Source organism: Streptomyces sp. AA4 (genome assembly GCF_000158875.1).
Taxonomy (GTDB): domain Bacteria; phylum Actinomycetota; class Actinomycetes; order Mycobacteriales; family Pseudonocardiaceae; genus Amycolatopsis.
This window is the reverse complement of sequence record NZ_GG657746.1, coordinates 1,662,194-1,717,174: the sequence shown is the minus strand read 5'-3', so window position 1 is coordinate 1,717,174 and position 54,981 is coordinate 1,662,194. Positions and strand designations below refer to the sequence as shown.

Genomic DNA, 54,981 nt, shown 5'->3' with positions numbered 1-54,981 from the left:
CAGGGCGGTGATCGGCGCGTCGATCGTCGGCGCGTCCACGCCGTTCGCGGTCAGGACGTCGAAGGCTTCCAGGCATTCCTCGTTGAACGGCAGGTTCGCGCGCACCGCCCGGTTCCAGGACCGGTGGGTGCAGTTCGCCGCGAAACGCGCGAGGAACTGCCACAGCCGCGGGTCCGGGGTGGCCGGGACGTGCAGCGGAGCCTGCCGGTCGAGCAGGGTGCGCAGGCCGTAGCGCAGGACGGCGGGTTCGTTGAGCGGGATCGACAGCCCGGGCGAGAGCCAGCCCGCGTTGCCCCAGGAGGAGCCCGCGGCAATGCCCTCGCGGTCGACGACGGTCACCCGCACGCCGCGTTCCTGCAGGAACCAGGCGGTCGACAGGCCGACGATGCCCGCGCCGACCACGATCGCCGAACGCGGCCCGCCGTCCTTCCGGTCGAGATCGCCCATGTGTTCCTCCGCCGTTGCCGTGCCGCTGGTTGTGCTGATGCGGCCAGGATGGCTCGGATCCGGCGGGCGGTCTTTGTCGAGTTCGGCCAATCGGCTCGGGCCGGTTTGTCCGGAACGGTCAATCGCGCGGATCGGCGACGGCGAGTTCGATGATCATCGCGAGCCGTTTCGCGGGCAGGTCGAGCCGCAGCGGCGTCACGTCGGCCATCTTGCGCAGCCGGTAGCGGATGGTGTTGGGGTGCACGCCGAGCCGTTCGGCGGCTTCGGTGAGGTCGCCTTGGGTTTCGAGCCACGCGCGCAGGGTCGCGACGTAGCTGGTCGAGTTGGCCGCGTCGTGCCGGGCCAGATCCGCGATCGGACCGCGTGCCGGGGCTCGTCCCGCGGCCGCGGCGGCGCGCAGGCGGAGGATCAGGATGTCGTCCCAGGATTCGTCGTACGCGACGGTCGCGCCGGGTTTCGGGCGGACGTCGTGCAGCGCCAGGCATTCGTCGGATTCCCGCCTGCTGGCGGGCAATTCCGCGGTGGACGCGGGTGCGCCGATCCCCGCCGCGACCGTGACCTGCGCGGGCAACGCGTCGCGGATCCCGTCGATCCACGCGCGTGCGGTTTCGACGTCCTCGCCGGGCAGAACGGTGTAGACGGTGTTGCTGAACAGCGTGCTCCGGCCCGGCCGCGACCAGCCGAAACCGGTGGTCGCGCGCTCGAACGCGAGCAGCAGCGCGGCGTGCCGCTCGTCGGCGATGTGCGCTTGAAGCGCGACCACGCGGAACCGGCCGGGCGGCAAACCGAGCCTGCTCAACACGGCCGCCGCGTCCGGGGTGCCTTCCAGCAGCCGGATCACCAGGTCCGACTCGACCTGCCGTTCTAGATCCGCGCTGGCCCGGGACCGCAGCAAATGGAGTCCGACCGTGCGGGAACTGTCGTGCAGGACCGCGCGCCGGACATCGGACAGCGGCTCCTCGCACTCGACCCAGATCGAGCCGAGCGTCTCGCGCCCGGCTCGGACCGCGACGACCATGCGTCCGGTGAACCCGTGCTCGGGATCGGCCTCGACGAACAACGGCTCGTCCGAAACGGCGAGATGCGCGAACACGCCGCGGCTCTCGAACAGCTCGCGCACGTGGTCCGGCACCCGCCGCCCGAGGATCGTCTCCAGCCGTACGCGGTCCGCGCCCTGCTGACGGCTGGAGTATGCGAGCACGCGCGACAGCTGGTCCTCGATGGTGACCGCGCTGCCGAGCGCGTCGGCGAGGCTGTCGGCCAGCGCGAACAAGTCGGTCGGCCCGCGACCGGATTCCGTCTCGCGGCCTTCGAGGACCAGGCCGTAGACCACGCCCGCGAGCTGTCCCCACGACACTTCCGGGTCCACGAGCAGCACCGCGACCCGGCCGTCCTCCGCCTTGGCCACCGCGTCCGGCCCCGGCGGCGTCGCCCCGCGCACCAACACGACCGACGCCCGCGCCGTGGCGGCGCGTTCGACGGCTTCGAGCACCGAATCGACGCCGACCGCGAGGTACACGTCGCCGCGCAACCCGCGCGGGTCGGCGGGGTCGTCCATCACCACGTCCCGAAGCGCCACCTCGCGCGCGACGGGACAGCAGCACAACCGCGCGCCGTACCCACCGAGGACGTTGACGAGCCGATCCAGCGTGACCATGCCCCTGTTCATACCTGACGCGGCGCGGCGGGAGCCGTATCGTGCAGGTTCATGCGGGCGCGGGTCGAGGACGTGCACGAGCTGGCGCTGGGGATGCCCCACGTCACGGTGGTGCGCGGCTCGCGGGAAAACCCGGTCTACCAGGTCGGCGGCAAATCGTTCGTGTTCTTCCGGACGCCGCGGCCGGACGCGTTCGACCCGGAGACCGGGCAGCGGTATCCGGACGTGATCGTGTTCTGGGTGCCGTCCGAATCGGACAAGCAGGCGCTGGTCCAGGACCCGGACAGCCCGTTTTTCACCACTCCGCACTTCGACGGCCACCTGTCGGTGCTGATCCGCGCCGCCCATCTCGGCTCCTTGACGCGGCAGGAGCTGAGCGAGGTGATCGAGGACGCCTGGCTGTCGCGAGCGTCGCCGCGCCGGCGCGAAGCGTGGCTGGCCGGTCGTCCGGCTCGGTAAGCGATCAGGAATCAAGAAGCGCCGGGGCGGGCGCCGGACTTAGCGTTTACGGCATGACTTCCTTCGACTTCGTCACCCTGGACGTTCCCGATGTCGCCGCCGCCGAGCGCTTCTACACCGCCGCGTTCGATCTGGGCGACCGCCTCCGCTTCCGGCAGGCCGCAGCGCCGAGCACCGGTTTCCGCGGATTTACCTTGTCGCTCACCGTTTCCCAACCCGCCAACGCCGTCGCCTACCTGGACGCGGCCCTCGCCGCGGGCGCCACTTCGCTGAAGCCGGCCGCCAAGTCGCTGTGGGGTTTCGGCGGGGTGGTGCAGGCTCCGGACGGGGCGATCTGGAAGGTCGCGACCTCCACGAAGAAGGACTCCGGCGCGGGGGTTCGGGAGTACGACCAGATGGTCTTGCTGCTGGGCGCGTCGGATGTGGCGGCGACCAAGCAGTTCTACGTCTCGCACGGGCTCGCGGTGGGCAAGAGCTACGGGCGCAAGTACGTGGAATTCGAGACGAGCCCCATCAAGCTGGCCCTCTACGGACGGAAGGCCCTGGCGAAGGACGCCGGGGCCCGGAGGAGGGGTCGGGTTCGCACCTGCTGACCATCGGCGGGAGTGCCGGGAAAATCACGGACCCGGACGGTTTCGCTTGGGAGACTTCGGTTCTCGCCGGCTGACGGGCCGGGTGGATCCGTCGAGGCCCGCTCGACGGATCCGGCCCGCTAGCCTGGCTGGTTGACGAAGTTTTCGAACTGCTTGAGGACCAGCTCGAAAGAGGACGGGTCGCAGGCTCCGCGGAATTTCGTGCCATCCGACCGGCATTGTGCCCAGCGGCCGGCGTCGCCCTCGAAGTCGTACAGCTCCATGAGCCGCCCGGCGAGATCGGTGTCCGCCAGATCGATTTCGAGGGACCAGCCCGGGTTGTCCAAGGTGGACAGCTCGACGCCGAACGCGTGCTCCCATTCCTCGTCGCACTGCTCGGCATACCAGTCCAGCAGGAACTGGAAACTCTCTCCCAAAGCCACCGGAAACCCCTCGGCTCAAGCACTTCTTCGCCGCCCTGGCGACAACGCCGAGTTTGCCGCACTCCCCGCCGGGAGACCACCGAGTTATCGCGCCCCGTCCTCCGGGCAATAACCGGAGCACAGCAACACCATCCGCGAAAACCGTCCCTCCGCGTCGTCGTCCACGTATGCCTGCTGTTCCACCGCGAACCATCCCTCGCCGAGCCGTTCCGCACGCACTCGTGCTCGCCAGCGCAGGTGCAGCCGCGGGCCGACCCGGTCCACCTCGCCCTCGGCGAGTTCGAAGTCGTCGACCTCGCCGAACCAGCGGGTGAACGCGGCGGTGATCTCGGCCGGTCCGTGGAACTCGCGCAATCCCGGCGGCAGCAAGGCGGTCAGCCGCACCGCACTGTCCATTGCGGACTCCATCCGCGCGAAGTCCTGTCTGCTCAATGCTTCGATGAAGGCACCCGCTTTGGAGATGCGGGAGGCCTGGAGTTGTGTGGTCATGCCTCAGGTTTACGACGCCGGACACGGCCAGGGATCGGGTAACTGCCCGATCTTTCACCCGGTCAGCCCGCGGCGCATCGCGACCAGCGCGGCCTGCGTCCGAGTGGTCACCCCGAGTTTCGCGTAGATGTGCTCCAGATGCGTCGAAACCGTCTTGCGCGAGACCGTCAGCGCAGCGGCGATTTCCGGGTTCGACAACCCTTGCGCCAGCTGCAGCAAAACCTCCACCTCCCGCCCGGTCAACCCGCCCGAGGTACGACGCACCCGCCGGCCCGCTGCTGCCAGAACCGCGTTCACCGCGTCGGGATCGAGACGCCCGGCGCGCGCTTCGGCGGTGAGTTGCCGGGCCGTCGCGTCGGGGGCGAGCGGGGCGCGGTGCGGACGCGGTTCGCCGAGCGCGTGGTAGACGTCGGCGGCGGCGAGGACCCGGGACGTCATCGGCAGGGCGTCGGCGGAAAGTCCGTGCGGGTAACCGGAACCGTCGAGGCGTTCGTGGTGCTGGGCCGCGCAGCGGGCGACCGCGGCGAGGCCGGGCATTCCGGCGAGCATCCGTTCGGTCAGGTACGGATGGGTGCGGGCGCGTTCGGCCTGCGCGAGCGACCACGGCCGGGTCGCGTTCCAGATCGCGCTCGGGACGCCGATCATCCCGATGTCGTGCACCCAGCCCGCGCGGCGGACCAGCCAGACGTCCGCTGCGGGGAGGCCGAGCCGGGTCGCGCCGTCCGCGGCCAGCGCGGCCACTCCGCGCGAATGCCCCAGCCGGGGCGGGGATTTGAGGTCGGCGAAATCGGCGAACGCCTGCAGGGCGCGGTCGAGTTCGTCCTCCGACAGCCGGGCGCCGAGCCCCGGGTCGAGCGCGATCACCTCGTCCCACGCCTGGATCCGGTCCAGCCCGGCCAGGATGTCGCCGCGGTGGTTCAGGAAGCAGTCGACCAAGGCCGGGTCGAACTGGGTGCCGCGGCGTTCCCGGGCGACGGTGACCGCGCCGTCGACGCCCGCGGTGTCGTGGAAGGCCTCGACGTTGTCGGCGAGCTGCACCAGCCGGATCGCCGGGTCGAGGTCCGCGCCGCCCGCGTCGCCGGGGACGCCGCGGCCGTCCCAGCGTTCGAAGGACTGCAGAAGCGGACGGCGCACGTCCTCGCCGAGGTCGAGCCGTCCGGCCAGTTCGCTCGCGCTCTGGCAATGCGCCTGCATGACCTGCTGCACCGACCGGCCCGCCGTCGCGAGGAATTGGCCGACGAGCGCGGCGCGGCGGAGTCGCGGACCGCCGCGGCCGAGGTGCCGCAAGACGAACATCGCCATAGCGACGCCGGCGAGGTCGCCGTCGTGGCTATCGGCGTACAGCTCGGTCTCGTCGCCGAACAACGCGGCCAGCTCGCTCGTGTCGGCGGCGCAGCCGACCCAGGTCAGCAACGACGTGTAGTAAGCCGCCGCGCGCACGTGGTCGTCCGCGCCTGCCGCGTCGGCCAGTCGCAGGGCGATCACGGTCTGGCGCAGCACGCGCTCCATCGGGCGGCCCATGCCGAGATCGGCCACCAGCGACAGGGTGGCGACCAATTCGGACAACCGCACGGGTGCGGCGTTGTTCACCTCGGGAAGGTCGCGGCGGAAAGACCCGGTGTTACGCCGGACGGCGCCGTCCCGACTTCCAGGCAGAGTCCGGAGGTGCGCGATGGCGACCGAAGTTCCGACGTTCTGCCCGCTGTGCGTGTCGAGGTGCGGGGCCACCGCGACGGTCGAGGACGGGCGGTTGCTCGCGCTCCGCCCGCTGCCCGGCCATCCGACCGGCGCCGCGATCTGTGTCAAGGGCAAGGCCGCGCCGGAGATCGTCGCGCATCCGGACCGGCTGCTGCATCCCCTGCGCCGCACCGCCCCGAAAGACGCGGCCGATCCGGGCTGGGAGCGCGTCAGCTGGGACGAGGCGCTGGCGACAATCGCGTCCCGGCTGACCGCGATCGCGGAGGAATCGGGTCCGGAAGCGGTGGTGTTCGGCAGTGCCTCGCCGTCGACGTCGGCGATGTCGGACACCATCGAATGGCTGACCCGGCTCCGGCGCGCCTTCGGCAGCCCCAACTTCGCCGTCTACATGGAACTCTGCGGCTGGGGTCGGCACCTCGGCACGCTCTACACCTGGGGCGAGCCCGTCCCCGGCGCTTACCTGCCCGATCTCGAGCACGCACAATGCATCCTCTACTGGGGCTACAACCCGTCGGTCTCGCGGCTCGCACACGCCACCGCGACCACCGCCGCACTGCGCCGCGGGGCCAAGCTCGTCGTGGTCGACCCCCGTCGCGCCGGATTGGCCAGCAAGGCCGACCAATGGCTGCGCGTCCGCCCGGGAACGGACGCGGCGCTGGCGTTGTCGCTCACCCACGTGATGATCGAGAACGGTTGGTACGACAAAGAATTCGTCGATCGGTGGACCAACGCGCCGAAACCGGTCGGCGACTCCCGGCGGGTCTGGGACTTGATCGTCGAGGAGTGCGCTCAGTACCCGCCCGAGGCCGCGCAAGAGATCACCGGCGTGCCCGCGGAGCAGATCGTCGCGACGGCCCGGCTGCTGTGGGAACAACGCCCGGTCGCGTTCTACACCTGGAGCGGATTGGAGCAGCACAGCAACGCGACGCAGACCGTGCGCGCCATCGGCCAGCTCTACGCGCTCACCGGATGCATCGACGCGCCCGGCGGAAATGTGCTGTTCACGCCCGTGCCGACCAATCCGGTCGACGGCCGGGAACTGCTGGCCCCCGAACAGCGCGCCAAGACGATCGGCGGGCAGGAGCGTCCGCTCGGCCCGGCCAGATTCGAGTTCGTCACCGGGGAGGACTTCTACCGCGCGGCGCTCGACGGCGTGCCCTACCGGGCTCGGGCGCTGGTCAACTTCGGCGGCAACTTGGTCATGGCCCACGGGGACAGCGCACGAGGCCGGGACGCGCTCCGTGCGCTGGATTTCTTTGTCCACACGGATTTGTTCCTCAACCCGACCGCGCAACAGGCGGACCTCGTGCTGCCCGCGGCGAGCGCCTGGGAAGCGGAAGCGCTGCGGGTCGGTTTCGAGACCAGCCAGGCCGCGCAGTCGACTGTCCAATTGCGACCGCAGCTCGTCGCGGCCCGCGGGGAATCCCGGTCGGATCTGCGGATCATCTTCGATCTCGCCCTCGCGCTCGGGCTGGAGCACCAGTTCTTCCACGGGGACATCGAGTCTGCCTGGAGGCACCAGCTCGCGCCCAGCGGCATCACGCTCGACCAGCTGCGGGCCGCACCGGAAGGCATCCGGCTGCCGCTGGAAACCGTGCACCGCAAGTACGAACAACGCGGCTTCCGAACACCGTCCGGACTTGTCGAGCTGTACTCGGAACCCTTGCTGGAACACGGATGTCCGCCGCTGCCGACCTTCACCGAACCGTCGATCAGCCCGCTGTCCCGGCCGGATCTGGCGACGCGCTACCCGTTGATCCTCACCTGCGCGAAATCGCTGTTCTTCTGCGAAACCCAGCACCGGGAGATCCCCAGCCTGCGCAAATCCGCGCCCGACCCCGCCGTCGAACTGCATCCCGAAACCGCCGCCGCCCGAGGCATCGCCGCCGGGGATTGGGTTCGGCTGGAGACGCCGCTGGGCAGCGTCCGCGCGAAGGCGAGGTTCAACGTCAACCTGCGCCCGGACGTCGTATGCGGACAGCACGGCTGGTGGCAGCCCGCCGACGCGCTCGGCCAGCCCGGCTACCCGCCGTTCGGCGACGGCAGCGCGAACCTCAATCTCGTGCTGAGCCAAGGGCCGAGCGACCCGATCAGCGGGAGTTCGCCGCTGCGCGCTTCCCTTTGCGAGATCTCGAAAGCGCGTCCAGACTGACGTCGACTATCGCGCGCAGCTGCTCCGGACTCGCCCCCGCCCGGCTCATCACGGCCAACGACTGGTTGACCGCCGCGAGGTGCACAGCGAAGTCATCGGCACCAGGCAGCTTCGCGGCACGCAAGGCGGTCCGCAGCCGCGCTTGCTGAAGGCCGAGCGCTTCCGTCGCGCGCGCGGCGATGTCCGCGCTCAGCACCGGTATCGCCATCGCGGTCTGCGCGACCAAGCATCCGTCCGGCACATCGGGGTCGGCGATGCGCTGCAGGGTGACTTCGAAGAACTCCCGCACCGCCCGCACCGGATCCTCGGCCGCGCTTGCCAGGGCCTGGTCGTACTTGTCGCCGTAACGCACGGCGTAGCGCTCCAGACAGCGCAGATACAGCGCGTCCTTGTCGCCGAGCGAGGCGTAGATGGAGCTGCGGTTCAGCCCGGTCGCCTTGGAGAGGTCGTCCAGCGAGGTGGCGGAGTACCCCGCTCGCCAGAACTGGACCATCGCCGCGTCGAGCACGACGTCCATCTCGAACTGCTTCTTCCCGGCCATGTGCCCAGGATAACTCATCTTGAACTGTTCGGTTCAAGATGAGTTAGGCTCGAGTCATGAACCCGTTCCCCGAACTGCCGCTGCCCGACCTCGCCGGATTCGCCCACCGCTGGGTCGACGGGATCCACGCCGTGGAAGGCGGGCGGCCGGACGGCCCCGCCGTCGTCCTGCTCGCCGGCTTCCCGCAGACCTGGTGGGCCTGGCGCAAAGCGATGCCCGCCCTGGCCGAACGATTCCGCGTGCTCGCGATCGATCTGCCCGGCCAAGGCCACTCCGTCCGTCCGCACGACAGCTATGACACCCACACCGTCGCCTCGCGCGTTCAGGCCACGGTCACTGCGCTCGGCGTGCCGAAGTACTGGCTCGTCGCCCACGACATCGGTGCCTGGGTCGCTTTCTCGCTGGCGCTTGCGCACGAAGACCGCTTGCACGGGGTCGCACTGCTCGACGCAGGCATCCCCGGAATCACCCTCCCCGACTCCATCCCCACCGACCCCGACCGAGCCTGGAAGACCTGGCACTTCGCGTTCCACCTGGTGCCCGAACTTCCCGAAACCCTGCTCACCGGCCGCGAACGCGAGTACGTCGACTGGTTCTTGAAGGCCAAAGCCCTATCCCCGTTCGACAGCGCGGAAACCGACCACTACGCCGCCGCACTCGCCGCCGAGGGCGGCCTGCGAGCGTCTCTCGCCTACTACCGAGATGCCGCGGAATCAGCGCGCAAGAACCGGAATGCTTTAGACCGGCAGCACTTGACCATCCCAGTACTGGGAATCTCCAGCTCCCACGGCTCGATCCCCGACATGGCCGCTTCCCTCCGCCCGTGGGCGGACAAGGTGACCGGCACCGTGATCCCCGACGCCGGACACTTCATCCCCGACGAACAACCCGCAGCGGTCGTCGAGGCAGTGACCGCATTCATCGACCACGCGGGATAACGCGACGTCGGATTTGCGCCAGCGACAGCGTCCTCGCGCCGAAAGACTGGCGGCCATGATTCTCGGCCGTTTTCTTGCCGCCAGCTCGGAATTCGACCGGCGGCTGTCGTCCGTCCGCCCCGAACAGTGGACCGCCCCGACGCCGTGCGCGGAATGGAACGTGCGGCAGCTCGTCAACCACATGGTCCGGGGAAATCTCAACTACGTCGACCTCCTGGCCGGAGGCACCCGGGAGCAGTTCCTGCACATGCGCGACGCAGACGCTCTGGGCGACGACCCGTTTGCCGCATACCCCGCATCGGTGCGACTGGTCGCCGACGCCTTCGGCCGCCCCGGCGCTCTGGAGCAGGTGCTCGACTACCCGTTGGGCAAGGTGACCGGCCATCAAGCGCTGGCCGTGCGAGCTACGGATTCCGCCGTCCACGCCTGGGACCTGGCGCAAGCGCTGGGTGTCGACGACCGCCTCGACCCGGCGCTGGTCGCGTGGATCAGCGAGAACCTGGAAATGATCTACGCCGGGTTGGCGGAATCTCCGGTGGCTGCCGATACGACGCATCGGTTCTTTGCCGAGCCGGGGGTGCTCAGCGAACCAGCTTCGCTACAGGAGCGGCTGCTGCACTTGATGGGCCGGAACCCCGGATGGCAGCGGGACTGACCTCCGCCCGCGCTCATCGCGACCTCCAGCGTTGCGCGCGGGTTCCTTGACACGTTTTAGGGAGTATCCTCTAATTGGTTTTAGAGAGTACTCGCTAACTGGAGGGTTCACGTCATGGTGCGCAACGTCCACAGCCGAGTGATCGCAGCCGACGTTCAGGCAGTGGGCAGCCTGCTCGACACCTTGGCGACCGACGACGACCGCCTGTGGCCGGTCGACCGATGGCCCGCGATGCGGTTCGACCGGCCGCTGGGCGTCGACGCCTCAGGCGGCCACGGACCGATCCGCTACACCTGCGTGAAGCACGTTCCCCAGCGTGAGGTGGTGTTCCGGTTCCGCCGCCCACACGGTTTCGACGGGACGCATGGTTTCGCGGTGGAAGAAATGGACGCCACGCATACCCGCTTGACGCATGAACTGGTCATGCGCGTGCGCGGCAAGGACAAGCTCGCCTGGTCACTCATGTGGCGGTGGCTGCATGATGCCCTGCTGGAGGACTCCCTCGATCTCGCGGAAACCGCCTTGGTTCCGGGCACGGCACCGCGAAGCCGCCACAGCGGATACGTTCGCTTTCTGCGTGGACTGGTGCACAGCGCCGAGGTTCGCCGGGCCAAGGCTCACTAGACCGGGCTCAACGGCTTGCAGTTCACGGTTCCGGTGACGCGGTAAGCGACGCTCGCGCTCTCCTGAGCGCTGGCCTGGACGGCCCGCCTCACTCGATGTGCGACGCGGCCTCCGCGAGCAGCCCGCGCAGCCACGTGTGGCCGGAGTCCGCGTCGTGCATCGGATGCCACCAGAACGCCTCGACGATCGGTATCGCATCGAAGGGCGGGTCGACGATCCGCACGCCGAGTGCCCCGGCGAGATCCCGGGCGAGTCTTTGCTGCATGAACGCGATTCCCCCGCCGCGGCGAACCAGATGCGGCATCGCCAGGAACGAATCGGCGATCGCGCAGACCCGCGGCACAACGCCCAGCAGTTCCATCTGCCGCCACGCGGGTGCTCGTCCGAGCGGGTCGCCGAACGTGGTGACCCATGGAAGCCGCGACAGGTCCGTCATCGTCAATTGCTCGCCGACGTCCGGGTTGTCGGCCGCGACCACGCAGACCCAGCGGTCTCGGAACAGGTCCAGCGAGCGCGGCAGGTCGAGGTAGCCGTGCGGCATGAGGATTCCGTCCACGGTGCGGGCGAACTCCCCGTCGCGACCGAGCACTTCGGCGGTGACCGGGCTGAAGCGGACGCTCACGTTCGGCGCGCGTTCTTCGAGCAACGCGACGAGCCGTGCTCCGGCGACGGTTATCCCGAAATCCGAGGACACGATGGTGAACACGCGGTCGGAGCCCGCCGGATCGAACTCCGACTGCGCCGAGAACACCCGCTCGACCGCCGCGACCGCGACGCTCACCAACGGCTGCAACTGTTCGGCGAACGGGGTGAGCCGATAGTGGTTGCCGACGCGGGTGAGCAACTCGTCGCCGAAGTGGCGGCGCAGCTTGGCCAGCGCGGCCGACAGCGTGGGCTGCGTGCGGGCGAGCCGAGCGGCGGCACCGGTGACGGTTCGCTCGGTCAGCAACCCGTGAAGCGCGTACAGGTGATTGTTGTCGAGGCCGTGTAGCCGCTTCTCAGGCCGCATAGATCAGGACGATACTGCTCATGGGGAGTATGCAGTTCCTTTAGGGTCCTTGTGCGCGCAGGCTGGCACCATGCCCGATGCCTGGATCGACGTACACGCCCACTACACCCCGCCGACCACCCCCGAACAGCGGCAGACGGCCTGGCGGGCCATGCGCGACGCCTGTTTCCTGGCCCCGGAGCCCTACCACTGGACCGTCGAGCGGACGCTTGAGCAGATGGACCGGACCGGCATCGGCATCGGCATGCAGATGCTGAGCAACCAGCCCGCCACGAGCGCGGCACTGCGCGTGTCCAATGACTACGGTGCCGACCTGGTGCGGCGGTATCCCGACCGCTTCGGCCTGCTCGCCGCCCTGCCCACCGACGACATAGCCGCGACGATGGCCGAACTCGACCGAGCGGCAGACCTGGGTGCCGACGGCTTCGCGGTGACGTGCCGACGCAACGGCGTGTACCTCAGCGACCCGAGCCTGGAGCCGATGTGGGCGGAGCTGGATCGCCGTCGTGCCGCGGTGTTCGCGCATCCCGATGCGTACGCCGACGGTGTGCAGGGCCGGCCGGCCCCGTTGCTGGAGGTGGGTTTCGAGACCACGCGGACGATTGTCGACCTGCTGTACGCGGGCGTGTTTCGCAAATACCCGAACGTAAAACTGATCGTCGCGCATTGCGGCGGCGGAGGCGCACTCCCCGCCATGTCGGGCCGGCTCGGCCTGCTTGGCGCCGAGGCCTGGGTCCCCAACCCGAACAGCCTGAGCACCGACGAAATCCGCGCCCAGCTGCGGCGGCTCTACCTCGACACCGCGGCGACCGGGTTCCCGTCCTGCCTGACGGCGGCTCTCACGATGACCACGCCGGACCACCTCGTCTACGGCTCGGATTCCGGCGTGCCTTGTAGCACCGAGGAAACGATCGACGCGAGCCGGAAATCCCTGCTCGAATTCGACGGCCTGACAATGCGGCAGCGTCAGGACATCGGCCGCAACGCCACCGCCCTGTTCCCCCGCGCCGCGGCCCGCCTCGACGGCAGCTGACCGAAGCGGTCAGCGGGCGAGCCACGGAGCGAGCAGCTTCTCCAGATCAGCATCCGAGAGCGCCCGCGGTCCGCCGTGGAACTCGTGCCACCGCGTGGCGTCGCGTGCGGAGGTGTACTCGACGTCGAAAGCGCGCATCAGGACGTACATGAAGCTTCCCGAATCAAACCGCTCGCCCAGCAGCGTACGAGCCGTCCGGGCCACGTCCACCGCGGTCTGGGGGCCGTTGACCTCAGCCAGTTTCAGTTCCTCAGCCGCCGGATCGAGCAGGCTCGGCGCACACAACAAGACAACTACTCCACTCTGAACTATTCGCTCAACCTTCGGCAGCCAACTGGCCACACGCCGCCGCGATGTCCTGACCGCGGGTATCCCGCACCGTGCACGCCACCCCGCCGGCATTCACCAGCCGCACGAACTCCCGCTCCACCGGCTTCGGCGACGCGTCCCACTTCGAACCCGGCGTCGGGTTCAACGGGATCACGTTCACATGCACCAACTGACCCAAGTGCTTCCGCAACCGCTTCGCCAGCAGCTCCGCCCGCCACGGCTGGTCGTTGATGTCGCGGATCAACGCGTACTCGATCGACACCCGCCGACCCGAGGTATCCGCGTAGTACCGGGCCGCCGAAAGCACCTCGTCCACCGACCACCGGTTGTTCACCGGCACCAGCGTGTCCCGCAGCTCGTCGTCCGGCGTGTGCAGCGACACCGCCAACCGGACCTGCATCTTCTCGTCCGCCAGCTTCCGGATCGCCGGAGCCAAACCCACCGTCGACACCGTCACCGAACGCTGACCAATCCCCAACCCCGCAGGCGACGGGTCAGTGATCCGCCGCACCGCCGCCACCACGCGCTTGTAATTCGCCAGCGGCTCGCCCATGCCCATGAAGACGATGTTCGACAGCCGACCTGGGCCGCCGGGCATGGAGCCATCGCGCATGACCGCGGCGGCGTCGCGGACCTGGTCCACGATTTCCGCGGTCGAGAGGTTGCGGTCGAGGCCGCCCTGGCCGGTCGCGCAGAACGGGCACGCCATGCCGCAGCCGGCCTGGCTCGAGATGCACAGCGTGGCGCGGTCCGGGTAGCGCATGAGGACGCTTTCCAGCAGCGTCCCGTCGTGCGCGCGCCACAGGGTCTTGCGGGTCGCGCCGCCGTCCGCGGCCAGTGCGCGCACCTCGGTGAGCAGCGGCGGCATCAGATCGGCGACCAGCTTCTCGCGCGAGGCGGCCGGGATGTCGGTCATCTCCGCCGGGTCGACGGTGAGCCGCGAAAAGTAGTGGTTCGACAGCTGCTTGGCGCGGAACGCCTTCTCCCCCAGCTCGACGACGGCCTCCGCTCGCTCGGCCACCGTGAGGTCGGCGAGATGGCGCGGCGGCAGGCCGCGCTTGGGCGCGTCGAAAACAAGAGGAAGGGCAGTCATGACCGATCAAGTGTCTCATACGCGCGAACCCGGCGCTCCTCCCCCTCGGACACCGGCGCGCGGACCGGGCCGGAGAAGGAGCGCGGGGTCGCCGGAACGGCGGGCGACGAACGACGGGCGCGGTTCAACGGAAAAACACCCTACGAAAGTCGGATTGCCGAATGCTTTCCGGAGTGAATTCCCATATAATCGACGCCGGACGCGCATATAATCGACCGGCGTAGAAATATCCGCCGCAGCGCTTCGGCCACGGAATACCGCCGTTAGTCGGTAGTCTCCGCAAACTTCGCGCGCGTACCGTCCGGGACGTCTCACCCCTTTCCCCACCGGTCCGGGAATTCCCCGGCCCGGCCGGGCTTCCCCGTTGGAGGATCCCGTGAAAGTGCGTTCTTCGATGCTGCGCGGAATAGCCGCGGTCGCCACCGCGGCGGCGGCCGCGCTCTCCGTTCCGGCCGCCGCGGTCGCGGGCGAAACGAACATCTCGATGCAGGCCCAGCAGAAAGACCAGTGGTGCTGGGACGCCAGCGGCAACACCATCGCCGCGTTCTGGGGCTATTCCCTGACCCAGACCCGGTTCTGCCAGATCGCGCACAACGAATCCGGCAGCGACTGCGCCAACAACCAGGGCTACCTGAGCGACCAGCAAAGAGTTTTCCGCTACCTCGGGTTCCGCAACATCGGCACCTACAATTCCAACGGCTACCGGCTCTCGTTCTCCGGCATCAGGAACCAGATCGACGCCGGACAGCCCATCGGCACCCGGATCGGCTGGACTTCCGGCGGCGGCCACATGCACGTCCTCTACGGCTACGACGACTCCGACGGGAACGTCGTCGAATACGGCGACCCGTGGCCGTCGAACAACCGCTACAACTCCATGGACTACAGCTACTACGTCTCGAACAACCAATTCTCCTGGACCCACACCGTCTACGGAATGGTGGGCTGACTCATGCTGCGAACCGTCCTCCGCGCCACCGTCGCGTCCGGAGCCATCGCGGCGGCCGTCCTCGCCGCGAACCCGGCGTCGGCCGCCGAATCGCCGGCCGGACCGTCCCCCTCGGACACCGCCGCGATCTCCGGCCTGCTCGCCAGCCCGGGCACCGCCGCCCGCCTCGCGCACACGAAGTTCCCCGGCGCGGCGCCGGCGGCCGCGCACGCCACCCGCGCCGCGGCCGAGGCCAACACCCAAATCCCGGTCTACGAACCGACCGCGGCCTTCATCAAGGGTGAATCCGACGTCCCGGCCGCGCTGGCCTACGTCGCTTCGCCGGCCCACCTCGCCGACGGCCGCGCCGCGACCGTCTGGGCGCAGCCGAGCCAGGCCGGGTGGAAGGTCGTCAACGTCGCCTCCGGCAACGACGAACAGGTCCACGCGGCGGCCGCGCACGGCGGCTACCTGCTGCACGAACCGCAGGTCAACGCCTGGTATTCGGTCAAGGGCGACACCGTGACGGTCCTCGACGGCGCAGTCTCCGGCGTCCCGGCGGGCACCCGCGTCACGCTCGCCGCGTACCGAGCCGAACTGCAGAAACGCTACGGCGACAAGCTGCCCGGCTCGACCTACGACAAGACCGGCGCGGGCGGCGGCTACGCCGTCACCGCTCCGGACACCAGCGGGGACGGAAGCCCGGCCATCGCGCTCGCCGTCGGCGGGGCGGCCGCGGCAGCCGCGGGCGGCGCGTTCCTCCTGCGCCGTCGTTCCCAGCACAGCGAGTGACCGCTCGGCGGCAGGGGTCCGCCCCTGCCGCCGATCATTCGCCGCCGTCGAGAGACGCGGCCCATCGATCTGCCCACGACACCAGCGGCCGCAGCGCGTCGAACGCCTCGCGGCCGAGCGTCGTGAGCGCGTAATGCGATTCGTCGGTCTGCCGCACCAAACCGGCCTCACCGAGTTCGACCAAGCGCTGCCGCAGCACGCTTGAAGACATCCCGTCGCACCGTTGCTGCAGCGCCCGAAAGCCCAGCGTGTCGACCTGCAGTTCCCACACGATCCGCAGGCACCACCGCCGTCCGAAAAGGTCGAGCGCGGCCATCAGCGGACGGCCGGTCGTGGAGCCCCGGACCGGCTGCCCCGGCTTCGGCGTCGCCATCCGAATCTCCTTGTGCTTCGATTTCCGAAACACTAGCATCGGCCGCCATGATTCGATTTCCGAAGCAGGTGTGCGAGACGCTCGGCATCGCCGTGCCGATCGCGCAGGCCCCGATCGGCTCGGCGGCGACCCCGGCGCTCGCCGCCGCGGTCTCGAACGCGGGCGGCCTCGGGACCCTCGCGCTCACCTGGACCGACCCGGACGAGGCGGTCCGCCGGATCCGCGAGGTGCGCCGCCGCACGGACCGCCCGTTCGCGGTCAACCTCGTGCTCGACTTCCCCATCGACGACGTGGTCGACGCCTGCCTCGCCGAGGAAGTCCCGATCATTTCGACCTTCTGGGGCGACCCGGCCAAGGTCGCCGCGCGCGTGAAAAACGCGCAGCTGATCCACACCGCCGGCTCGGTCGCCGAAGCGCGACGCGCGGCGGAGGCAGGCGTCGACGTCGTGGTCGCGCAGGGCTGGGAAGCGGGCGGCCACGTCCGCGGCCAAGCGTCGACGCTCGTGCTGGTGCCCGCCGTCGTGGACGCGGTCGCCCCGATTCCCGTGCTCGCCGCCGGCGGAATCGCCGACCGCCGCGGACTTGCCGCAGTACTCGCTCTCGGCGCACAAGGCGGTTGGCTGGGCACCCGATTCCTGACCGCGACCGAGGCGGCAACCCACGATTCCTACCGCCAAGCCGTGCTCGCCGCAAAACTCGAGGACGCCATCCACACCCGCTGTTTCGACGGCGGCTGGCCCGACGCGCCGCACCGCGCCTTGCGCAATTCGACGCTCACGCAATGGGAAGCCGCGGGCGAACCGCGTACGGACCGCCCCGGCGAAGGCGACGTCGTAGCAACTGATGCGGTCGGGAACCCGTGGCACCGCTACGACGACATGATTCCGGTGCCGGGAATGACCGGAGACCTCGAAGCCCTGGCGCACTACGCCGGTCAGTCCGCGGGTTTGGTCCGAAACATCGCTCCGGCGGCGCAGATCGTCGCGGATCTCGTCGGCTAGCCCTGCTCCACCATCGGCGGAAGCTCGACCGGCTGCCGCAGCGCGTCGAGCACCGCGTTCACCGCCGCCGGGCGCGGCGATCCCCGCCGGGTGACCGCGACGATCGTGCGCGTCACCGGTGTCGCCAGTGCTTTCGTCGCGACCCGGTACCGCGGGTCCACCGCCAGCCCGGGCAGCAACGCGATCGACAACCCGGCCTCGACGTGCTGCAACGTCATCAGGTAGTTGCTGAACCGGCACGCCACGCGCGGCTCGAACCCCGATTCGCGGCAGAGCCGCAGCGTCAGATTCGCCATGTAGGACGGGGGAATGTCGAGCGCCCACGGTTCGTCCGCGTACTCCGCGAGCACCGCGGGTCCGGGCGGCTCGGGCCGGTCGCGCGCGGTGACCAGGACGATCGGGTCGGTCGCCAGCCGGACGATCTCGAGATCGGGGCCGAGCGGCAGGTCGGCGAAGTCGGTCGTGGTGATGACGACGTCGCTGTCGCCCGCCCGCAGCGCCGGGACGCTTTCGTGCGGTTCCCGTTCCGCCAGCTCGGTTTCCAGCCGCGGATAGCGCTCGGCAAGACGCGTCGCGGCGGGGACGGCGAAGGTGTGGATCGCGCTCTGGAACGCGCCGATCCGCACCAGCCCGGCCGGTTCGTCGCCGCGCAATTCGGCCTCGACCGCGTCGAGATGGTCGAGGATCGCGCGCGCCTGCCGGGCCAGTTTCTCCCCGGCCGGAGTCAGCCGGACGCGGCGGCCGGTGCGTTCCAGCAGCCGGGTGCGGGTTTCGGTCTCCAGCACCGCGAGCTGATGCGACACCGTGGAGGCGCTGAGATTGACGTCCTGCGCCACCGCGCGAACCGTGCCCAGCACGGCGAGCCGGCTCAACAGCCGCAGCCGCCCCGGGTTCAACATGGCCCCATCGTTGTTCGATGTCATCGCACAAGCAAGCGGAAACTGTGAGATGGACGCGGCGCTCGGCGCGGCTCTACCGTCACTCCCATGGGCACCGACACCTTCTGGTCCGACGTCGACCGGCACCTCGTCCGCTACGCCGGCCCCGGCTCGTTCACCGGCGAGATCATCGACCGCGCCGAGGGCAGTTTCGTCTTCACCGAGGACGGACGGCGGATCCTCGACTTCACGTCCGGGCAGATGAGCGCGATCCTGGGGCACGCGCATCCGGAGATCGTCGAGACCGTCCGGAAGCAGGCCGCGAAGCTCGACCACCTGTTCAGCGGGATGCTGAGCCGCCCCGTCGTCGATCTCGCGCGCCGGCTCGCCGAAACGCTGCCGGACCCGCTGGAGAAGGCGCTGCTGCTCACCACCGGCGCCGAGTCCAACGAGGCCGCGCTGCGGATGGCCAAGCTGGTGACCGGCAAGCACGAGATCGTCTCGTTCGCCCGGTCCTGGCACGGGATGACGCAGGCCGCGGCGAGCGCCACCTACAGCGCGGGCCGCAAGGGCTACGGTCCCGGCGCGCCCGGCAACTTCGCGATTCCGGTGCCCAGCGGGCCGGACTGGCAGCACCAGCTGGACCTGGCGTTCGACCTGATCGACGCGCAGTCGGTCGGCAGCCTCGCCGCGTGCCTGGTCGAGCCGATCCTCAGCTCCGGCGGCATCCTCGTGCCGCCGCCGGGTTATTTCCCGGCGCTGCAACAGAAATGCCGGGAACGCGGCATGCTGCTGATCCTCGACGAGGCACAGACCGGGTTGTGCCGCACCGGAACCTGGTACGCCTTCGAACACGACGGCGTGGTCCCGGACATCCTCACGGTGTCCAAAACGCTCGGGGCCGGTCTGCCGCTCGCCGCGGTGCTGACGAGCGCGGAAATCGAGCAGGAAGCCCACGAACGCGGGTACCTGTTCTTCACCACGCACGTCTCTGACCCGCTCCCGGCCGCGGTCGGCAACACCGTCCTGGACGTGCTGATCCGCGACCGCCTCGACGAACGCGCCCGCCAGCTCGGCGCCCGGCTGCGCGCCGGACTGGACGAAATCGCGGCGCGGCACGAGACGGTCGGCGAGATCCGCGGCCGGGGACTGCTCGCCGGACTGGAACTGAGCGGCGGCGGACCGGACGCGGACAAGCTCGGCGCGCGCGTGACGCAGCGGTGCCTCGAACTCGGGCTGCACATGAACATCGTGCAGCTGCCCGGCATGGGCGGGGTGTTCCGGATCGCGCCGCCGCTGACCGCCGCCGAAAGCGAGATCGACCTCGGACTGTCCATTCTGGACGAGGCGATCGGGGACGTCTCGTAGCTCAGCGGGGAATGCGGCCCGCGACGGCGGTCGCCGCCTTCTTCGCGAGATCGCAGCTCTTCGAAGGGTCCGGCTTGGCGCCGACGGCGACGAACACCAGCTCGTTGGTCGTCACCGCGAGGATGACGGCGCAACTGTTCTGCCAAGAGCCGCGGGTGTCCATCACGCCCGCCTTGTACCCGGCGATGTCGGAGATCGGCTTGACCATCGAGCCCTCGAACTGGACGGCGTAGCCCTCCGCGTCGACCTCCGAGAGGCTCACGCTGTAGCCGGGGCCCTCGCACCGGCGGCCGTCGGCCTTGGGCGCGGTGGTGCTCTCCTGGCTGAGTTCGGGCACGTCGGAGGGCTGGAGCAGGCTGCACGGATCGGTGTTCGCGAGCGGCGTGCCGGTCTTGCCGCCGTCCTTGGCCTCCGGCTCGGCACTGCTGCCAGCGCCCACGACGTTCTTGTCGCCGCCCTCGGCGCCGCTGCCGCAGGCCGCGAGCCCCAGCACGCAAACCAAGGCAGCCGCAGCCGCCACCACTCGTCGCATCGCTTCCCCCAGGGGTCCGGTTTGGCTCGGGACAGTAATGGAACGGCTCCCGGGCGGCACCTTGGACGGCGGCGAGCGGCGTCCGGTTCCCCCTACTCGTCCCGGTTCAGGGGTGGGTCCCCGCGACCGCCGCGATTAGCGTGCGCGGGGTCAACGCTGCTGCCGGGGGTGGGGAAATGCGGTCGAAAGCTACCGTCCTGATACTCGTTCTGACGCTGCTCGGCACGACGCCGGCCTCGGCGAGCCCCGCGATCGGTCTCGACGGTCTTTCCCGCCCGGTCGACGTGCTCGTCGACAAGTGGGGCGTCCCGCACATCTACGCCGCCAACACCGCGGACCTGTTCTACGCACAGGGTTTCACCGTCGCCCGCGACCGGCTCTTCCAGCTCGACACCTGGCGGCGCCGAGGTCTCGGGTTGCTCAGCGAGGTGCTCGGCGAGTCCTATGTGGACCAGGATCGTGCGGCGCGGCTGTTCCTCTACCGCGGGGACATGCGAAAGGAATGGGCGTCCTACGGCCCCGAGGCCAAACTCGCCGCCACCCGCTTCACCGAGGGGATCAACTCGTACATCGACTGGCTGGCCAAGAATCCGAAGGCCGCCCCGCCGGAGTTCGGCAAACTCGGCTACCAGCCGTCGCATTGGCAACCCGAGGACGTGGTCCGCATCCGCACGCACGCGATCGGCGAGAACCTCATGTGGGAGGTCTCCCGCGCGCAGATGGTGTGCCAGGCCGGGCCGAACGCGAGCAAGTACCTCCGCAGCCTGCATCCCGACCACGAAGCCGCGGTGCCAGAAGGACTCGACCCCTGTGCAGTCCCCGGCGACGTGCTTTCCGTGTACAACAAGGCGACCGCGGCCGTCACGTTCCCGAAGGGCGTCGCCGGGCCGAAGGACATCGCCGACGCCACCAGCGGCAGCAACTCGTGGGCGATCGGCCCGAACCGCACCGCGACCGGGCGGCCGATCCTCGCCAACGACCCGCACCGCGGCGCCGACGCGCTGCCGTCCGGTCGCTATGTCGCCCAGCTTTCCGCGCCCGGCCTGAACCTCACCGGCGCGGGCGAACCGTGGAACCCGGGCATCGCCATCGGCCACAACGATTCCGTCGCCTTCGGCCTGACGAACTTGCCGGTCGACCAGACCGACCTCTACGTCTACGACCTCGACCCCGCCGACCACAGCCGGTACCGCTACCGCGGCGGCTGGGAACCGATCACCAAGGTCACCGAAACGATCCCGGTGCTGGGCGGCCAGCCGGTGACCCGCGAACTGTCCTTCACCCGGCACGGCCCGATCGTGAAGGTCGACGAAGCCGCGAACCGGGGTTTCGCCGTGCGCACCGCGTGGACCGAACCGGGCAGCGCCGCCTATCTCGGCAGCCTGAACTACCAGCGCGCCCGCAACTTCACCGATTTCACCGCCGGAATGCGCACCTGGGGCGCACCCGGATCGAACCTCGTCTACGCCGACGTCCACGGCGACATCGGCTACGTCCCCGGCGCGCTGACCCCGCGCCGCACCGGAGCCGGATACGACGGTCTGCTGCCCGTCCCCGGAGACGGCCGCTACGAGTGGAACGGCTTCCACGCCAACTCCGAACTCCCGTGGCAGCACAACCCGCCGGCCGGATTCTTCGCCTCCGCCAACGACTACAACCTCCCGCCGGGCTTCCCGGTGGTGTCCAACTACGAATGGCAGCTGCCGTACCGCAAGGAGCGGATCGACGAGCTGATCAAGTCGACGCCGCGCGCCCGCGTCGCCGATTCGCTCGCCATCCAGCGCGACGAAAAATCCTTGCTGGCCACCCGCCTCATCCCGTACCTGCGGAACCTTTCCTCGACGGACCCGGACACCGCGAAGGCGCTCGACCTGCTGCGCGGCTTCGACGGCGTCGCCTCGGTGGAGTCCGCGCCCGCCGCGCTGTACGAAACGTGGCTGCTGAAGTACCTCCACGGCGGCTGGGCGCACACGATGCTCCCGCAGGCCGCCGCGGACGTCCTGTCCCGCACCATCAATCCGGATTTCAGCCTCGTGCTCGCGTCCTTCGCCGACCCGGACGCGTGGTTCGGCCCGGGCGGCGCGGCCAGACGCGACAAGCTGATCCTCGACACCCTCCCGCTCGCCTTCCGCGACGTGGCCGGAAAACTCGGCGGCGACCCGGCGAAATGGCGCTGGGGCTCGCTGCAGTACCAGGAGTTCGTGCACCCGGCGGGCGGCCCGGACGTCGGCCCGACCCCGGTCGGCGGCGACTACCAGACCGTCCACCCGTCGTTCTTCCACCCGCTCACCTACCAGCAGATCATCGGCGCGACCTTCAAGATGGCGCTCGACGTCGGCGACTGGGACGCGTCGCGGGCGATCAACGCGCCCGGCCAGTCCGGCGACCCGCGCAGCCCGCACTACCGGGACCTGAACGACCTGTGGGCGTCCGGCGGCTCGTTCCCCCTGCTGTCGAGCCGCTCGGCCGTCGAACGCAACCTCGACACCCGGATCCGGCTGGTCCCGAGGGTCACTTCGGGAACGTAGCCCGCATCCGGACGAGCGGGACCGCCGCGCAGGCCAGCAGCACGGCGCAGGCCGTCTGCAGCAGCAGGAACCAGAGCGGGCACACGCCCGGGATCAGGTCGACGCCGACGAGCGCGATCGGCGCGACCACCGCAATGAGCCGGGCCCGCTGATAAGCCCGGCGCGAGCCCCGGGCGGCGAGCGTGACCAGCCAGTACACGATCGCGGCGCTCACCGGCACCAGCGCGGACCGCGTCCACATGAAGCCGGTCGCCGTGCCGTCGGCGGCGGCCAGCGCGACGATCGTGCCGAAGACGGCCGCGCCCATCGCTCCGTAGGCCGCGACGAACCCCTTCACGAGGCCGAACGGACGCTGGACGGCGGTGCGTTCGATGGTCTCCATCATTTGTTCTCCCTTGTGGTTTCCCGTTGTGCCAGCAACGCTAGGAAGCCGCGGCCGGGCCCGGTATGGGTCTGGCCGCACGAGCGGGTGGGTCCAGACCCACTCCTGTCCCGCAGCGGCGGGGATCCGGCGTTTCGTGGTGCACAGTGGACCGCGAAGCCGGATGGACAGGGGGAAGAAACGATGCGACAGCTACGGTCCTGGGTGCGCGGCTGCGGGGTGGGATTCGTGCGCGCCGCCCAAGCGGCGGGCGTGGCCCTGCTGATCCCGGCCGTGTGGGCGGCCGCGGTCGGCCTGTGGCAACTGTGGGGCGGCAGCCCGTGGTCGTGGATCGCGCCGTTCATCTGGGCGGGGATCGGAACGCTGGCGCTCGCGAAGCCGGTCTGCCGGATGACGCGGGCCCTGGTGGCGAACTGGACCGGCATCGTGCTCCCGCCGGGGTACCGCGAGCTGCCGCCGATCACCCAGCTCTCGACCGGATACTGGTGGAACGGCCACTCCTACTCGCGCACCCAGGAAGAGGCCCGGCGCGAACAGCGGCTGAAGAACTGGCGCTACGACCCGGCGACCTGGCGGGACCTGCGGTTCGCCCTGCTCGCGCCGTTCTCGTTCGGACTGGTCGCAGTCGTGCCGCTGCTCGGCGTCGCCGCGGCGGTCCTACCGCTGGCACACTTTCCGGTCGGGTACCTCGCCGGTCTGCTGATCGCGATCGCGACCGCGCCCTACGCGTGGCGGAGCGTCATCCCGGTGGCCACACGGTTCCTGGGCGCGTCCACGACGATGGAACTGGCCGACCGGGTCGACACGCTGACCGCATTGCGCGCGGACACGACCATCGCGCAAGCCGCGGAAATCCGCCGCATCGAACGGGATCTGCACGACGGCGCGCAAGCCCGGCTGGTCGCGCTCGGCCTCGCGCTGGCGACGGCGGAGAAGCTGATGGAGACCAATCCCGAGCAGGCCAAGGAATTGCTGCGCGACGCCCGGGCCGGCGCGGCCACCTCGCTCACCGAATTGCGCGAGCTGGTCCGGGGAATCAGCCCGCCGGTGCTGAACGAACGCGGTCTCGTCGACGCGGTCCGCGCGATGGCCATGGACCTGCCGCTCGACGTGACTGTCGAGGCCGATCTGCCGCAGCCGCTCGATCCGCCGATCGAATCCGCGCTGTACTTCGGAATCGCCGAATTGCTCGCCAACGCGGTGAAGCACGCCCACGCGGCGCGCGTGTGGGTTTCGCTGCGGCAGGAAGGGAATCAGCTGCGCGCGGAGGTCCGGGACGACGGTCTCGGCGGGGCTGAACTCCGCCCGGACGGCGGACTCGCCGGACTGCGCCGCCGCCTCGCGGTCTTCGACGGCACTCTTGAGCTGACCAGCCCGGCGGGCGGGCCGACCCGAGCGTGGATGATGGTGCCATGCGCATCGTCGTAGCCGAGGACCTCTACCTGCTGCGGGACGGCTTGGTCCGGCTCCTGCAGGCATACGGCCACGAGGTCGTGGCGACCGCGACGACCGGCCCGGAAACCGTCGCCGTGCTGCGCGAACACCGGCCGGACGTCGCCGTGGTCGACGTCCGGATGCCGCCGACGCAAACCGACGAAGGCCTGCGCGCGGTCCTCGCCGCGCGCCGCGAGACGCCCGGGTTGCCGGTGCTGATCCTGTCGCAGCACGTCGAGCAGCTTTACGCCCGGGAGCTGTTGGCCGACGGCGCGAGCGGCGTCGGATATCTGTTGAAGGACAGCGTTTTCGAGGCCGAACAGTTCATCGACGCCCTCGAACGCGTCGCGGCCGGCGGCACCGCGATGGACCCGGCGGTGATCTCGAAACTGCTCACGAGCGGATCGCCGGACCAACGCCTCGGCTCGCTGACCGAGCGCGAGCGTTCAGTGCTGGAACTGATGGCGGAAGGCCTGTCGAACGCGGCGATCGCCGGACGGCTGTTCCTGAGCGAAAGCGCGATCAGCAAGTACACGACGTCGCTGTTCGGCAAGCTCGGCATCACCGACGACGACACCGGCAACCGGCGCGTCCTGGCGGTGCTGACCTATTTGAACCGGCCGTGAAAACGGCCCGCCCCAGGTTCGGTGCGGGCCGTTTCGGGGCTAGTTGACCAGATTTCCGAAGCGCCGCAACGTTTCCTCCGCGCCCAGCGCCTGCGTGATCGAGTGCAGGTCCGGGCTGCGGGTCGACCCGGTGATCGCGATCCGGATGATCTGCGACGCCTCGCGGATCGAACCGGGGTAGGCGTCCGGGTCCTTCTTGTATTCCTTGGCGTTCTTGGCGAACCCGTGCTTCGCCGCGACGTCGCGGATCTGCTGGAACCACTCCTGGCCGTCGTCGAGCTGCTGGTACGCGGACACGAAGTCCGAGGCCACCGCGCGCACGACGTCCGCCGGAACGCCAAGCGCCGCGATCCGCTCGTCGTCGGGACCGGTCGCTGCCTGGTGCAGCTGCGGGAAGAAGAACCCGTAGACCGCGCGGAACTCGCTCCACTTCTTCAGGTCCTTGCGCGGGTTCTCGACGCCCTCGCGCTCCACCGCCAGCGCGCGCAACGCCAGCTCGCGCGAGGACTCCAGGACCGCCTTCAGCTCCGGGTCGAACCGGTCGGCCCATTCGAGCACGGAGGCGAGAATCTCCTCGCCGGACAGCGTCGCGACGTAGTCGGCGGCGAGGTCGTCCAGCTTCACCAGGTCCACGAGCGGACCGGCGACGCCGCACTCGTCGAGGTTGATCGGCGCGTCGAGCGCTTCGGGCAGCGGCATCTCGGCGAGCCGTCCGTTCGCCAGGCCGCGCAGGTAGTACAGCACCGCCGGGACCGGGTAGCCGGCTTCGAGGTAGAAGTCGACGGAGGCTTCCGGGTCCTTGCGCTTGGACAGCTTCCGCTTGCTGCCGCCCTCCTGCTTCATCAGCGGCGCGATGTGCGCGTACTGGATCGGCTCGAAGCCGAGCGCTTCGAAGAGCTGCTGGTGCGTGGGCACCGACGAGATCCACTCGTCGCCGCGGATCACCAGGTTCACCCGCATCAGGTGGTCGTCGACCGTGTGCGCGAAGTGGTAGGTCGGCAGCCGCGGGCTCTGGTCGGAGCTCTTGAGGATCACCACGTCATTACGGTTGGCCTCGGCCTCGATGGTGCCGCGGATCGCGTCGGTGAAGCGCACGCGCTGCCCGGTGTCGTCGGGCGCGCGGAAGCGGACCACCCACGGCTCGCCCGCGTCGAGCTTCGCCTGCACGTCTTCCGCCGAAGCGTCGCGCCAGATCGCCCACGAGCCGTAGTAGCCCGTCGGGAGCTTCGTCGCCTGCTGCCGCGCGGTGATGGACGCCAGCTCGTCCTTCGTCGCGAAGTCGATGTACGCGCGGCCTTCGCGCAGAAGGTGCCGTACGTAGGTGAGGTAGATCTGCTCGCGCTCGGACTGCCGGTACGGGCCGTACTCGCCGCCGCGCACCGCGTCCTCGTCCGCCTGCAGTCCGAAGTACGCGAAGCCGCGCTCGAACTGCTCCAGCGCGCCCTCGACCTCGCGCGACTGGTCGGTGTCCTCGACGCGCACCAAGTAGCGGCCCTCGGAGCGGCGCGCGACGTCCTGGTCGATCGTCGCGACGTAGATGCCGCCGATGTGCACGAAGCCGGTCGGCGACGGGCCGAACCGGGTCACCTTCGCGCCGTCGGGCAGCTGCCGGGCCGGATAGCGCTGTTCCCAGTGCTCAGGCTCGGGCAGATCCGCGGGGAACAGGGCGTCGATGACCGCACGGTCCAGCATCGGAGGTCGGGTCTCCCAGGTCGTTCGGGTGTTTTCGCTAGTGCCTCGAGTATCGCCGACCGCCGTCTTCCCCGGTCGGCCAGGTCCCCGGGTGGTCGACGTGGTTGCCAACCGACCGTTTCCGATATATCGTGAACGTGTCGCAACAGTTCGAGAAAGGAAACCAAAGACCATGAACCGACGACGACACCCCTTCCCCGGCGGACGCTCGTTCCCCGGCGGACATCTCGAACACGGAGAACACGAAGGGCGCGGACGGTCCTCGTTCGGGCCGTGGGGCCCTGTCCTATGAGCGAGTTCGGCTTCGGGCCGGGCGGCCCTGGCGGACGCGGCCGGCGCGGCCACGGTCCGGGCGGACGCCGCGGTCCCCGGCGCGGCCGGCGCGGCGACGTGCGGGCGGCGATCCTCGCCCTGCTCGCGGAACAGCCGCGGCACGGCTACGAGATCATCCGCGAGATCGGCGAGCGCAGCGGCGGGCTCTGGAAGCCCAGCCCCGGCTCGATCTACCCGACCCTGCAGATGCTGGCCGACGAGGGCCTGGTCGTGAGCCGCGACGAGAGCGGCAAGAAGCTCTTCGAGCTCACCGACGAGGGCCGCGCCGCCGCCGAACAGCAGACCGGCACTCCGCCGTGGGAGCACTTCACCGACGACGTCGAACCGGTCGAGCACGACCTGCGCAAGGCGGGCGCGACGCTCGCCGCGGCGGTCGTGCAGGTGATGCGCGCCGGCAGCGAGAACCAGCAGGCCCGCGCGGTGGACGTGCTCAACGAGGCACGGCGGTCGATCTACTCGATCCTGGGCGAGGTCGAGGACTCGGACGACTCGGCCGATTCCGGAGAGGCAGCCGAGTGACCGGGCAGGACGAGGCCGGTGGGTTTGACGCGGCAATGCACGCGATAACCCACCGGCAGCGTCACCTCGCCCGATCCCGGGTTCAGGCGGCGCGTGTCAGCGATCGCCCGCTGTGCGACCTTCGCGCTGAACTCGATCTTCAACACTGATTCCGCCGCGGCGAAGTCCGCGAAGCGCCAACGCGTGCGTACGCGCCGGCAGTTGAAGCCGTGCGCGGCGAAGAAGCGTTCCACCGCAGGCGGGTCGTAGCGCGGCAGATCTGCCCGCATCCACCCGCCGTACGGCTCGCTGGTCACGTCGAGGTCGACGATCATGATCGATCCTCCGGGCCGCAGCACCCGTTCCGCTTCGCGCAATCCGGGTTCGCAGCCGGGGCCGAAGAAATACGCGGTGCGCGCGTGCACGATGTCCACACTGGCGTCGTCCACCGGCAACCGCTGCGCTCGTCCCACGCGGACCCGCACGTTCCCCAGATCCCGCACCCGCCGCTCCGCGTCCCGCGCGAGCGGCGGGTGCGGTTCGATTCCGAGCACGGAACGGGCGTCCGCGGCGAAAAGCGGCAGGTGGTATCCGTCGCCGCAGCCGAGATCGAGGACGTCGAGACCGGTCCAGTCGCGCTCTTCGCGCAGTACGCGCCAAATCTCGCCGTCCGCGTCCTGCGCCCGGTTCTCCACGTCGTAGACGTCCTGGTAGTACCAGATGTTGGGGCTGGGGACGACTTCTTCGGACGCCGCCGGACCGCGGAACAACCAGCGCACGGCACTCCTTTCCGTCTCTGGGGGCGCCGGCGGGCGCGGCAGCTTTCCCGCTCAGAGCGTAGAACCCCGTCCGTCCGAATACACTTCTCCCTCGTCGGGGAGGAGACACGCGATGTCGATCGGCTGGCCAGGCGCCCGCGCGGTCCCGGCAGGGCTGCCCTGCTGGGTCGAGGTGGCATGCCAAGACGAAGCTCGGACACAAGACTTCTACTCCCGCCTTTTCGGCTGGGACTACGAGACCCGGCGCGATCCCGCGTCGCCGACCGGCCGGTACTCCATCGCCTCGAGCGACGGGGTCGCCGCCGGTGGTCTGTACCAAGCCGGGCCCCGCAGCGCGCCCGGCTGGACGCTGCAGCTCGCGGTGCCGCACACGGCGAGCGCGGCGGAATGGGTGGAGCACCTCGGCGGACAGGTGACGCTCGGGCCGGTCGCGATTCCCGAACGCGGCAGCATCCTGCACGCGATCGACGCGTGCGGCGCGCCGGTGGTGTTCTGGGAAGCCCCGCCGGACTGGCAGTTCGCGAGCGGCGTGCCCAACACGTTCAGCGGCGCGGACCTCAACACGCACGACGGCGTGGCCGCGGACCACTTCTACACCAAGCTGTTCAACTACTCGAGCCGTCAGGTCGGCGACGGCGAGAGCGTTGACTACGCTGAATATTCCATTGAGCACACGGCCGTGCTGTACCGCTACGTGATGGGTCCCGAGTACCGCCGCGACACTCCCCCGCACTGGCTCGTGTACTTCGAGGTCGATCCCGCCCGCGGCGCGGACGCGGCGGCGGGCGAAGCGTTGATGCTGGGCGGTTCGGTCGTGATCGAGCCGTACGACACGCCCTTCGGCCGCACCGCGATCCTCGCCGATCCGGACGGCGCGGTGTTCGCGGTGATCGACCACTCGCGGGTGCTGGAAGACGTGGGCCGCGCCGAGGTCGACGACCCGTACGACGACTGAGAACTCAGGCCGGGACGAAGGCCGACAGCAGCAGCCAGGACACGACGGCCGAGGGCAGCAGCGAGTCGAGGCGGTCCATGATGCCGCCGTGGCCGGGCAGCAGCGTGCCCATGTCCTTGATTCCGAGGTCGCGTTTGATGAGCGATTCGACGAGGTCGCCGAGCGTCGCGGTGAGCACGATGGCCGCGCCGAAGATCGCGCCCTGCCAGGCGTGGCCGTCCAGCATGAGGCTGATCGTGAGCACGCCCGCGGCGATGCCCGCGAGCATCGAACCGGCGAAGCCCTCCCAGGACTTCTTCGGGCTGATCGTGGGGGCCATCGGGTGTTTGCCGCCGAGCACGCCCGCGATGTAGCCGCCGGTGTCGGAGGCGACCACGGCGATCAGGAACGTGAGCACGCGCCCGACGCCGTCGTGCGGCGGCACGAGCATGGCCGCGAACGCGCCGAACAACGGCAGGTACGCGGCGGCGAAAACGGAAGCGCCGACGTCGCGCACGTAGCCCTTCGCGCCGCCGGGCAACCGCCACAGCAGGCAGGCGAGCACGGTGAGCACGAACGCGGTGAGCGCGCCTTCCCGGCCGAACGGCCAGGCCAGCCAGATCATCGCCTGTCCGCCGACGAGCACCGGGATCAGCGCGACCTTGGTGTCCGCGACCCGGCGCAGCACGCCGGAGAACTCGAAGGTGCCGACCGCGATCGCGGCGGCGATGACGCCGATGAAGAGGAACCGGACGGTGAGCAGGGAAACGATGATCGCGGCCCCGAGCAGCAGCCCGACGCCGATCGCCGCGGGAAGATTGCGCCCGGCCCGGGACGCCTTCTTCTCCGGTCCGGCTTTTTCGCCGTTCGCGGCCTTCGCGCCTTGGCCCGGCCCGTCCGCAGCCTTGCCGCCCTGGCCCCGCCTGCCCGCGGCTTTCCCGCCCTGACCCGGCTCGCTCGCGGCTTTCGCATCCTTGCCTGGCCCGGCCGCGGGTTTCCCGCCCTGGCCCGGCCCGTCCGCGGGAACGCCGTGCGCGCCCTTCGCCGACTCGTCCCCGGTTTCCGCCCGTTTCCCTGCCGCGGCAACGGATTCCGCGCGTACGTTCGCCGCAGAGTCCGTTTTCCGCCGCACGGCAGGGGTTTCCGGAGCCGGGTCCAGCCGCGAAACCGGGTCCGGCTCGGCGGCCGGGCCCGGTGGCGGGGTGTCGCTCACCCGCTCGTCGCGTTCCTCGCTCACCTGGCTCATCAGACCTCGAGCAGCTCGGCTTCCTTGTGTTTCACCAGCTCGTCGACCTGGTGCACGTAGGTGTCGGTGAGGTTCTGCAGCTCCTTCTCGGCGCGTGCAACCTCGTCCTCTCCCGCTTCGCCGTCCTTGGCGATGCGGTCGAGTTCTTCCTTGGCCTTGCGGCGGATGCTGCGGATCGAGACGCGGGCGTCCTCGCCCTTGCCCTTCGCGACCTTCACCATCTCCTTGCGCCGCTCCTCGGTGAGCTGCGGGATGACGATGCGGATGACGTTGCCGTCGTTGCTCGGGTTGACGCCGAGGTCGGACTCGCGGATCGCCTTCTCGATGGCGTTCAGCTGCGTCTGGTCGTAAGGCTTGATCAACGCCATCCGGGCCTCCGGCACGTTGACGCTGGCCAGCTGGTTCAGCGGGGTCGGCGCACCGTAGTACTCGACGACGATGCGGGAGAACATCGACGGGTGGGCCCGCCCGGTGCGCACCGACGTGAGGTCTTCCTTCGCGACGGACACCGCTTTTTCCATCTTCTCCTCGGCGTCGAGGAGGGTCTCGTCGATCACGGCTACTCCCGGTGTTTGTGTGGTCGGACCTGAGCTTGATCCCAGCAGGTCTAGGCGGACGCCTCGTCGGCGGGGGTCGAGACCAGCGTGCCGATCTTCTCACCGCCGACCGCGCGGGCGATGTTGCCCTCGGTGAGCAGGTTGAAGACGATGATCGGCATCTTGTTGTCCATGCAGAGGCTGAATGCGGTGGCGTCGGCGACCTTGAGGCCGCGCTCGAGCACCTCGCGGTGGGTGATGTCGGTGAACATCTTCGCGTCCGGGTCGGTCTTCGGGTCCGCGGTGTAAACACCGTCCACGGCCTTGGCCATCAGCACGGCCTCGCAGCCGAGTTCGAGCGCGCGCTGCGCGGCGGCGGTGTCGGTGGAGAAGTACGGCATGCCGACGCCGGCGCCGAAGATCACGACGCGGCCCTTCTCGAGGTGCCGTTCCGCGCGGCGCGGGATGTAGGGCTCGGCGACCTGGCCCATCGTGATCGCGGTCTGCACGCGGGTCGGGAGGCCTTCCTTTTCGAGGAAGTCCTGCAGCGCGAGGCAGTTCATCACGGTGCCGAGCATCGCCATGTAGTCGGCGCGGTCGCGGTCCATGCCGCGCTGGGACAGCTCCGCGCCGCGGAAATAGTTGCCGCCGCCGATCACCACCGCGATCTGCACCCCGGTGCGCGCGACGTCGGCGATCTGCTGGGCGACGGAGTGCACGACGTCGGGGTCGACGCCCACCGCGCCGCCGCCGAACATCTCGCCGCCCAGTTTCAGCAGCACCCGGCGGTATCCGCCCTCGACCCGGTCCTCACCCATGGCTGTCGCCTCCTGCCCCTCGTTAGACCCGACTGTGCCCCGTCCCCGATGCGCGGAGACGGGGCACAGTGCCAGAACCTAGTCCCAGTGCCTCGCTCAGGCCTGGCCGACCTCGAACCGGGCGAACCGGGTCAGGGTCACGCCCGCCTCGTCGAGCAGGGCCTTGACGGTCTTCTTGTTGTCCTTGACCGACGGCTGCTCGAGCAGCACGTTGTCCTTGTAGTACGCGTTGACCTTGCCCTCGATGATCTTCGGCAGCGCCTGCTCGGGCTTGCCTTCCTCGCGGGCGGTCTGCTCGGCGATGCGGCGCTCGTTCTCGACGATCTCGGCCGGCACCTCCTCGCGGGTCAGGTACTTCGCGCGCAGCGCGGCGACCTGCATCGCGGCGCCGCGGGCGGCGTCGGCGTCGTCGCCGGTGAACTCGACCAGCACGCCGACGGCCGGCGGGAGGTCGGAACCGCGGCGGTGCAGGTAGATCGCGGTCTGGCCCTCGAACGACACCACGCGGCGCAGCTCGAGCTTCTCGCCGATGCGGGCCGACAGCTCCTGCACGACCTCGTTGACCGGCTTGCCGTCCAGGTCAGCGGCCTTCAGCGCCTCGACGTCGCTGGTCTTCAGCGTCTTCGCGGTCTCGACGATCTTCGCCGCGAGCTGCTGGAACTCGTCGTTCTTGGCGACGAAGTCGGTCTCCGAGTCGAGCTCGATCATGACGCCGCCGTCGCCGGCGACCAGGCCCTCGGCGGTGGCGCGCTCGGCGCGCTTGCCGACGTCCTTGGCGCCCTTGATGCGCAGGAACTCGACAGCCTTCTCGAAGTCGCCGTCGTTCTCCTCGAGGGCCTTCTTGCAGTCCATCATGCCCGCGCCGGTCATCTCGCGCAGGCGCTTCACGTCAGCGGCGGTGTAGTTCGCCATCGTGTTGAATCCGTCCGTTTCAGGTACGTGTGCGGTGAGCGCCGTCCGGGCGGCCCTGCGCGGACCGCCCGGACGGGGTGGATCAGGAGTTGGCCGGAGCCTGCTCGCCGGTCGCTTCCGCGGTCTCGGCGGTCTCGGTCGCGGCGGCGGTCTCGGTCGCCGCGGCGGCCTCGGTCGCGTCGGCCGCGGCGGTCTCCGAGCCCGCGAGGAGCTCCTTCTCCCACTCGGCCAGCGGCTCGTCCGAAGCACCGGTCTCCGGCTTCGCGTCGGCCGAGGCGCCGTTGCGGCCGGAACGGGCCATCAGCCCGGCCGCGGCGGCCTCGGCGACGACCTTCGTCAGCAGCGCGGCGGAACGGATCGCGTCGTCGTTGCCCGGGATCGGGTAGTCGACCTCGTCCGGGTCGCAGTTGGTGTCCAGGATCGCGACGACCGGGATGTTGAGCTTGCGAGCCTCGCCGACGGCGATGTGCTCCTTCTTGGTGTCGACGATCCACACCGCGGACGGCACCTTGGCCATGTCCCGGATGCCGCCCAGGGTCTTCTCGAGCTTGTCCTTCTCGCGGGTCAGCGTGAGGATCTCGCGCTTGGTCAGCCCGGCGAAGCCGCCGGTCTGCTCCTGGGCCTCGAGCTCCTTCAGGCGGAGAAGGCGCTTGTGGACGGTCTGGAAGTTGGTCAGCATGCCGCCGAGCCAGCGCTGGTTCACGTAGGGCATGCCCACGCGCGCGGCCTCGTTGGCGATGGCTTCCTGAGCCTGCTTCTTCGTGCCGACGAACATGATGGTGCCGCCGTGCGCGACGGTTTCCTTGATGAACTCGTACGCACGGTCGATGTACGTCAGCGTCTGCTGCAGGTCGATGATGTAGATGCCGTTGCGCTCGGTGAAGATGTAGCGCTTCATCTTCGGGTTCCACCGACGGGTCTGGTGCCCGAAGTGCACGCCGCTGTCGAGCAGCTGCTTCATGGTGACGACGGCCATTGCCGGAATCACACCTTCTCTGTACTCGCGCGCTCCCGCTGTCGGTGTTCGATCCGCCCGCGGAGGCGCTGTTCCGGTTAGTCGCCCCCGACCGGGAGGTCGTGGGCCCTGGTGCCGCAGCCGATGCCCGGACCCGCGGGTTCGGTAGTGCGAAACCCCAGGACCGCCGGACACCGTGCGCCCCTCCGTCCGGGTTCCCGCCGAAGCGGCCCGTCCGGGGACGCGCGCACGTGCACGCGAAGTCAGCCCAGCGAGTGGGCTGCGGAATTGATTCTACCCCCTGCCACCAGGCCCGCCCCTGCGGGCAGCCTTCGCCCCGCCGGGGGTTGTCCACAACTACGCCTGCCTGTGGACAACCCCCGCTCAACAGCCGGTTCCCGTCGGCCGGTGGCTGAGGATGGGGACATGACCACTACGCGATCTTTTCCCGCTTTCTCCGCTGTCTCCTCCGCTGCTTCCGCTGCTGCCCGTCCTGCCGATTCAGGCGTGAGTTCATCGCTGTGTTCGTCCTCCGCCGCTCGCCCGGCCGATTCCCGCGCGGCTCCTCCCTCGCACCCGCCCGCGCCGCGAAGCACGGCTCGCCGGGTGCCTTCAGCTGTCCCACGCCCGGACAGGGAAGCCAGCAGCCAGTCCGGCTCCTCGCCGAGCCCGTCGTCGGCAGCGTCGGTGACATGGGCGTCGTCGTCGGCATCAGCGGCGGTGGCGGCATCGGCGACGGCGGAGGTGGCATCGGAAACACCGCACCCGGTGGTCCTGGCAACCGCCGCCCTGCTGACTCAGCACCCGCCCGCAGCCGCCGCCCTCCTGAACCCGGACGACGCGGCCTTGCCCCCAACCTCGCCGGGCTCCCTCCCCCGAGCGGCCGTCACCGCAAAACCCCTGCAGACCACCCAGAATCCGCGCGCCTGACTGCTGACTCGCGCAAGCACCGTCAGCCGCTACACCTTCTTCGCCTCCCGCCGACTTCTCCGCCCGAGTCCGAGACCCGCGTCCCTCCTGCCCAGGATCCGCATCTCCCTCCCGTGCGATTTCAACCGGGGACACCCGCCGCTGCGCCTGGCCGGACCAGGCAGCGAACTCCCCCTGTTCGCCCCGCGCAGCCGCACCAGCATCACCCGAAAGTGGCTGATCCTGGCGACAGTCCTGACCCTGTCCGCAGGCTCCGCCGCCCTGCTCGACTCCCGAGCCGACGCCGCACCGCTCCAGCCCGCCCCCGAAGAACCCGGACGCCTGGCCTGGCCCCTGACGCCCCGCCCGCACGTCACCCGCAACTTCGAACCGCCCGCGACCCCGTTCGGCCCAGGCCACCGAGGCGTAGACCTGGAAGCCGCCGCCGGACAGCAGGTCTTGGCCGCGGACATGGGAGTCGTGGTCTTCGCCGGTCAAGTCGCAGGCCAAGGAGTAGTAGCCATAGACCACGACGGCGGCCTCCACACGACCTACCTCCCCATCGCCCCCACAGTCGCCACCGGAGACCAGATCTACCGCGGCCAGCCCCTGGGAACCGCCGCCCCAGGCCACCCCGGCTGCCCGACCGCCACCTGCCTGCACTGGGGAGCCCGCCGCGGCACGGAATACATCGACCCGCTCGCCTTGGTGGGCACTCCCAGCCGAGTACGCCTGAAGCCGTGGGCCGAAGGCCCGTGACACCAACGCAATCCCGGTCCCGCCCGTTGCTTGCCGCCCGATCCGAAGGAGGTCCATAAGCTCGAACCATCGCCACATCCATGTGGTCCGCTCGGCATCCAGGCTTCGAACGGTCTGGCGGCTAGTCCGCCTGCCCCGGCTGCGGGGCGACGCGCGGCCGCTGGGTCACTCGATCAGCTTGGCGGACAGCCGCGTCACTGCTCAGGCTTGCAGCTGCCTCACCTGCGATTTCACGGTGCCAAGGACCTTGCGCTTCCAGACGGGGCAGTCGCCGGGTTGCTCCAACCGATCGGCGCGCAACCGCATCACCGCACAGGTGGCGTAACTGCGTCAGCGGCGACTCATGGCACGGAGAACCTTGCCGATCCCAGCCAAGGGTCAGCCGCTGGGTTGTTCCATCAACTTGGCGCGCAGGCGCATCACCGCGCGGGTGTGGAGCTGGCTCACGCGGGACTCCGTGACGCCCAGGACTTTGCCGATCTCCGCCAGGGTCAGGCTTTCGAAGTAGTAGAGGCTGACGACGATCTTGTCCCGGTCGGTCAACTGCGCGATGGCTTCGGCGAGCTGGCGGCGGTTGTCCTGGTCCACCAGGACGGCCACCGGGTCGACCGCGCCGTCGTCGGGGAGGGTGTCGACCAGCGAGCCCGCGTCTTTGCCCGCGGCGACAAGGTCTTCGAGGGCCACGACGCTGGTCAGGCGGAGCTGGCCGTAGAAGTCGCGCAGGTCGTCGAGGCTGATGCCCATTTCGCCGGCCAGCTCGGCGTCGGTCGGGGTTCGGTGCAGGCGGGCGCCCAGGCGTTCCAGGGCGCGGGCCGTTTCCTTCGCCTTGCTGCGCACCGCGCGCGGGACCCAGTCCTGGGAGCGCAGGTCGTCCAGGATGGCGCCTCGGATGCGTTGCATCGCGTACGTCTCGAAGCGCAGGCCGCGTTCCGGGTCGAACTTCTCGATCGCGTCGACCAGCCCGAAAATGCCCGATTGCACGAGGTCGCCGACGTCTACGTGCGTCGGCAGACCGGTGCCGACCCGGCCCGCGACGTACTTCACCAACGGGGCGTAGTGCAGGACCAGCCGGTCGCGCGACGTCTGGTCCGGTTTGTCGGCGAACTGCTGCCACAGCGCCTGAATCCCCGCGTCGACGTCCTGACCAGGACGACCGTCCCCGTTGACGGCGTCCTGCACGCCGGGGCGTGCCGCCCCGGCTTCCGTGACCTGCGACGTGGAAGTCATTGCACGGTCGTTCTCGGCGTGCTGATCAGTGTGGTCTCCGTGCTCGTGCGGATGCGCGTGCGCCGACGGTTCGGCCCTGCCGTCCTCGGCCGAGCCTCCGCCGGCCTCTTCAGGCCCGCGGGTGTGCTCGGTCATGGATCGCCTTCAGCCGATCGACGGTCACATGAGTGTAGAGCTGGGTCGTGGCCAGCGTAGCGTGACCAAGCAGTTCCTGAACGCTCCTGAGATCGGCACCTCCTTCGAGCAGATGCGTCGCGGCGGAATGCCTTAGCCCGTGCGGCCCCATGTCCGCCGCACCGGGCACCGCGGCCACCGCTTCGTGCACCACGCGGCGCGCCGCGCGCGGGTCAAGACGCTTGCCGCGGACGCCCAGGAAGAGCGCCTTCGGCGGCGTTTCCCCAGCCAGCGCGGGCCGTCCGTCCTCCAGCCACGCGGTCAGTGCCTCGGCCGCCGGGACGCCGAACGGAACCGTCCGCTCTTTGTCTCCCTTGCCCACCACCGAAAGCACGCGGCGGGAAAAGTCCACACTGGCGACGTCCAGACCGCACAACTCCGACACCCGAATGCCGGTTGCGTACAGCAATTCGACCAACGCGCGGTCACGCAGAGCGACCGGATCCCGTTCGGCTGCCCCTTTCGCGGAGGCGTCCATGAGCGCGTCGGCCTGCTCGGCGCGGAGCACACCGGGCAGCGTCCGATGCGTGCGCGGCGCGGCCAGCCGACCGCCTGGATCCGACTTCAGCAAACCCGTGCGGTGCGCCCAAGCCGTGAAGGTGCGCGCGGCCGCGGCGCGGCGCGCGAGGGTGGTGCGCCCGGCGCCGTCCGAGCGCTGTCCCGCGAGCCACGCGCGCAGCTGCGTGACATCCAAGTCCTCAAAGCGCCGCGCGGGACGGTCTTCCGCCCCCACGGTCTGGAACGCCAACAGCGAAACGACATCGCCCACGTACGCGCGCACGGTGTGCGGCGACAGTCCACGCTCCAGCGACAGATGCCGTTCGTAACCGGCCACCACCGACTCGGCGGACTCCGGCAATTCGGCGCGAAGAGCCCGAAGATCGGGTCGTGGCGGGCGTTTCCGGTGTCCACCAGGACGCGGGACCGCGTCCTTGCGCGCACTCGCTGACGGCATGGCGATTACGCTGCGCGAACCATCGCCATTGGTCAAGCATCGCCACGCCCATCATCGGTTGGCCGTTCGGACTATCTGCCGCCAGCCGGTCTCGCCGCGCACCGCGAAACCGTCGACTTCCAATGCGGGCAACAAGGCGCGAACTCGGGAAACAGGCACTCCAGCGCTTTCCGCGACCTCCTCCGGGGCTCGGCCGGCCCGCGGAAGCAGCGCGTCGTAGACCCGCGACGCCTCCGGTCCGAGATTGTCCGTGGGCCGTCGGTTCGGCTCGGCCGAAGGAGCCGCGGTGCCGAACCGGCCCACGGTTTCGAGCACCTCGTCGACGGAGGTGACCAGCGTGGCCTTGCAGTCCCGGATCAAGGCGTGGCAACCGGCTGAACTGCCCGAATGCACTGATCCCGGCAACGCCATCACGACCTTGCCGAGCGCGCCCGCGATGGTGGCGGTGTTGCGTGCGCCGCTGCGGATCCCAGCCTCCACAACGACTGTGCCGTCCGTGAGACCTGCGATCAGGCGGTTGCGCACGAGGAATCGATGGCGTGCGGGCGGGGTCTTCGGTGCGTACTCGCTGACGATCGCCCCGCCCTCGGCGACGATGCGGTCCAGCAAGCCGCTGTTCCCTACCGGATAGGAATAGTCGACTGCGCAGCCAAGCAACGCGACCGTGACTCCACCGCCGCTCAGCGCGCCCCGGTGGGCGGCGGCGTCGATGCCCAGGGCCGCGCCCGAGAAGACCGGTACTTGACGGGTTGCCAATGCGTGGCCTATCTCGAGTGCGTTGTGCAGGCCGTATTCCGTGGCCATCCGAGCACCGACGACCGCCACCGCGCGGTCCGCGACTTCGGCCAGGCTCGCCTCGCCGCGCACCCAGAGTCCGAGCGGCGCGGCCACGTTCTTCACGCCGTTTCCGCTTGCTACCGCTAGCGACAGCAGCGGCCATGCGGGCCATTCGTGGTCTTCGGGAACCACGAGTCGCGCACCGACCTTCGCGGCTGCCTCGAGATCTTGTTCCGCGATCGTGGATTCCCTCCGCGCGGCCGTTTCGCGGAGAACCTTTTCGGGACAGTCCCCGGCCCGCACCCGCTCGGCTGCCGCGACCGGGCCGCGTACGCCGACGAACTCCAGCAGGTGCGGTGCCGGTGGTTCGGCGACGCCGAGCAGATACGCGCGGGCGAGCCGTTCGGAGTCGGTCGCCGCGGTCTGGTCCTCGACGGCGACGCTCATGCCGCACCTCTTCGGCCGCCGGGATTCTCGGAGCGGACGACGGCGAGGTGCCGGTGCAACGCCAACCGTTCTCGAACCCGGACCGGGTCGTGCTCGGGACGGACTTCCCGCCGCCGGACCGGATGCAGATGCCGGACGATCTTGTGCTGCGGCGTCTTCGGCCTGCGGTGCCGGGTGCGCCGGGACGAGGAGGGGGCGGCTTGGTCGGACATGGTGCTTTCCTTTCGCTGGAAGGTCCGGACGGGTTTGCCGGGCCGGGGTTGGGACATCTCGTCGGGATTGACGGGCCGGGATCGGGGTGGCTTCGGGGCGTTCGCCGCGGGCACGGCAGACGGGAGCCGCTGGAACGGTTCGCGAGGACAGTCCGCTAGGCACAGCTGAAGCAGGCACCAGAACCGCTTGCCCCGGTGGGGATATCCGCCGAGCCATGCTCAGCCGCCCGAATCCGGAGGCCATCCGCCGCGGCTGGCGAACAGAGCCGCGTTCGGCTAGACGGATTCGAGCGACATCACGCGTGCGGCTGGGGCTCGATCACCGGGCTCAGGCGAACAGGCGCCCACGGCGATGAACAGGTGTCCGCTGAGGCGAGCAGGTATCCGGGCAGGGCGGACCGGTCGCCTGGTTCAAGCGAGCCGATGCCGAACTGACCGGGCCTGCACGTTGGCAGCGCCTGAGAGCATCGATCGGCGTGCGCGGCCGAAGGTGTTGCCAATGGCTTCACTGTGATCCGGTTTGGGCAGGCCGTCCGCCGAGGGCTGGACGGGTCGGCGGGCGGCGTGGGTCAGCCGGTTTTGCGTTCTCGGAAGTCCAGGGCTGCGGTGACGTGGTCGGTGTCGGGTTGGGGAAGGGCGGCCAGGTCGGCCAAAGTCCAGGCGATGCGCAGGCATCTGTCGGCTCCTCGGGCGGTCAGCAAGCCTCGGTCAAGGGCTCGGTCCAGTACGGCGGTGGCGGGCGGCGGCAGGGCGAAATCCCGGCGCAGGACCGGGCCGGGGACTTCGGTGTTGGACTGCCAGCCGTGTTCGTGCCATCGGTGTTTGGCGCGGTCTCGGGCGGCCAGGACTCGCGCGCGGACGGCGGACGAAGGTTCGGGGGTGGTGGATTGGTGGGCGGAGATCGCGGTCAGCGGGCGCAGGCGGACGCGGAGGTCTACTCGGTCCAGGAGCGGGCCGGAAAGGCGGGAGAGGTAGCGGCGGCGGGTGGTTACTGAGCAGGTGCAGTCGGTCTCCCTGGGCGGGGCACAGGGGCAGGGGTTGGTGGCCAGGACTAGCTGGAACTGGGCGGGATATCGGACGACGCCTTTCGCGCGGGCGATGCGGACTTCGCCTTCTTCCAGGACGGTGCGGAGCGAGTCGAGGCGTTGGCTGCCGAATTCGCAGGCTTCGTCTAGAAAAAGCACGCCTCGGTGGGCGCGGCTGATGGCGCCGGGCGCGGCTAATCCGGTGCCGCCGCCGATGAGGGCGGGTGGGCTGATCGAGTGGTGCGGAGCGACGAAGGGCGGGACTGTCACCAGGGGCGACGACTTCGACAGGGAGCCGTCTACGGAGTGGATGGCGGTTACTTCCAGGGATTCCTCTGGAGACAGATCTGGCAGCAGACCGGGGAGGCGGCGGGCGAGCATGCTTTTGCCTACGCCGGGCGGGCCGGTGAGCAGGAGGTGGTGGCCGCCTGCCGCGGCGACTTCGAGGGCCCATCTGGCTTCCGGTTGGCCTACTACGTCGGCCAAATCGGGGACGGCGGCGGGGGCGGTCGCGGTGGGAGCGGCGGGCGGTTCCAGGTCTCCTTCGTCTTTGAGCCAGGCGATGAGTTCGGCCAGGCGGGTTACGCCGGAGACTTCCAGGCCGTCTACCAAGGCCGCTTCCACCAACGACTCGGTGGGCACGACCGCGCGTTCGTGGCCTGCGGCTTTGGCGGCCAGCAGGCCGGGGAGGACGCCGCGCACCGGGCGGATTCGGCCGTCCAGCGCCAGTTCTCCCAGCAGGATCGTGTGCAGGAGTTTGCGGGCGGGGACGGCGCCGATGGCGGCCAGGACGGCGGCGGCGATGCCCAGGTCGTAGCCGGAGCCCATTTTGGGCAGGTTGGCGGGCGACAGGGCCAGCGTGATTTTGCCGTCGGGCCAGGATTGGCCGGAGTTGCGGACAGCAGAACGGACACGGTCTTTCGCTTCGCGGAGGCCTGCGTCAGGCAAGCCGACCAGGGTGACTCGGCTCAGGCCGCCGCCCAAGTCGGCTTCGATTTCTACGACGCGGCCTTCGATGCCGAGCAACGCGACGGACCAGGTTTTGGCGTGGGGCATCAGAAAGCACTCACCAGATGCCGCACGACGGGCTCTTCGCCGTCGGGGGCGTAGACGGTCACGACGTCGTAGCGGATGCGGCACCAGCCGACCCGATGTTCCTTGAGCCAGCGCATGGCCGCCCGGTGGACGCGGTCGATCTTGTCCGGCGTGACCGACTCCGCCGGGGTGCCGTATTCAGTGCTGGAGCGGGTTTTGACCTCGCAGAAGATCACCCGGTCGCCTTCGGACAGGACCAGGTCCAGTTCGCCCTCGCGGCAATGCCAGTTCCGGCTGAGCAGGACCATGCCGGCGGCCTGCAGATGCCGGGCGGCGAGGTCCTCGCCCCAGCGGCCGAACGTCCGGCGCCAATGCGCGCCGGGGTGCGGGCCGTCGTTCATGGTGTCCCCCTCGGACAGCGTGAGCACCGTCGATCACGGTGCGTGTCCCGTCACGATCGCAACGTGACCGGAGCGTGCGCCAGAGGGATTCCGGGCGGCTGTGGATAACCCGGGGGTTGTGGATCAGCGCGAGGCAAAGAGGCGGAACCGAGGCGAATTGTCGGTGCGGTGTGCGGGGGGCAGAGAACGACGAAGGCCACCCGGACAGATGCCGGGTGGCCTCGTGGCGAAAACGTGCGGAGGTCAGCCCGAGAACGGGCCGTCCTCGGGGAGCCGCAGGTCGGGTTTGTCCAGTTCTTCGACGTTGACGTCCTTGAAGGTGATGACCCGGACGTGCTTGACGAACCGGGCGGGGCGGTACATGTCCCACACCCAGGCGTCCGACATGCGCACCTCGAAGTACACCTCGCCGCCGCCGTCGCGGACCTGGACGTCCACCGCGTTGGCCAGGTAGAACCGCCGCTCGGTCTCCACCACGTACGAGAACTGGCCCACTATGTCGCGGTACTCGCGGTACAGCGAGAGCTCCATCTCGGTCTCGTACTTCTCGAGATCCTCTGCGCTCATGAAATCCGCGCCCCTCCTCGCGTTCGTCCTGCTCCGGCGGCGGAGCGTTCATTCTTACCCACCGAGCGGCCCGGGGCACGGACCGGCCCGCCCGCTTTTTCCAGGGCATTCTCCAGTGCAGCGTAGGTGAGCACGACCGGATGCGGGGCAGTGACTCCGTGCGCGAGGGCGACGGTGGCCACATTCGTGTAGGACCAGCGGTGCACCGGGCTCGGGCCGTGTTCACTCAGCGCAGCCAGATGGTCCGACGTGCTGTAGCCCTTGTGCACGTCGAAGCCGTATACCGGCAACTCTTCGTGCAGGCCGGCCATGATCCGGTCCCTCGTCACCTTCGCCAGCACCGACGCCGCCGCGATGCTCGCGACGCTGCGGTCCCCCTTGATCACCGCGACATTCGGCGCGGGGATGCCGGGAACCGGGAACCCGTCGGTGAGGACGTATCCGGGATGGGTGCGCAGTCCGGCGACGGCTCGGCGCATGCCTTCCAGGTTCATCACCCGGATGCCGAGCAGGTCCACCTGCTCGGAGGGGATGACGATCACCGAGTAGTCGAGCGCGCGCTGCAGGACCCGGTCGTACACGCGGTCCCGGGCCTTCGCGGTGAGCATTTTCGAATCGGTCAGCTCGGGCAAGCGCGCGGCGTCGCCGGGACGGAGCACGCAGGAAGCCACCACGAGCGGGCCCGCGCAGGCTCCGGCACCGGCTTCGTCGACCCCGGCGACCGGGCCGAGGCCGCGTCGTTCGAGTGCGCCTTGCAGACCCCAGAACAACTCGCCGCGCACCACCGCACGAGGCGGGCGCAGCGGTTCTGCCGGAATGCGGGGAGAAGGGAGAGTCACCGAAACACCACCCGGGAGTCGCGGACGACGGAGCGCACCGCTTACCGTCTCCGGCCGGCCGCCTTGCGGAGGCCCGCCTTCAACCGGCGTCCGACGAAGAGCGTCGGCACCGCGGTGGCGAAACCGATGCCGAGCGGCAGCCCTTGCTGCCACGCGGGCGCGCCGAGCGCGACCGGCTGGGCGTTCTGCTGCGGATTGTGGTCCGAGATCCCGCCCCAGCGGCTCGGCGGCAGCACGATGACGCGCGCCTTGCCGATGACGTCGTCGACCGGCACCGCACCGTTGGGCCCGCCGCCGCCCTGATAGCGCGAGTCGGCGGAGTTGTTGCGGTTGTCGCCCATCACCCAGACCGCGCCCTGCGGGACCTTCACCGGCGCGAACGACTCCTGCACGCGGTGATTGGGGTCTTCCCAGTGGATGTACGGCTCGTCGAGGGCCTTGCCGTCGACGATCACCCGGTTGCGGTCGTCGCAGCACTGGACGGTCTGGCCGCCGGTGGCGATGACGCGCTTGACGAAGTCGCGCTCGTCCGGCGGCGCGAAGCCGACCAGCGAGCCGAGGCCGCGCAGCGCGCGGACGACGATGTTGCTCGACTCTTGCGGCGCGATCTCGTTCTCGGTCCACGCGGGCGGGCCCTTGAACACGATCACGTCCCCCGGGGAGGGTTCGGTGAAGTCGTAGGTGACGCGGTCGACCAGGATCCGGTCGCCGGTGCAGCCGGGGCAGCCGTGCAGCGTGGCCTCCATGGATCCCGACGGGATCATGTAGACCTTGGCGAGGAACGCCTGGATCAGGATCGTGAGCACCAGGGCGATCACGATCAGGATCGGCAGTTCCTTCCAGAACGACCGCTTTTTCGAGGACTTGCCTCGCCGGTGCGACCCCCGACGCCCGCCGGACCGTTCCTGGTCCTCCTCCGGGCGTTCGGGGCCGTCCTCATCGGCGTTCCGCGACACAGGTTCGACCACGTCGCCAGGCTACCGGTAACCGACTCGTCACTCAGGAGGCGGAGGTGGTCTCGCGGTTCTCGCGGCGCTCCTTGATCTTGGCCTTCTTGCCGCGCAGCTCGCGCAGGTAGTACAGCTTCGCCCGGCGGACGTCGCCGCGCTTGAAGACCTCGACCTCGGCCAGGTTCGGCGAGTGCACCGGGAAGGTGCGCTCGACGCCGACGCCGAACGAAACCTTGCGCACGGTGAAGGTCTCCCGGATGCCGCCGCCCTGACGGCGGATCACGACGCCCTGGAAGACCTGGTTGCGCTCGCGGTTGCCCTCGATGACGCGGACGTGCACCTTGAGCGTGTCGCCGGGGCGGAAGTCCGGGATGTCGGAACGCAGTGACTGCGCGTCCAGCGCGTCCAGGGTGTTCATCGGTGGTCCGTCCTCGTATTCGTGTGGCTTACGTACAGCTTGAGCGCGCAGTGAAGTTCACTGCGACTAGCCCGGGGCTGATGGCATTCACGGTTGGCGTCGCGGCCTAACAGCCGCTGCGAGCGTTGGTAAAGCACGACGCGTCACGCCAACTAATCCATTATGGCAGAGGCCCCGGAAGACCTCGCACGGGGCCTATCCGGGCTGGTCGTCCAGCCCTTCGAGGACCTCGCGGTCCCGCTTGTCCAGGCTGCCCTCGGGCAGCTGGGCCAGCAGATCCGGCCGCCGCCGGGCGGTGCGCCGCAGCGCCTGGTCGCGCCGCCAGCGGTCGATCAGCGCGTGGTTGCCCGAGCGCAGCACGTCCGGCACCGCCAGGTCGCGCCACACCTCCGGGCGCGTGTAGCTGGGGCCTTCGAGCAGGCCGTCGGAGAAGGAATCCTCGGCCGCCGACCGCGCGTTGCCGAGCACGCCCGGCAGCAGCCGGACCACGGCCTCGACGATCACCAGCACCGCGGCCTCTCCCCCGACCAGCACGTAGTCGCCGATCGAGACCTCGTCGACCGGCATCCGGCGGGCCGCGTCGTCCACGACCCGCTGGTCGATGCCCTCGTAGCGGCCGCAGGCGAACACCAGGTGCTTTTCCTCGGCGTAGGCGTGCGCCAGCTCCTGGGTGAACGGCTTGCCCGCCGGGGTCGGGACCACGAGCCGGGTCCCTTCGCCGCACACGTCGTCCAGCGCCGGGCCCCAGATCTGCGGCTTCATGACCATGCCGGGACCGCCGCCGTACGGCGCGTCGTCGACCGCGCGGTGCACGTCGTGGGTCCAGTCGCGCAGGTCGTGCACGCCGACCTCGATCAGGCCGCGGTCGATCGCCCGGCCCAGCAGCGCGGCGCGCAGCGGGTCCAGGTACTCGGGGAAAATGGTGACGACGTCGATGCGCAAGCGGTTACCAGTTCCAGTACTCGGTGGCCTCGGCGTGCCACGGGCTCGGGACGTCCTGGTCGATCGAGAAGGCCATGCCCAGCCCCTTCGCGATCTTGATGCTGCGGTGCAGGGTCTCGCGGATCGGCGACCCGGCGGGCAGGCCGTTGTCGTCCGACCAGGTTTCGGTCTGCGTGACGCAGGTGCGCGCCCCGAAACGGGCGCTGGAGCACGGAGCGGGCGCGCCCCAGGTCTGCAGGTGTTCGAAGCGGACGACCTTGCCCGAGCTCTGCTCGGTGATCGTGCCGCGCGCGACGAGCCGGTAGTCGGTGGACGGAACCGTCCAGCGCACGTAGTGCTGGCGTCCGCCGTCAGAAGGGATCGGCGTGCAGGTGGCGCCGGTGCACACGGACTCTTCGGTGACCCGTTCCGTGTAGTACGTGCCGTTGCCGTCCCAGCCGTCGATCAGGACCCAGTCGCCCGAGCGGACGAAGTGCTCGGCGGTCGCGGGCGGCCACGTGACCGGGTCGCCCCAGGTGATCTGCGATTCGGTGGCCGACTGCGGCGACCAGGCCCACTGGAACGCCTTCTCCCCCGGCGGGGCGTACTGGCCGGCGCTGCGCTGGAACATCAGCGAAAAGTCGCCGTACACCGGCGAAGCGGCCTGCGCGGGCGGCGCGGCGAAAGCGGTGGCCAGCACGGCCGCGAAGGCGGCCTTCGTCCAGAACTTCACGAACTCCCCCTCAGTCAGCGTCGAGGAGGCCTTCGGGCGGATCGAGCACGACCCGGCCCCCCGCGACATCCACCACCGGGACGATGGCGCGGACGAAAGGTACCAACACGGAGCGTCCGTCGTGATCGAGTTCGAGCAGTTCCCCGGCCGGCGAGTGAACGACCTCGACGACCTTGCCGACGACCGTCCCGTCGGTCAGTTCGGCGCGGAGACCGGCGAGTTCGTGGTCGTAGAACTCGTCCGGGTCGCCGGTGGGCGGCAGCGAATCGGTGTCCGCCAGCAGCAGGGCGCCGCGGAGGGTTTCCGCGACGTCGCGCGTGAGCACTTCCTCGAAACGCACCAGCAGCCGCCCGCTGTGTTCGCGGGCGGCTGCGATGGTGAGTTCTCTCGTGCTGCCGTCGCGCAGCTTCGTCGTGACGACCGCACCGATCGCGAACCGCTCCTGCGGCGAATCCGTGCGCACGTCGACCGCGAGCTCGCCGCGGATGCCGTGCGCCTTCGCGATACGGCCGACTACGACGTCCATACCTGACCGTTTCCGAGAATCCGGGTCAGCGATCGGTGTCGACGACGTCCACGCGGACGCCGCGGCCGCCGATGCCGCCCATCACGGTGCGCAGAGCGGTCGCGGTGCGCCCGCCCCGGCCGATCACCTTGCCGAGATCGTCGGGGTGGACGTGCACCTCGAGCGTGCGGCCACGACGCGTGGTCAGCAGCTCGACCCGGACCTCGTCCGGGTTGTCGACGATCCCGCGCACCAGGTGCTCGAGGGAGTCGGCGAGGAAGCTCACTCGGACTTCTCGCCCTCAGCGGCTTCTGCCTTCTCGGCCTCGGCCTTCTTCGGGGCCGACTTCTTCTTCGGCGTGACGGCCTCGGTGGAGGGCTCCTCGCCGGCCGCGGCCAGCGCCGCGTTGAACAGGTCCTGCTTGGACGGCTTCGGCTCGGCCACCTTCAGGGTGCCCTCGGCTCCCGGCAGGCCCTTGAACTTCTGCCAGTCGCCGGTGATCTCGAGGATGCGCTGGACCGGCTCGGTCGGCTGCGCGCCGACGCCCAGCCAGTACTGCGCCCGCTCGGTGTCGACCTCGATGAAGCTCGGCTCTTCCTTCGGGTGGTACTTGCCGATCGTCTCGATGGCCTTGCCGTCCCGGCGGGTGCGCGCGTCGGCGATGATGATGCGGTAGTACGGCGCACGGATCTTGCCGAGGCGCTGCAGCTTGATCTTGACGGCCACGGGTGTGGGTACTCCTCAGTGCTGTGTGGTGCAGGGCGCGCGCCGAACCCGTGGGGACAGGCTTGCGGCGCCCGGAGGTCAGGAGCTTCCACACGGCGAGAGGGTCCGGCGGAAGCGGGCAAGCAAACATTCTGCCAGATGCCGTCGTTGTCCCTGCGCAGGGGCTCCCGAGCGAGGCCCGGCGGGCGCTCAGAACGACGCGAGGCCGAGCGCCCCGAGCAGGATCGCGACCGCGGGCAGGAAGTTGTTGACCGCGTGCGCGACGATGCTGCCCGCCAGCCTCCCGGTGGACAGCCGGGCCAGCCCGATCGGGATGGAGATCACCAGCAGCAGCGTGGTGCGCAGCGGTTCCAGGTGGCTCGCCGCGAAGACCGCGGTGGACAGCAGGAACGCGGCGACCCGGCCCCAGCGCTCGCTGCGCCACTGCAGCCGTTCGACCGCGCCCCAGAGCAGGCCGCGGTAGATGATCTCCTCGCAGATCGGCCCGAGCAGCCAGAGGTAGCCGAACATCACCGCGGCGGCGGGCACGGACATCTTGCGGTCGTCGACCAGCGCGCTGATCGCCGACGTCGCGTCCGCCGTGCCGACCAGCTGGGTCCAGACGTAGGCGCTCAGCGACGTGAGCACGAGGCCGAGCAGGCCGAATTTGAGCCCGGTCCAGACGTCCGCCCAGCGCCATTCGAGCCGCAGGTCGAGCTTCGGTCCGTTGCCGCGCAGGACGGTGACCAGCACCGCGACACCGGCCGCGATCATGGTGGGCAGCATCGTGCCGAGCAGCACCGTGCCGATCGGCAGCGGCCTGCCCGCGGCGGTCGGCCCGGACAGCGCGCCGATGAACGCGGCCGACGCCAGCAGCACCGCCTCGACCAGCAGGAACGCCCCGAATCCCCAGCGATGTGGCGGGAACGCGGTCGGTTCGGCCACGAAGTCCTCCGGGGAGAGCGCGCGAGAAAGCGGTTCACGGGGCTGTGATGTGGTCACGCCCGCCTCCCCGTGCTCGCTCTGCTCACTGGTCGAGCCTAGCGGCCGGAATGGTTTCGCACAGTACTCGGACGGTCACCGGTTTCCCTCAATGTCCGGTGAAGAGAAGCACGGCGGGCGGCAGGTTGTTGGCCGCGTGCGCGAGGACGCTCGCCGAGGTCCGGCCGGAATAATGCCGCGCCAGCCCGAGGACGAGACCCTGGCCGAACAGCGCGATCGTGCGCGTGGTCTCGCCGTGCAGGAGGGCGAACACCAGCGACGTGAGCACGAGCACGACCCACGGCGGGATCCGGTAGTGCAGCAGGGCCTTCCACAGCGCCCCGCGCAGAAGCAGTTCCTCGGTGAGCGGGACGGCGACGACCAGCGCGAGCGCGGTCGCGATCAGCCAGACCGGGCTGTCGCCCGACACGTCGGGCAGGTCGGTGAGCGGGCTGTCGGACACTTCGTCGCCGCCGAAGACCGCGATTTCGGCGGCGTTGAGCACGAATCCGGCGACGAGCGCGAGCAGTCCGCAGGCGAGGCCGATGCGGAGGTCGCGGCCCCGGACGCGGAGCCCGAAGTCGCGTTCGAGGCCGGAGCCGTACCGCAGCGAAGCGATCGCCGGGCCGAGGCCGAGGACCAGGTTCGGCAGGAACGCCAGGAGCAGCAACGGTCCCGCGTACGCCTCGACCGGATCGTCGTCGCCGACGTGCCGGTTGAACGCGGACGCGGTGAGGAGGGTGACGAGGTAGTAGCCGGCTACTCCGGAAAAGAACGCGGCGAATGCCCAATGGGCGCCCAGAATTCGCTTTCCCCCACCGTCTTCGGCCACGGGTTCACGCTATGTGCCGGTGGTGTGGCGCATCGAGGCGGGGTCGCGGTTTCCTGCCCGCCGGGGAGTCCGCGAGGGTCAGCGGAAGACGGTGCCGCCCAAGACGATATGAGTCGGGTGGTGCAGGGCGGCGAGGTCGGTGCGCGGGTCGTCCGCGTAAACGATCAGGTCCGCCGGGGCACCGTGTTCGATGCCGGGGTGGCCCAGCCATTCGCGAGCTTCCCAGGAGGCGCTCGCGAGGGCCTGCGTACGCGACATGCCCGCGCGGTGGAGTGCTTCGATCTCGTCGGCGATACGGCCGTGCGCGACCATGCCGCCCGCGTCCGTGCCTGCGAAGACGCGTACGCCCGCTTCGACCGCCGAAGAGACCATGTCAGCCACACCGGCGTGCAGCGCGCGCATGTGAGCCGCGTACGTGGGGTACTTGCCTGCCTTGTCCGCGATGCCCGGGAAGTTCTCGATGTTGATGAGCGTGGGCACCAACGCGACGTCGCGGCGCGCGAGTTCGGCGAGTTGGTCCGGCGACAACGCGGTGCCGTGTTCGAGGCAGTCGATGCCCGCGTCGATCAAGCCCGGCAACGCAGCTTCGCCGAACACGTGCGCGGTGACGCGCGCGCCGAGACCGTGGGCGACGCGGATGGCTTCGGCCAGCACGTCGTCCGGCCACAGCGGGGCGAGGTCGCCTTGGCCGCGGTCGATCCAGTCGCCGACGAGCTTGACCCAGCCGTCGCCGTCGCGGGCCTGTTCGGCGACCGCCTCGGGCAGCAGCGCCGGATCGTCCAGTTCGATCGCGAACCCGGGGAGGTACCGCTTCGGCAGCGCCAGATGGCGTCCGCAGCGGATGATCGTGGGCAGGTCGGCGCGCGATTGCAGCGGCCGGACGTCGAGCGGCAGGCCGCAGTCGCGGATCAGCAGCGTGCCCGCGTCGCGGTCGGTCGCGGCCTGGTCCGCCGCCTCCTCCACCGTCAGCCCGCCGCTCGGGCCGAGACCCGGGTGGCAGTGCGCGTCGACGAGTCCCGGGACCACGAATCCGCCGGTCGACAGCGTCTCCGCGCCGGAAATCGGCTCGAAGGACAGCTTTCCGTCCTGGATCCAGAGGTCACGCGGTTCGCCGTCGGGCAGGACGGTGCCGGACAGGTGCAGCGGGCTCAATTGTTCTTCGGGTCCTTCGGCAGCTTGAACTTGGACGGGTCGAAGCCGGGCACGTCGTTCATGCCGCCGAGCTGGGACAGGTCCGGCATCCCGCCGGGCATCCCGCCGCCGGGGGGCAGCATCGGCATGCCGCCGGGCAGCCCGCCGCGCATCCTCGGCTGCGTGGGGCCCTTCTTGCCCTTCTTCCCCTTCTTGCCCTTGCGGTTCTTGCTCCCGCCGCCTCCGCCGAAGCCGAACCGGCCGGCCATCTGCGCCATCATCTTGCGCGCCTCGAAGAAGCGGTTGACCAGGTCGTTGACCTCGCGGACGGTCACGCCGGAGCCGTTCGCGATGCGCAGCCGGCGCGAGCCGTTGATGATCTTCGGGTCGGCGCGCTCGGCGGGCGTCATGCCGCGGATGATCGCCTGGAGCCGGTCCAGCTGCTTGTCGTCGACCGCGGCGAGCTGGTCTTTCATCTGGCCCGCGCCGGGCAGCATGCCGAGCAGGTTGCCGATCGGGCCCATCTTGCGCACGGCGAGCATCTGCTCGAGGAAGTCCTCCAGCGTGAGCTGCCCGCTGGTGAGCTTCTGCGCGGCCTGTTCGGCCTGCTCCTGGTCGAAGTGCTGTTCGGCCTGCTCGATCAGGGTCAGCACGTCGCCCATGCCCAGGATGCGCGAGGCCATCCGGTCCGGGTGGAACGTGTCGAAGTCCTCGAGCTTTTCGCCGTTGGACGCGAAGAGGATCGGCTGGCCGGTGACCTCGCGCACGGACAGCGCGGCGCCACCGCGGGCGTCGCCGTCGAGCTTCGTGAGCACCACGCCGGTGAAGCCGACGCCGTCGCGGAACGCCTCGGCCGTGGTGACCGCGTCCTGACCGATCATCGCGTCGACCACGAACAGGACTTCGTCCGGCTGCACGGCCTCACGAATGTCCGCGGCCTGCTTCATTAGCTCTTCGTCGACACCCAGGCGGCCCGCGGTGTCGACCACGACGATGTCGTACTGCGCGTGCTTGGCCTCTTCGATCGCGCGGCGGGCGACGTCGACCGGGTCGCCGACGCCGTTGCCCGGCTCCGGCGCGAAGGTGGTGACGCCCGCGCGCTCGCCGACGATCTGCAGCTGGTTGACCGCGTTCGGCCGCTGGAGGTCGCAGGCGACCAGCATCGGCGCGTGGCCCTGCTTCTTCAGCCACATCGCCAGCTTGCCCGCCAGCGTCGTCTTGCCCGCGCCCTGGAGACCGGCGAGCATGATCACCGACGGCGGGTTCTTCGCCAGGTTGAGCCGCCGCGTCTCGCCGCCGAGGATGCCGACGAGCTCCTCGTTGACGATCTTGACGACCTGCTGCGCCGGGTTCAGCGCCTGGGAGACCTCGGCGCCCTTCGCCCGGTCCTTGATCTTCGCGATGAACGCCTTGACCACTGGGAGCGCGACGTCCGCTTCCAGCAGCGCGATGCGGATCTCGCGCGCGGTGGCGTCGATGTCGGCGTCGGACAGCCGGCCCTTGCGCGAGAGCGACTGCAGGGCCGAGGTGAGCCGATCGGAGAGGGTGTCGAACACGGGGGTGCACGCTCCAGCTGGGTCGAAAGTTCGCGTGCCGGGCGGTGCTCGGCACCCCCGGCATCTTCCGAGGGTAGCCGCCCCGGCCACCCGGCCTTCACGGGTACGGGAAGGGTACTACGCACTCGATTACTAATTGTCTGAACGACAACTGGCCAGCTGAGCGAAAACCTGTCGACCGGCCGCGGCAATTAAGTAAACATAGGCGTATGACATCAGCTACTGTCCGGCGTCCGACGCTCGCCGAACCGGCAGGGGACGAGGAAGAACAGGTCCCGTTCCGCCGCATCGCGGGCCTCTTCCGGCCGCACCGGCGGGGGCTGGCCGGGCTGTGCGCGCTGCTGGTGGTGCAGGCCGGGCTGGGCGTCACCTCGCCGTTCCTGCTGCGCGAGATGCTGGACCACGCGCTGCCACACCGCGACGCCCTGCTGGTCAGCCTGCTGGCGGCGGGGATGATCGCGGCGGCGCTCGGGTCCGGGGCGCTGAGCGTGCGCACCACCGGGCTGTCCAACACCATCGGCCAGCGCGTGATGAACGAGCTGCGGGTCGCGGTGTACAGCCATCTGCAGCGGATGTCGCTGGGCTTTTACACCCGGACCAAGACCGGCGAGGTGCTGTCGCGGGTGTTCAACGACATCGGCGGCGTGGACAACGTCGTGACCGGGACCGCGGCGTCGATCGTGCAGAACGGCACCACGGCGCTCGCGATCGCGGTGGCGATCCTGGTCATGGACTGGCAGCTGGCGCTGTTGTCGCTGGTCGTCGTGCCGTTGTTCCTGCTCTTCACCCTGCGCCTCGGCGGCAAGCAGCGGAAGCTCGCGCGCGGCCGGACCCAGCGGATGGCGCGGCTGACCACGATCGTCGAGGAATCGCTGTCGGTCACCGGCGTGCTGCTGGCCAAGACGATGGGCAACGCGAAGCTGATGCGCGACCGGTTCGCCGAGGAATCGCGCGAGGTCGCGGCGCTGGAGCGCAGTGCCGCGCTGGCCGGACGGTGGCAGCGCGCGGCGCGGTCGATGAGCCTGACGATCATTCCCGCGCTGGTCTACTGGGCGGCCGGGCTGGAACTCGCCGGCGGGGCGGCGCCGATCTCGCTGGGCACCGTCGTCGCGTTCACCAGCATGTTGAACCGGCTGCTCGCTCCGGCGACGGCGATGCAGACGGTGGGCCAGAACGTCGCGTCGGCGAAGGCGTTGTTCGGGCGGATCTTCGAGGTGCTCGACCTGCCGGTGGAGATCGACGACCGGCCGGGCGCGCGTGAGCTGGTTCTCCGCGGCGGGGCGGTTTCGATGCGCGGGGTGTCGTTCCGCTACGCCGACGAGGGCCCGTGGACGTTGCGCGATATCGATCTCGACGTGCCTGCCGGGACGACGACGGCGCTGGTCGGGTCCACGGGTTCCGGGAAGACGACGCTCGCCTACCTGGTCGCGCGGTTGTACGAGGTGACCGAGGGAAAGGTGTGCGTGGACGGGACGGACGTCCGGGACGTCACGCTCGCGTCGCTGGCCGCCGGGGTCGGGCTGGTCTCGCAGGAGACGTACCTGTTCCACGCGTCGGTGCGGGAGAACCTGCGGTTCGCGAAACCGGACGCCACCGACGAGGAGCTGGAGAACGCCGCGAAGGCCGCGCACATCCACGACACGCTGGCCGCGCTGCCGGAGGGATACGACACGGTGGTCGGGGAACGCGGCTATCGGTTCTCCGGCGGCGAGAAGCAGCGGATGGCGATCGCGCGGATCCTGCTGCGCAATCCGCCGGTGCTGATCCTGGACGAGGCGACGAGTTCGCTGGACAACCGCACGGAACGCGCGGTGCAGGCGGAACTGGACCGGCTCGCCGCGGGCCGCACGACGATCGCGATCGCGCACCGGCTGTCCACTGTGGAGCACGCGGACCAGATCGCGGTGCTGGACGCGGGAAGGATCGTCGAGCGGGGAACGCATGCGGAACTGCTCGCCCTGAACGGCCGGTACGCCGCGCTGGTGCGGGGAGAAACCGCCTAATGTGGCGGCATGGAGACTGAACCCGGCGGGCACCGGGCCGAGGAGCTGGCGGCGCTGGCTCGGACGGTGCGCGAGGGCGTCGGACGGTTGAACTGGCGGATGCGTTCCGAGGCGGGCTCGCCCGCTCCGGGACCGGCCGTGCTCGCGGTGCTGTCGCGGCTGTACCGGGGCGGCACGCACACGCCGAGCGAACTGGCCGAGGCCGAGCGGATCCATCCGCAGTCGCTCACACGGATCCTGGCCTCGCTGGCCGAACGCGAATGGATCACGCGCACCCCGGATCCGGCGGATGGGCGGCGGTCGCTGATCGATCTCACCCCGACCGGGCTGCGGGAACTGCGCGAGTACTCGGTCGCGCGGGAGACCTGGCTGGCCGCGGCCCTCGAACGGACGCTCAGCCCCACCGAACAGGAGCTGCTGCGGCTCGCGGCCGGGCTGCTGACGCGGATCGCGGATTCCTGAACCTGGGAGTTCCGGGGCGGCCGCTCCCCACGGCCGTCCCCGGAACCGTGGCGGAAGAGCTCACCTCCCCAGGAGGCCTTCCGCCGCAGGCACGCGGAGCGGTTCCCCCTCGACCACCCGGCGTTGGGGAGAAGTCTGCCGTCCGGGCGCGGGCGCGCGGCAGCGTGAAGTCCCTCAATCGGGACTGAGTAGAACTACTCAAACGCGGGTGTCGGGTCCCGCGGAGTCGCTCGTGAACTCGAAGAGCGGTTCGGCGTCGGAGAGTTCCTCGGCGGAGCAGCTGACCGCGCAGGCGGCCGCTTGGAGGACTTCGGTGAGGACTTCTACTTCGGACGGCGAGACGGTGGCCAGTGCTGGGTTGCGGACGTCCATCCGGCCGGCGAGACCCGCCAGGGCGTGGGAGAGGGCGTGCTGTCCGGCTACCAGTTGGGTGACTACCTCGGAGAGTTCGCTGAGGGTGGCCGCGGAGCCGTCGCCTCGGAGGAGGGCGGAGAGTTCTTCGGCGCAGGTTCTCAGGTGTCCGGCGATCACGGTGGGGGGCAGGGAGAGTTCGGGGAGGTTCTCCTGACCTCGCATCGCGTTCACCTCGCCCCCTTGCTCGGACTTGCCATCCTGCCATCGGGAAGGGGGTCGGCGCTGTCGACACCCCGGATGGGTGAGCCCGGATGGCGGAATGGGGGCGGGTGTGGTGGGGGTTCGGCTCGTCGCCCTGGGGGCGACATTGCTATTGGGTGGTTGCGTGGGGCACCCCGAAGGTTGATTGTGCTGACGG

Annotated in this window: 58 protein-coding genes and 1 pseudogene (1 of these 59 running past the window's edge); 19 read left to right on the top strand and 40 right to left on the bottom strand. The window is 69.8% G+C overall.

Translation table 11 applies throughout. The annotated features are described in order from the left end of the window. Together SSMG_RS08065 and SSMG_RS08060 are read right to left on the bottom strand one after the other, a co-directional pair. On the bottom strand, positions 1–447 hold the 5' portion of the coding sequence (locus SSMG_RS08065) for an FAD-binding oxidoreductase (RefSeq protein ID WP_009074566.1). It extends 816 nt beyond the left edge of the window; 447 of the gene's 1,263 nt are visible here — the first part of the coding sequence; its start codon is at positions 445–447; its stop codon lies beyond the left edge, outside the window. Positions 448–565: 118 nt separating this feature from the next. Beyond that, on the bottom strand, positions 566–2,104 hold the full coding sequence (locus tag SSMG_RS08060; RefSeq protein ID WP_037712958.1) for a CdaR family transcriptional regulator: 1,539 nt from the start codon (positions 2,102–2,104) through the stop codon (positions 566–568). A gap of 51 nt (positions 2,105–2,155) precedes the next feature. On the opposite strand from SSMG_RS08060, the gene SSMG_RS08055 reads away from it, so the two are divergent. Then, complete coding sequence (locus SSMG_RS08055) at positions 2,156–2,563, top strand: MmcQ/YjbR family DNA-binding protein (RefSeq protein WP_009074562.1); 408 nt, start codon at positions 2,156–2,158, stop codon at positions 2,561–2,563. Positions 2,564–2,616: 53 nt separating this feature from the next. Then, a pseudogene (locus SSMG_RS08050) lies at positions 2,617–3,230 on the top strand (glyoxalase). A 45-nt stretch (positions 3,231–3,275) separates the two neighbouring features. Here SSMG_RS08050 and SSMG_RS08045 read toward each other — a convergent pair. From SSMG_RS08045 to SSMG_RS08035, 3 genes are all read right to left on the bottom strand, one after another. Then, a complete protein-coding gene (locus SSMG_RS08045; RefSeq protein WP_100266730.1) occupies positions 3,276–3,578 on the bottom strand; it encodes an immunity 53 family protein in 303 nt (100 codons plus the stop codon). A gap of 84 nt (positions 3,579–3,662) precedes the next feature. Then, positions 3,663–4,067 (bottom strand): nuclear transport factor 2 family protein, encoded by a 405-nt coding sequence (locus SSMG_RS08040; protein ID WP_009074556.1) that lies wholly within the window; start codon positions 4,065–4,067, stop codon positions 3,663–3,665. Positions 4,068–4,121: 54 nt separating this feature from the next. Continuing rightward, positions 4,122–5,657 (bottom strand): HD domain-containing phosphohydrolase, encoded by a 1,536-nt coding sequence (locus SSMG_RS08035; protein WP_009074551.1) that lies wholly within the window; start codon positions 5,655–5,657, stop codon positions 4,122–4,124. An 82-nt stretch (positions 5,658–5,739) separates the two neighbouring features. Here SSMG_RS08035 and SSMG_RS08030 point away from each other — a divergent pair, with 82 nt between their 5' ends. Beyond that, a complete protein-coding gene (locus SSMG_RS08030) occupies positions 5,740–7,917 on the top strand; it encodes a molybdopterin-dependent oxidoreductase (RefSeq protein WP_037712957.1) in 2,178 nt (725 codons plus the stop codon). Here SSMG_RS08030 and SSMG_RS08025 read toward each other — a convergent pair. Beyond that, a complete protein-coding gene (locus SSMG_RS08025) occupies positions 7,856–8,458 on the bottom strand; it encodes a TetR/AcrR family transcriptional regulator (RefSeq protein ID WP_009074548.1) in 603 nt (200 codons plus the stop codon). The genes SSMG_RS08030 and SSMG_RS08025 overlap by 62 nt on opposite strands. Positions 8,459–8,514: 56 nt before the next feature. On the opposite strand from SSMG_RS08025, the gene SSMG_RS08020 reads away from it, so the two are divergent. From SSMG_RS08020 to SSMG_RS08010, 3 genes are all read left to right on the top strand, one after another. Then, on the top strand, positions 8,515–9,396 hold the full coding sequence (locus SSMG_RS08020; protein WP_009074546.1) for an alpha/beta fold hydrolase: 882 nt from the start codon (positions 8,515–8,517) through the stop codon (positions 9,394–9,396). A gap of 55 nt (positions 9,397–9,451) precedes the next feature. Continuing rightward, positions 9,452–10,051 (top strand): TIGR03086 family metal-binding protein, encoded by a 600-nt coding sequence (locus tag SSMG_RS08015; RefSeq protein ID WP_037712956.1) that lies wholly within the window; start codon positions 9,452–9,454, stop codon positions 10,049–10,051. A 114-nt stretch (positions 10,052–10,165) separates the two neighbouring features. After that, positions 10,166–10,675 carry a hypothetical protein gene (locus SSMG_RS08010; protein WP_037712954.1) on the top strand — a complete coding sequence of 170 codons (510 nt, stop codon included), beginning with the start codon at positions 10,166–10,168 and terminating at the stop codon, positions 10,673–10,675. Between the two features lie 88 nt (positions 10,676–10,763). Here SSMG_RS08010 and SSMG_RS08005 read toward each other — a convergent pair whose 3' ends face one another. Further along, complete coding sequence (locus SSMG_RS08005) at positions 10,764–11,684, bottom strand: LysR family transcriptional regulator (protein ID WP_009074539.1); 921 nt, start codon at positions 11,682–11,684, stop codon at positions 10,764–10,766. 70 nt (positions 11,685–11,754) lie between these two features. On the opposite strand from SSMG_RS08005, the gene SSMG_RS08000 reads away from it, so the two are divergent. Then, positions 11,755–12,717, top strand: coding sequence for an amidohydrolase family protein (locus SSMG_RS08000; RefSeq protein ID WP_009074537.1), 963 nt, complete (start codon positions 11,755–11,757; stop codon positions 12,715–12,717). A 9-nt stretch (positions 12,718–12,726) separates the two neighbouring features. Here SSMG_RS08000 and SSMG_RS07995 read toward each other — a convergent pair whose 3' ends face one another. Continuing rightward, positions 12,727–13,002 carry a hypothetical protein gene (locus SSMG_RS07995; protein WP_199785839.1) on the bottom strand — a complete coding sequence of 92 codons (276 nt, stop codon included), beginning with the start codon at positions 13,000–13,002 and terminating at the stop codon, positions 12,727–12,729. 31 nt (positions 13,003–13,033) lie between these two features. Further along, the gene (rlmN, locus tag SSMG_RS07990) at positions 13,034–14,140 is read right to left on the bottom strand and encodes a 23S rRNA (adenine(2503)-C(2))-methyltransferase RlmN (RefSeq protein ID WP_009074535.1); all 1,107 of its coding nucleotides are present in this window, start codon (positions 14,138–14,140) and stop codon (positions 13,034–13,036) included. Between the two features lie 376 nt (positions 14,141–14,516). Here rlmN and SSMG_RS07985 point away from each other — a divergent pair, with 376 nt between their 5' ends. Both SSMG_RS07985 and SSMG_RS07980 read left to right on the top strand, forming a co-directional pair. Continuing rightward, positions 14,517–15,089 carry a papain-like cysteine protease family protein gene (locus SSMG_RS07985; protein WP_009074533.1) on the top strand — a complete coding sequence of 191 codons (573 nt, stop codon included), beginning with the start codon at positions 14,517–14,519 and terminating at the stop codon, positions 15,087–15,089. A 3-nt stretch (positions 15,090–15,092) separates the two neighbouring features. After that, positions 15,093–15,860, top strand: a complete 768-nt coding sequence (locus tag SSMG_RS07980; RefSeq protein WP_009074531.1) for a hypothetical protein — start codon at positions 15,093–15,095, stop codon at positions 15,858–15,860. Positions 15,861–15,894: 34 nt separating this feature from the next. On the opposite strand, the gene SSMG_RS07975 is transcribed toward SSMG_RS07980, so the two are convergent. Beyond that, positions 15,895–16,233: a helix-turn-helix domain-containing protein gene (locus SSMG_RS07975; protein ID WP_009074529.1), complete on the bottom strand. Its 339-nt coding sequence runs from the start codon at positions 16,231–16,233 to the stop codon at positions 15,895–15,897. A gap of 47 nt (positions 16,234–16,280) precedes the next feature. Between SSMG_RS07975 and SSMG_RS07970 the strand changes: the two genes are divergently transcribed. Continuing rightward, complete coding sequence (locus SSMG_RS07970) at positions 16,281–17,234, top strand: nitronate monooxygenase family protein (protein ID WP_009074527.1); 954 nt, start codon at positions 16,281–16,283, stop codon at positions 17,232–17,234. Here the strand turns inward: SSMG_RS07970 and SSMG_RS07965 are convergent. After that, positions 17,231–18,133 carry a LysR family transcriptional regulator gene (locus tag SSMG_RS07965; RefSeq protein WP_009074525.1) on the bottom strand — a complete coding sequence of 301 codons (903 nt, stop codon included), beginning with the start codon at positions 18,131–18,133 and terminating at the stop codon, positions 17,231–17,233. The genes SSMG_RS07970 and SSMG_RS07965 overlap by 4 nt on opposite strands. An 87-nt stretch (positions 18,134–18,220) precedes the next feature. Between SSMG_RS07965 and SSMG_RS07960 the strand changes: the two genes are divergently transcribed. Next, entirely contained in the window at positions 18,221–19,480 is a 1,260-nt protein-coding gene (locus tag SSMG_RS07960) for an aspartate aminotransferase family protein (RefSeq protein WP_009074523.1), read from the top strand. A 1-nt stretch (position 19,481) separates the two neighbouring features. Here the strand turns inward: SSMG_RS07960 and SSMG_RS07955 are convergent, their stop codons facing one another. Next, positions 19,482–19,973 carry a DUF3558 family protein gene (locus SSMG_RS07955; protein WP_199785838.1) on the bottom strand — a complete coding sequence of 164 codons (492 nt, stop codon included), beginning with the start codon at positions 19,971–19,973 and terminating at the stop codon, positions 19,482–19,484. A gap of 215 nt (positions 19,974–20,188) precedes the next feature. On the opposite strand from SSMG_RS07955, the gene SSMG_RS07950 reads away from it, so the two are divergent. After that, the gene (locus SSMG_RS07950) at positions 20,189–22,540 is read left to right on the top strand and encodes a penicillin acylase family protein (RefSeq protein WP_037712951.1); all 2,352 of its coding nucleotides are present in this window, start codon (positions 20,189–20,191) and stop codon (positions 22,538–22,540) included. Here the strand turns inward: SSMG_RS07950 and SSMG_RS07945 are convergent. Further along, on the bottom strand, positions 22,524–22,922 hold the full coding sequence (locus SSMG_RS07945) for a hypothetical protein (RefSeq protein ID WP_037716770.1): 399 nt from the start codon (positions 22,920–22,922) through the stop codon (positions 22,524–22,526). The two genes, SSMG_RS07950 and SSMG_RS07945, sit on opposite strands and share 17 nt — an antisense overlap. Before the next feature lie 183 nt (positions 22,923–23,105). Here SSMG_RS07945 and SSMG_RS07940 point away from each other — a divergent pair, with 183 nt between their 5' ends. Continuing rightward, a complete protein-coding gene (locus tag SSMG_RS07940) occupies positions 23,106–24,350 on the top strand; it encodes a sensor histidine kinase (RefSeq protein ID WP_009074516.1) in 1,245 nt (414 codons plus the stop codon). Continuing rightward, positions 24,335–24,982 carry a response regulator transcription factor gene (locus tag SSMG_RS07935; protein ID WP_009074514.1) on the top strand — a complete coding sequence of 216 codons (648 nt, stop codon included), beginning with the start codon at positions 24,335–24,337 and terminating at the stop codon, positions 24,980–24,982. The genes SSMG_RS07940 and SSMG_RS07935 overlap by 16 nt, the downstream gene beginning before the upstream one ends. A gap of 39 nt (positions 24,983–25,021) precedes the next feature. On the opposite strand, the gene SSMG_RS07930 is transcribed toward SSMG_RS07935, so the two are convergent. Continuing rightward, positions 25,022–26,674: a glutamate--tRNA ligase gene (locus tag SSMG_RS07930; RefSeq protein ID WP_009074511.1), complete on the bottom strand. Its 1,653-nt coding sequence runs from the start codon at positions 26,672–26,674 to the stop codon at positions 25,022–25,024. A gap of 288 nt (positions 26,675–26,962) precedes the next feature. Between SSMG_RS07930 and SSMG_RS07925 the strand changes: the two genes are divergently transcribed. Further along, entirely contained in the window at positions 26,963–27,526 is a 564-nt protein-coding gene (locus tag SSMG_RS07925; protein WP_078560729.1) for a PadR family transcriptional regulator, read from the top strand. Here the strand turns inward: SSMG_RS07925 and SSMG_RS07920 are convergent. After that, positions 27,460–28,284, bottom strand: a complete 825-nt coding sequence (locus tag SSMG_RS07920) for a class I SAM-dependent methyltransferase (RefSeq protein WP_050788133.1) — start codon at positions 28,282–28,284, stop codon at positions 27,460–27,462. The two genes, SSMG_RS07925 and SSMG_RS07920, sit on opposite strands and share 67 nt — an antisense overlap. Positions 28,285–28,396: 112 nt before the next feature. Here SSMG_RS07920 and SSMG_RS07915 point away from each other — a divergent pair, with 112 nt between their 5' ends. Beyond that, positions 28,397–29,239 (top strand): VOC family protein, encoded by an 843-nt coding sequence (locus tag SSMG_RS07915; protein ID WP_037712948.1) that lies wholly within the window; start codon positions 28,397–28,399, stop codon positions 29,237–29,239. 4 nt (positions 29,240–29,243) lie between these two features. On the opposite strand, the gene SSMG_RS07910 is transcribed toward SSMG_RS07915, so the two are convergent. The 5 genes from SSMG_RS07910 to rpsB all read right to left on the bottom strand — a co-directional run bounded on the left by SSMG_RS07910 (position 29,244) and on the right by rpsB (position 33,706). Next, on the bottom strand, positions 29,244–30,455 hold the full coding sequence (locus SSMG_RS07910) for a phosphatidate cytidylyltransferase (protein WP_286156940.1): 1,212 nt from the start codon (positions 30,453–30,455) through the stop codon (positions 29,244–29,246). 8 nt (positions 30,456–30,463) lie between these two features. Next, the gene (gene frr / locus SSMG_RS07905) at positions 30,464–31,021 is read right to left on the bottom strand and encodes a ribosome recycling factor (protein WP_009074501.1); all 558 of its coding nucleotides are present in this window, start codon (positions 31,019–31,021) and stop codon (positions 30,464–30,466) included. A gap of 50 nt (positions 31,022–31,071) precedes the next feature. Further along, on the bottom strand, positions 31,072–31,818 hold the full coding sequence (pyrH, locus tag SSMG_RS07900) for a UMP kinase (RefSeq protein ID WP_009074499.1): 747 nt from the start codon (positions 31,816–31,818) through the stop codon (positions 31,072–31,074). A gap of 96 nt (positions 31,819–31,914) precedes the next feature. Then, positions 31,915–32,730, bottom strand: coding sequence for a translation elongation factor Ts (gene tsf / locus SSMG_RS07895; protein WP_009074497.1), 816 nt, complete (start codon positions 32,728–32,730; stop codon positions 31,915–31,917). Positions 32,731–32,812: 82 nt separating this feature from the next. After that, the gene (gene rpsB, locus SSMG_RS07890; RefSeq protein WP_009074495.1) at positions 32,813–33,706 is read right to left on the bottom strand and encodes a 30S ribosomal protein S2; all 894 of its coding nucleotides are present in this window, start codon (positions 33,704–33,706) and stop codon (positions 32,813–32,815) included. 909 nt (positions 33,707–34,615) lie between these two features. Here rpsB and SSMG_RS47560 point away from each other — a divergent pair. Next, positions 34,616–35,353 (top strand): M23 family metallopeptidase, encoded by a 738-nt coding sequence (locus tag SSMG_RS47560; RefSeq protein ID WP_199786184.1) that lies wholly within the window; start codon positions 34,616–34,618, stop codon positions 35,351–35,353. A 378-nt stretch (positions 35,354–35,731) separates the two neighbouring features. Here SSMG_RS47560 and SSMG_RS07885 read toward each other — a convergent pair whose 3' ends face one another. The 19 genes from SSMG_RS07885 to ffh form a co-directional block, all read right to left on the bottom strand. After that, complete coding sequence (locus SSMG_RS07885; RefSeq protein ID WP_009074492.1) at positions 35,732–36,580, bottom strand: FliA/WhiG family RNA polymerase sigma factor; 849 nt, start codon at positions 36,578–36,580, stop codon at positions 35,732–35,734. Positions 36,581–36,689: 109 nt separating this feature from the next. Further along, positions 36,690–37,709 carry a tyrosine recombinase XerC gene (locus SSMG_RS07880; protein ID WP_037712943.1) on the bottom strand — a complete coding sequence of 340 codons (1,020 nt, stop codon included), beginning with the start codon at positions 37,707–37,709 and terminating at the stop codon, positions 36,690–36,692. Positions 37,710–37,760: 51 nt separating this feature from the next. Then, positions 37,761–38,933, bottom strand: a complete 1,173-nt coding sequence (gene dprA, locus SSMG_RS07875) for a DNA-processing protein DprA (protein ID WP_009074486.1) — start codon at positions 38,931–38,933, stop codon at positions 37,761–37,763. Then, positions 38,930–39,145: a hypothetical protein gene (locus tag SSMG_RS07870; protein WP_009074484.1), complete on the bottom strand. Its 216-nt coding sequence runs from the start codon at positions 39,143–39,145 to the stop codon at positions 38,930–38,932. Before SSMG_RS07870 ends, dprA begins: the two co-directional genes overlap by 4 nt. 569 nt (positions 39,146–39,714) lie before the next feature. Further along, entirely contained in the window at positions 39,715–41,226 is a 1,512-nt protein-coding gene (locus tag SSMG_RS07865; RefSeq protein WP_009074482.1) for a YifB family Mg chelatase-like AAA ATPase, read from the bottom strand. Beyond that, positions 41,226–41,633: a YraN family protein gene (locus SSMG_RS07860; protein ID WP_199785836.1), complete on the bottom strand. Its 408-nt coding sequence runs from the start codon at positions 41,631–41,633 to the stop codon at positions 41,226–41,228. Before SSMG_RS07860 ends, SSMG_RS07865 begins: the two co-directional genes overlap by 1 nt. A gap of 216 nt (positions 41,634–41,849) precedes the next feature. Continuing rightward, the gene (locus tag SSMG_RS07855; protein WP_003096226.1) at positions 41,850–42,173 is read right to left on the bottom strand and encodes a DUF2469 domain-containing protein; all 324 of its coding nucleotides are present in this window, start codon (positions 42,171–42,173) and stop codon (positions 41,850–41,852) included. Next, complete coding sequence (locus tag SSMG_RS07850; RefSeq protein WP_199785835.1) at positions 42,170–43,012, bottom strand: ribonuclease HII; 843 nt, start codon at positions 43,010–43,012, stop codon at positions 42,170–42,172. The genes SSMG_RS07855 and SSMG_RS07850 overlap by 4 nt, the downstream gene beginning before the upstream one ends. A gap of 41 nt (positions 43,013–43,053) precedes the next feature. After that, positions 43,054–43,980 carry a signal peptidase I gene (gene lepB / locus SSMG_RS07845; protein ID WP_037712939.1) on the bottom strand — a complete coding sequence of 309 codons (927 nt, stop codon included), beginning with the start codon at positions 43,978–43,980 and terminating at the stop codon, positions 43,054–43,056. A gap of 31 nt (positions 43,981–44,011) precedes the next feature. Then, entirely contained in the window at positions 44,012–44,380 is a 369-nt protein-coding gene (gene rplS / locus SSMG_RS07840; protein ID WP_009074470.1) for a 50S ribosomal protein L19, read from the bottom strand. 195 nt (positions 44,381–44,575) lie between these two features. Continuing rightward, positions 44,576–45,322 carry a tRNA (guanosine(37)-N1)-methyltransferase TrmD gene (gene trmD / locus SSMG_RS07835; RefSeq protein ID WP_009074468.1) on the bottom strand — a complete coding sequence of 249 codons (747 nt, stop codon included), beginning with the start codon at positions 45,320–45,322 and terminating at the stop codon, positions 44,576–44,578. A gap of 4 nt (positions 45,323–45,326) precedes the next feature. Beyond that, entirely contained in the window at positions 45,327–46,034 is a 708-nt protein-coding gene (locus SSMG_RS07830; RefSeq protein ID WP_037712937.1) for a hypothetical protein, read from the bottom strand. 10 nt (positions 46,035–46,044) lie between these two features. Beyond that, positions 46,045–46,560: a ribosome maturation factor RimM gene (rimM, locus tag SSMG_RS07825; RefSeq protein ID WP_009074464.1), complete on the bottom strand. Its 516-nt coding sequence runs from the start codon at positions 46,558–46,560 to the stop codon at positions 46,045–46,047. Positions 46,561–46,585: 25 nt separating this feature from the next. Beyond that, complete coding sequence (locus tag SSMG_RS07820; protein ID WP_003103110.1) at positions 46,586–46,825, bottom strand: RNA-binding protein; 240 nt, start codon at positions 46,823–46,825, stop codon at positions 46,586–46,588. Next, positions 46,822–47,265 (bottom strand): 30S ribosomal protein S16, encoded by a 444-nt coding sequence (gene rpsP, locus SSMG_RS07815; RefSeq protein WP_009074451.1) that lies wholly within the window; start codon positions 47,263–47,265, stop codon positions 46,822–46,824. Before rpsP ends, SSMG_RS07820 begins: the two co-directional genes overlap by 4 nt. A 189-nt stretch (positions 47,266–47,454) precedes the next feature. Further along, the gene (locus SSMG_RS07810; RefSeq protein ID WP_037712931.1) at positions 47,455–48,246 is read right to left on the bottom strand and encodes a CPBP family intramembrane glutamic endopeptidase; all 792 of its coding nucleotides are present in this window, start codon (positions 48,244–48,246) and stop codon (positions 47,455–47,457) included. Between the two features lie 88 nt (positions 48,247–48,334). Beyond that, positions 48,335–49,057, bottom strand: a complete 723-nt coding sequence (locus SSMG_RS07805; protein ID WP_009074446.1) for a CPBP family intramembrane glutamic endopeptidase — start codon at positions 49,055–49,057, stop codon at positions 48,335–48,337. A gap of 78 nt (positions 49,058–49,135) precedes the next feature. Further along, positions 49,136–50,209 carry an amidohydrolase family protein gene (locus SSMG_RS07800; RefSeq protein ID WP_009074444.1) on the bottom strand — a complete coding sequence of 358 codons (1,074 nt, stop codon included), beginning with the start codon at positions 50,207–50,209 and terminating at the stop codon, positions 49,136–49,138. Next, entirely contained in the window at positions 50,206–51,744 is a 1,539-nt protein-coding gene (gene ffh, locus SSMG_RS07795) for a signal recognition particle protein (RefSeq protein ID WP_009074441.1), read from the bottom strand. The genes SSMG_RS07800 and ffh overlap by 4 nt, the downstream gene beginning before the upstream one ends. Before the next feature lie 209 nt (positions 51,745–51,953). On the opposite strand from ffh, the gene SSMG_RS07790 reads away from it, so the two are divergent. Beyond that, positions 51,954–53,747 carry an ABC transporter ATP-binding protein gene (locus SSMG_RS07790; protein WP_037712929.1) on the top strand — a complete coding sequence of 598 codons (1,794 nt, stop codon included), beginning with the start codon at positions 51,954–51,956 and terminating at the stop codon, positions 53,745–53,747. Between the two features lie 9 nt (positions 53,748–53,756). Next, entirely contained in the window at positions 53,757–54,209 is a 453-nt protein-coding gene (locus SSMG_RS07785) for a MarR family winged helix-turn-helix transcriptional regulator (RefSeq protein ID WP_009074437.1), read from the top strand. Positions 54,210–54,407: 198 nt separating this feature from the next. On the opposite strand, the gene SSMG_RS07780 is transcribed toward SSMG_RS07785, so the two are convergent. Further along, positions 54,408–54,785, bottom strand: a complete 378-nt coding sequence (locus tag SSMG_RS07780) for a hypothetical protein (protein WP_037716763.1) — start codon at positions 54,783–54,785, stop codon at positions 54,408–54,410. Positions 54,786–54,981: the final 196 nt, after the last annotated feature.

Excerpts from the sequence above, each read along its gene's own strand:
- SSMG_RS08060 (WP_037712958.1), bottom strand. The coding sequence starts at position 2,104 with ATGGTCACGCTGGATCGGCTCGTCAACGTCCTCGGTGGGTACGGCGCG.
- SSMG_RS08055 (WP_009074562.1), top strand. The coding sequence starts at position 2,156 with ATGCGGGCGCGGGTCGAGGACGTGCACGAGCTGGCGCTGGGGATGCCC.
- SSMG_RS08040 (WP_009074556.1), bottom strand. The coding sequence starts at position 4,067 with ATGACCACACAACTCCAGGCCTCCCGCATCTCCAAAGCGGGTGCCTTC.
- SSMG_RS08030 (WP_037712957.1), top strand. The coding sequence starts at position 5,740 with ATGGCGACCGAAGTTCCGACGTTCTGCCCGCTGTGCGTGTCGAGGTGC.
- SSMG_RS08025 (WP_009074548.1), bottom strand. The coding sequence starts at position 8,458 with ATGGCCGGGAAGAAGCAGTTCGAGATGGACGTCGTGCTCGACGCGGCG.
- SSMG_RS08020 (WP_009074546.1), top strand. The coding sequence starts at position 8,515 with ATGAACCCGTTCCCCGAACTGCCGCTGCCCGACCTCGCCGGATTCGCC.
- SSMG_RS08015 (WP_037712956.1), top strand. The coding sequence starts at position 9,452 with ATGATTCTCGGCCGTTTTCTTGCCGCCAGCTCGGAATTCGACCGGCGG.
- SSMG_RS08010 (WP_037712954.1), top strand. The coding sequence starts at position 10,166 with ATGGTGCGCAACGTCCACAGCCGAGTGATCGCAGCCGACGTTCAGGCA.
- SSMG_RS08005 (WP_009074539.1), bottom strand. The coding sequence starts at position 11,684 with ATGCGGCCTGAGAAGCGGCTACACGGCCTCGACAACAATCACCTGTAC.
- SSMG_RS08000 (WP_009074537.1), top strand. The coding sequence starts at position 11,755 with ATGCCCGATGCCTGGATCGACGTACACGCCCACTACACCCCGCCGACC.
- rlmN (WP_009074535.1), bottom strand. The coding sequence starts at position 14,140 with ATGACTGCCCTTCCTCTTGTTTTCGACGCGCCCAAGCGCGGCCTGCCG.
- SSMG_RS07980 (WP_009074531.1), top strand. The coding sequence starts at position 15,093 with ATGCTGCGAACCGTCCTCCGCGCCACCGTCGCGTCCGGAGCCATCGCG.
- SSMG_RS07975 (WP_009074529.1), bottom strand. The coding sequence starts at position 16,233 with ATGGCGACGCCGAAGCCGGGGCAGCCGGTCCGGGGCTCCACGACCGGC.
- SSMG_RS07970 (WP_009074527.1), top strand. The coding sequence starts at position 16,281 with ATGATTCGATTTCCGAAGCAGGTGTGCGAGACGCTCGGCATCGCCGTG.
- SSMG_RS07965 (WP_009074525.1), bottom strand. The coding sequence starts at position 18,133 with ATGTTGAACCCGGGGCGGCTGCGGCTGTTGAGCCGGCTCGCCGTGCTG.
- SSMG_RS07960 (WP_009074523.1), top strand. The coding sequence starts at position 18,221 with ATGGGCACCGACACCTTCTGGTCCGACGTCGACCGGCACCTCGTCCGC.
- SSMG_RS07950 (WP_037712951.1), top strand. The coding sequence starts at position 20,189 with ATGCGGTCGAAAGCTACCGTCCTGATACTCGTTCTGACGCTGCTCGGC.
- SSMG_RS07945 (WP_037716770.1), bottom strand. The coding sequence starts at position 22,922 with ATGGAGACCATCGAACGCACCGCCGTCCAGCGTCCGTTCGGCCTCGTG.
- SSMG_RS07940 (WP_009074516.1), top strand. The coding sequence starts at position 23,106 with ATGCGACAGCTACGGTCCTGGGTGCGCGGCTGCGGGGTGGGATTCGTG.
- SSMG_RS07935 (WP_009074514.1), top strand. The coding sequence starts at position 24,335 with ATGCGCATCGTCGTAGCCGAGGACCTCTACCTGCTGCGGGACGGCTTG.
- SSMG_RS07930 (WP_009074511.1), bottom strand. The coding sequence starts at position 26,674 with ATGCTGGACCGTGCGGTCATCGACGCCCTGTTCCCCGCGGATCTGCCC.
- SSMG_RS07925 (WP_078560729.1), top strand. The coding sequence starts at position 26,963 with ATGAGCGAGTTCGGCTTCGGGCCGGGCGGCCCTGGCGGACGCGGCCGG.
- SSMG_RS07915 (WP_037712948.1), top strand. The coding sequence starts at position 28,397 with ATGTCGATCGGCTGGCCAGGCGCCCGCGCGGTCCCGGCAGGGCTGCCC.
- pyrH (WP_009074499.1), bottom strand. The coding sequence starts at position 31,818 with ATGGGTGAGGACCGGGTCGAGGGCGGATACCGCCGGGTGCTGCTGAAA.
- tsf (WP_009074497.1), bottom strand. The coding sequence starts at position 32,730 with ATGGCGAACTACACCGCCGCTGACGTGAAGCGCCTGCGCGAGATGACC.
- rpsB (WP_009074495.1), bottom strand. The coding sequence starts at position 33,706 with ATGGCCGTCGTCACCATGAAGCAGCTGCTCGACAGCGGCGTGCACTTC.
- SSMG_RS07885 (WP_009074492.1), bottom strand. The coding sequence starts at position 36,580 with ATGACTTCCACGTCGCAGGTCACGGAAGCCGGGGCGGCACGCCCCGGC.
- SSMG_RS07880 (WP_037712943.1), bottom strand. The coding sequence starts at position 37,709 with ATGCCGTCAGCGAGTGCGCGCAAGGACGCGGTCCCGCGTCCTGGTGGA.
- dprA (WP_009074486.1), bottom strand. The coding sequence starts at position 38,933 with ATGAGCGTCGCCGTCGAGGACCAGACCGCGGCGACCGACTCCGAACGG.
- SSMG_RS07870 (WP_009074484.1), bottom strand. The coding sequence starts at position 39,145 with ATGTCCGACCAAGCCGCCCCCTCCTCGTCCCGGCGCACCCGGCACCGC.
- SSMG_RS07865 (WP_009074482.1), bottom strand. The coding sequence starts at position 41,226 with ATGCCCCACGCCAAAACCTGGTCCGTCGCGTTGCTCGGCATCGAAGGC.
- SSMG_RS07855 (WP_003096226.1), bottom strand. The coding sequence starts at position 42,173 with ATGAGCGCAGAGGATCTCGAGAAGTACGAGACCGAGATGGAGCTCTCG.
- rplS (WP_009074470.1), bottom strand. The coding sequence starts at position 44,380 with ATGAACACCCTGGACGCGCTGGACGCGCAGTCACTGCGTTCCGACATC.
- rimM (WP_009074464.1), bottom strand. The coding sequence starts at position 46,560 with ATGGACGTCGTAGTCGGCCGTATCGCGAAGGCGCACGGCATCCGCGGC.
- SSMG_RS07790 (WP_037712929.1), top strand. The coding sequence starts at position 51,954 with ATGACATCAGCTACTGTCCGGCGTCCGACGCTCGCCGAACCGGCAGGG.
- SSMG_RS07785 (WP_009074437.1), top strand. The coding sequence starts at position 53,757 with ATGGAGACTGAACCCGGCGGGCACCGGGCCGAGGAGCTGGCGGCGCTG.
- SSMG_RS07780 (WP_037716763.1), bottom strand. The coding sequence starts at position 54,785 with ATGCGAGGTCAGGAGAACCTCCCCGAACTCTCCCTGCCCCCCACCGTG.